The organism is Bradyrhizobium elkanii USDA 76 (assembly GCF_023278185.1).
Taxonomy (GTDB): domain Bacteria; phylum Pseudomonadota; class Alphaproteobacteria; order Rhizobiales; family Xanthobacteraceae; genus Bradyrhizobium; species Bradyrhizobium elkanii.
The window spans coordinates 4,400,402-4,455,673 of record NZ_CP066356.1 but is presented as its reverse complement, the minus strand read 5'-3'; the positions used below and the strand labels follow the sequence as shown (position 1 = coordinate 4,455,673).

Sequence of the window (55,272 nt, the reverse complement as noted above, 5' to 3'; positions counted from 1 at the left end):
CGGCTTCCACGACCGCCGCCAGTCCTCCCGCGTCATCCACAGCGAGCCGCGCACCGGCTCGAGCTTCTCCTCGGCGTGATGACGGCGCGAGGCGACATAGAGCGCCTCGCCGACCGCGAACAGGCCGACCGCGAGTGTCGTCACCTCGACGCCGTCGAGCAGCTCGGGAATGCCGAAGGCAAGCCGCGCCTGACCGGTCAGCTTGTCGATGCCGACCAGCCCGAGCGTCAGGCCGATGAACAGGCTGGTGAGGCCGCGGACCGGCGAGTCGCCGAAGGTTGCCGACACCGTGACGAAGGCGACGCACATCAGCGCGAAGTAATCCTCCGGCCCGAAGCGCACCGCGAAATCGACCAGCCATGGCGCGAGGAATGCGAGGCCGATGGTGGCGATGGTGCCGGCCACGAACGAGCCGATCGCCGAGGTCGCCAGCGCCGGGCCGCCGCGGCCGGCCTTGGCCATCTTGTTGCCCTCGAGCGCGGTCGCCATCGACGCGCTCTCGCCCGGCGTATTGATCAGGATCGCGGTGGTCGATCCGCCATACATGCCGCCGTAATAGATGCCGGCGAACATGATCAGCGAGCCGCCGGGATCGAGCTTGTAGGTCACCGGTAGCAGCAGCGCGACCGTCAGCGCCGGACCGATCCCCGGCAACACGCCGACCGCCGTGCCCAGGAACACGCCGATCAGGGCGTAAAGCAGGTTAATCGGCTGCATGGCGACCGCCATGCCGTGCGCCAGCGCGGCGAAAGTGTCCATCACAGCAGTCGCTCCAGCGGGCCGGCGGGCAGGCTCAGCGTCAACAGTTTGTCGAACGCGAGATAAATCAGGGTCGTGATCACGAGCGCGATGGCGATGTCGGTAAGGACGGCGCGGCGGCCGAAGGCTGCCGACGTGGTCACGAACAGCGCCGAGGTGGCGAGGATGAAGCCGCCGCCAAAGCCGATGATCGCGATCAGGAGCACAAGGCCGCCGATGATCAGTCCCACCGGTTTCGGATCCATGCTCTCGCGCGGCGGCAGCTTGCCGCGCAGCGCGTCGATCAGATTGCCGATGGCGAGGATGACGAGGCCAATCGCGATCACGATCGGCATCGCCTCCGGCCCCATGCCGTACATCGTGGTGGACGGCAGCTTGCTGGCGTCCCACACCAGCACCGCGGCAAGCACCGCAAGCGCGGCCGCGATGACGACACCGGCGCGGTCGACGCGCCGCGGCGCAGGATTTTCGGAAGCCGCGTCCGGCATCACGACTTCACGAGGCCGACGGACTTGAGCACGTCGGTGACACGCACGATTTCCTTCTTCAGGAAATCCGCGAAGGCATCACCGCCGAGATAGGCGTCATCCCAGCCCTTCTGCTTCAGGATCTCCTTCCAGGCGTCGGACTTCACCATCTTCTCGACGGCATCGCTCAGCACCTTGCGCTGCTCCGGCGTGATGCCGGGTGGTGCGACCACCGAACGCCAATTGGCCAGCACGAGGTCGATGCCCTGCTCCCTGAAGGTCGGGATGTCGACGCCGGGTAAACGCTGCGCCGAGGTGACGCCGAGCGCGCGCAACTTGCCGGCCTTGATCTGGCCTTCATATTCGCTGAGGCCGGAAATGCCGGCCGTGACCTTGCCACCGAGAATGGCTGCAAGCGACTCGCCGCCGCCCGAGAACGGAATGTAGTTGATCTTCTTGGCGTCGGCGCCGACCGTTCCCGCGAACAGCGCCGCCATCACATGGTCGACGCCGCCGGCCGAGCCGCCGGCAAAGGTCACCTTGGCGATATCGGCCTTCACCGCGGCGGCGAGATCCTGCGCCGTCTTGATCGGCGAGTTCGCCGGCACCACAATGACCTGGGTCTCCTCGGTGAGGCGCGCGATCGGCGTCACCTGATCCAGCGTCACCGGCGACTTGTTCATGGCGAGCGCGCCCACCATGACGAAACCGTTCACCATCATCTGGTTGCCGTCGCCCTTGGCGCCGTTGACGAACTGCGCGATGCCGACGCTGCCGCCGGCGCCGGGAACGTTGGTGACCTGGACGCTGCGCGCGACACTGGAGGCGACCAGCGCCTGCTGCATCGAGCGCGCCGTCTGATCCCAGCCGCCGCCGGGCGCCGCCGGCGCCATCAGCTTGAGCTCGAGTTGCTGCGCGGGCGCCGGACCGCTCGCCCCAAGCAACAGCGCGACGACCGCGCCGACCAGGCGCATGTGGGACGGGATCATGGGGCTTCCTCCTGAATTTTCGGAAAGCAGCCTGCCGATCGCCGGCTGCATCCGGTCACGTGATCGCATCGCCACTCGGACAGCGCGGTCCCTTCGGGTCAGGAATCGCTCGCCGATCTCGCGTCTGCGTGTCTCTAGCGACCATTCGCCACAGCCTTCGGCAAGCCGGAGGGCGCGGCTAGCCAGTGCAGCAAATCGCCGCACCATCTTCGGTCATTTTTCGCTTGCTTTGATTCGGAACGGATCACCAACGCACGCCTGGTTCTAGGAACCTTTGCCATTTCTTCCCGTTCCACCTCGGCCGATTGATACGGCTATTGGAGGAGAGAACATGAACTTTAAGACCATTGTCGCGGCATCTTTGCTTGCTGCTTTCGTCACGCCGGCATTTGCAGCGGACGAATTCTACGTCGTGCAAGACGTGAAGACGAAGAAGTGCACGATCGTCGACAAGAAGCCGGTCGACACGACGACCACCGTCGTCAGTCCGTCGGGCACTGTCTACAAGACGCGCACCGAAGCCGAGACCGGCATGAAGAGCGTCAAGGTCTGTACCTCGAACTAGGAGGCGATCGCATGCCAGTCATCATTCTCTGGGCTGTGCCGGCGATCATCGTGATCGGCGGCGGCGTCTACCTGATCGGCCATATGCACTGAAGGCAAGGAGACCTCTTATGAAGAAATTGGCTATCGGCTGCATCATGGCAGCAGCGTTCGCTACCGCCGCGCATGCCGCAACCACCATGCCCGCCGCGCCGGCGGACAGTTCGACCATCGCCAACTACTACAAGCAGAACGTCTACGACCCGAAGGAATCCAAGATCGGGACGATCGACGACGTGCTTGTCGACAAGTCCGGCAAGGTGACCGGTCTCGTCGTCGGTGTCGGCGGTTTTCTCGGCGCCGGCGAGAAGGACGTGATCGTGCCATTCACGGCCGTCAAATCTCAAAAGAAAGACGACAAGTGGTGGCTCACGCTCGACGAGACCAAGGACAGCCTGAAGGCCGCGCCTGGTTTCAAATACGACCGCGCAAGCACGACCTGGAAGCCGGAGAACAAGTAGCGCCGACGTCCCGCCTGCTCACTGAGGGCAGGCGGGACGCTGCGGCAGATCACTCCACGGGATGGTGACGCTGCGCTCGAAACGCAATGCGCCAAACAACGAAATGGCCCCAGCACCTTTGGGGGCCTGGAGGCCGGTGCTGGGGCCGTTTGCCTGATCCGGGGCTGAGCTATTGGAGCCAGGCAGCCCCATCCATCAAGAACCGCGCGGTTCCAGCATTAGCTTATGTAAATCGCTGCGGGATATCCAAAGGCGAGTGTCTTGCGCGCAACAGCCGATTGGCTGGGCAAAGCCGGCAGCTCGGGGCGAAGCCGGCGCGACCGTCGAATGAGGGTCTCGATGGAGCCCTCGGTCGAATTTCAACCTGGCAATTTTCACCCGAGCAGAAGCCAGGCCATGGAGGCGATGAGAGCGACAAGCGACACGGTCGCAGCGCTTACGAAGGCAATCTCCACACTGTCGATATGGTGGTGGTTTGTATGCATTGAGCGTCCTCCTAGATGGGTGCCCGCGGACCTTGGGACAGTAGCCACGCCGTCAAATTGGCGGTGGTTTCGTCATGCCGCGCCTGCCTCAACAGGGTCTCTCGCTCTCGACAGGGAGGAAGGTTCTTGGCCCGTTGACGTAGCCTTTTGGCTTCTTGGGCAAGGCGTTTTTCAAGGGGAAAAAGCTGGCTAGCCCGACGTCGTCGCTTCATGGCTCCTCTCTCCAACGCTGACGTTCGGCTGCCCCCAAAGCAAAATCAAAAAGCCCGGGGAGCGTGAAAAGTTCCCGCCAGCTTCGCGTCAATGAGAAGAAACAGGTGCGATTTTTCGACGTCTCTCATTCGTTCGGCCGGGCGAGAATTCGCTTGATCGTGATCGTGAGATCCGAACGGATGGAACTGCCGGAACGGCGTGGAAGTTACAGGACATGGGCATCGCCAAGGACCTGAAGAAGCAGGCCAAGACCGCCGAGCAGGCGGCGGTACGGACGGCTGACGAATTCGCGGCCGAGCAAATGAAGAGCCTCGCCCAGGCCTTCCGGGCTCAGGCCGAGGTCGTCAAGCGAAACAAGAAAAAGAAGAAAGATGAGCTTCACCGTAAAAGCTAGGTGCAAGTTTGGAGAGATCGTGCACCGTCGTGGCACCGCCGAGGCAGCTTTGCGCAAGGCAAAAGAGCTCTCACGGTCACAGTGCTACGACATCCATATCGTGACGCCTGAAGGCCGAGACTACGACTCGTCCGAGTTTGGGATCTTCCCCGCACGCCGTTGGCTGTGCGCGTTGCTCAGAAAGGCCACACCTATCCATAGAGCGGTATAGGTTTCAAAAGGCCGGCTCAAAAAGCGGCCCCAGCGAGGGGGTACAGGCTGAGGCCGGGAGCAACTTGGTGCTCAATCCTAACCTGGACCCGACATTTGCCGCCGCTCCGTCCGGTATCGGCGCTTGCGAAGTTGAGGTACCTCTTCTTGGCTACGAACTCCTGGACCCGTCAGCAGACCAATTGTCGTCAGGATTTTGCATCATCCATCCTGGGGCTAGAGCCCATCGCCGCTCGCATGCATTTCAAGCGGGCGGCGTTGGGTTATGAGCGCCCCCTCCGCAACCCGCCTCGCGCGCCATTGGCGAGACAATCAACAGCGGTCGCGATATCCCCGTCGCTGCTGACCAAATGCCGCGCGAGGATTGATGCCGCAGGTCACGTGAGACCGCGCAACACACTCAGTGTCGTCCTGGCGAAAGCCAGGACGACGATCGCGTGTGGGCATCCGCACTGTCATCGCTAGGTTGGCGATCCAGTATGCCGCGGCCCTTCGGTTCAATCACCGCGGCCTCTGGAATACTGGATCACCCGCTTTCGCGGGTGATGACACAAGCTGTTTGACAGTTGAATCAGACTGCGAAACCAGGCTGCCTTACAGCCCGGTATACCCGGCCTTGACATGGTCGGTGCTGCCGTCGAGCTGGCGCAGATAGGTCAGCCCGCACACCGTCAACCGATGCGGATCGCGCTCGCCGGCGTCGAACAGCGTCTGCACGTATTCTGTCACCTTCGCGCGCGCTTCGTCGCTTGCAGCGGGCGTGCGGTTGAGCAGCAGATCATACGTCTGCATGATCCGATCGATTGCGGCTTCCATTGAAGTCTCCGGGTTGACGCTCAGGCGACCACCAGCGTCTCGGCCTCGAACTTCGCGATCGCCTTGTTGGCGAGGCGGAGGCGGTTCATCTCGCCGCGCTGGAACAGCTTCACGATGATGCCGAGCAGGCGCTCATTGGTGGCGAAATTGTCGGGAATGGCTCCGGATTTGCGCAGATAGTTCGAGGCGATCGCGTAGGCGTCACCGACGACCTCGACATTCAGCACCTCAATCCCGCGTTCGAGCAACATATCCCTGCCTCTCCGTTGGCTAACGGATAAGCCGCAGGGAATGCCTTGGTTCCTCGCCGGGGCTCATTTATTTTCGCAGGTGCAGCATGAAAAACGCATCGGCCGGGCATGACCGATGCGTTGACTCGAGCAAGGCTGGACTGAAGGAGGCTGCCGGTCTTCTCAAGCGGCCGGCTTGGCCATCAGGCGAAAACAGGAAGGCTCAGAGGCGATACAGGATCTGGTCGGTCCAGAAGCGCTCGAGGCGATGCAGCGACTTGTTGAGGCTCGCGAACTCCTCGTTCGAGATGCCGCCGACCTGCTCCACCGTCTTGACGTGCTTCTGATAGAGCGCATCGACGATCTTGCGGACTTCCTGGCCCTGCGGGGTCAGCCGGATGCGGACCGAGCGGCGATCGACGCGCGAGCGCTGATGATCGAGGAAGCCGAGCTCGACGAGCTTCTTCAGATTGTAGGAGACGTTGGAGCCGAGATAGTAGCCGCGGGTGCGCAGCTCGCCGGCGGTCAGTTCCTTGTCGCCGATGTTGTACAGGAGCAGCGCCTGCACCGAGTTGATGTCGGCGCGGCCACGACGATCGAATTCGTCCTTGATGACGTCGAGGAGCCGGCGATGCAGCCGCTCCACCAAAGTCAGGGCTTCGAGATAGAGCGGCTGCACCGGAGCTTGACCGGTAGCGCGATCGGCGGCATCCGCCGCCGTTGTCGCAACGGCTTTCATCATGACACTTCCCCTGTTTGTCGTTTTTATCGACTTTATTCGACGAAACTTGTGTCCCGCCTGATAGGTCCAACGTAAGGGGGCCGTTTGAATATCCGCTTAAATAAGAGAATAAAGAGATCATGAATTTAAGACAGTGAATCGTGGATTAAGCCCATGGATCAAAGGCTTTTCGCAACTTTTCATTGACGGTGGCAGAGCCTTGTTCACGCTTCGTCTGCCTGCCCTGTCACATTCGGAAACAGCATCGTCTGAATTCGAAACGGTGGCGTAACGGGTATGAGGGAACCCTTTACGGTGACCGATCGGTTACCGGAAAATTCTTTGAAAATTTTATCGGAGTGCATCGGCGGGACGTGCACGCGACGCGCGCAAGCGGTGCTGATCCGGTGCGGGGGCCAGACCGGTTCCGCCGTCGGCCCGCGCAAAGCCGGCCGGCACACGCGCCGAGATCCGGTGAAATGGGTCCCGACGGCAGGTCCCGTAGAGACGGTCCCGGAAGGGGTGTCTCAAACGGATGCGATCTGTCGGCACCCACCTATCAGAACCAGCGATGCTGTCTTCTCGTTGCGCGCACGGCCGCCAATTATTGCCGGCCGCGGCCAGCTATTCGCGGCGCTGTCGCCACGGCGCAACAGTGCATCACGCCATGACGCCGGCCTATGGCGGGCGTTCGCGCGCCGACATCCAGGCCAGCGCGAGATAGGCGGCGAGCATCAAGGCCTCGAGCCCGACCACGGTGAGACTGCCGCCATAGATGCCGGGAAACATCAGCTCGATGACCGCCATCGACACCACGGTGGTCAGCCACACCACGGCGCCCCAGGGCGTCGCGAGCCAGAGCCCGACGGCGGCGACGAGCTCGATGACGGCGAAATAGATCGTGGCGGTCTGCCAGGCCATCGACTGGTTCTCGAAGGCCTCCTCCTCGCCGCCGACGAAGCCGGTCACCTGGGCCCAGTGATAAAGGCCCTTGGCGACCGAGACGACGGCCATGATGCGCAGGAAGATGACGAGACGCCGCGTCCACGCATTGTCGTCCGGCTCGATCCGGTCGGACGAGATCGCGCTCACCGAGATGGCATTGTCCCGCGCCTGATCGCGTGCAGAGGTGTCAGACATCCGAATCGCCGCATAGCGGCTGCAAAATGGGGTTCATGGGCGCAGTCTTGGCCCGCCGGGGACGCAAAATCAATTGCCGTTGCGGCAAATCAAGGGCGCCACGGATGCAATAGCGGCGCAATGACGGCGGCCCTGACAGGTGCTAGAATCAAACTTATATCAGGTCCAGACTTTATCAGGTCCAGAACTGCCGTCCGTCGAGGAGAAGAAGACATGGCGATCAAATTCGGGCGCCCGATCGAACTGCGCGATGCGCCGCGGCGCCAGACCGATGCCCTCGCCTCCCCCTCGCTCGACCTCACGATCCGGATGCGGCGCAATCGCAAGTCGGAATGGGCCCGCCGCCTGGTGCGCGAAAACGTGCTGACTACCGATGATCTGATCTGGCCGATGTTCGTGGTCGATGGCCACAACACCCGCACGCCGGTGGCCTCGATGCCCGGCGTCGACCGGCTCACCGTCGACCAGATCGTCCGCGACGCCGAGCGCGCGGCAAAGCTCAACATCCCCTGCATCGCGCTGTTTCCGTTCACCGAGCCGTCGCTGCGCGACGAGCAGGGCTCGGAAGCGCTCAACCCCGACAATCTGGTCTGCCAGGCGGTGCGCGCGATCAAGAAGGAGTTTCCCGACATCGGCGTGCTGTGCGACGTCGCGCTCGATCCCTTCACCAGCCACGGCCATGACGGGCTGATCGAGGGCGGCAAGATCCTCAACGACGAGACCGTCGCGGTGCTGGTGAAGCAGGCGCTGACCCAGGCCGAAGCCGGCTGCGACGTGATCGCGCCGTCGGACATGATGGACGGCCGGATCGGTGCGATCCGCGAGGCGCTCGACGACAACGGCTTCGGCGACGTGCAGATCATGTCCTACGCGGCGAAATACGCCTCCGCCTTCTACGGCCCGTTCCGCGACGCGATCGGCTCGGCCAAGACGCTGACCGGCGACAAGCGTACCTACCAAATGGACAGCGCCAATTCCGACGAGGCGCTGCGCGAGGTCGAGCTCGACATCGCCGAGGGCGCCGACATGGTGATGGTGAAGCCGGGCATGCCCTATCTCGACATCGTCCGCCGCGTGAAGGACCATTTCGCGATGCCGACCTTCGTGTACCAGGTGTCCGGCGAGTACGCGATGATCGCGGGCGCCGCCGCCAACGGCTGGATCGACGGCGAGCGCGCGATGATGGAGAGCCTGGTCGGCTTCAAGCGCGCCGGCGCCGACGGCATCCTCACCTATTTCGCGCCGAAGGCCGCCGAAAAGATCAAGGCGGAGAGCTGACAGCCATCGCCCGCTATTGCGACAAGTGGATTGGTTCGCTCCGCCGCAATGACGGCGTGGAGGTAGAACCGCTCAATTCAGCCGCCGAATCGCCGGAATATTTCGGCTAGTTAATGTTCGCGCAGGCTTGGCGAACGCGCCTCCTGTTCCCATCTCCTGCGCGGGACTTTCATCGGAGGTTGGTCATGTCCTACGGCGATGACGGCGGCACCCGGCGCAATGAGGCCTGGCGCAACGACGGCGGCGTTCCCCCGCATGCGTTCGATCCGTTGATGCAGCCTGACCTGTTTCGCGGCGTGCTGACGCGACGCGTTTTTGCGTTCCTGATCGACCTGTTCGTGCTGTCGGTGCCGGTGATCCTCGCGGTGATTTTCATCGCGGTGTTCGGCCTCGTCACGCTCGGTCTCGGCTGGGCGCTGTTCTGGCTGGTCTCGCCGGCCTCGATCGTCTGGGCGATCGTCTATTACGGCGCCTCGATCGGCGGGCAGCACTCGGCCACCATTGGCATGCGCATGATGGATCTGGAACTGCGGACCTGGTACGGCGCGCGCGGCTATTTCGTGCTCGGCGCCACCCATGCGGTGCTGTTCTGGGCGACGATCTCGTTCCTGTCGCCGCTGGTGCTCCTGATCGGGCTGCTCAACGGCCGCCGCCGGCTGCTGCACGACATCATCCTCGGAACCGTCATAATCAACAGCTCGGTCCGGACCCAGATGTCCCCGGCCGCGCGGGCCTTCTATTAGGCCCACCTAAACCAATTGACCGTTAGCCTCAGGGGGGCGATGCTCACTCGGCTGCCTGTATTGTTTGTGGAGCCCGACGATCTGACGTGACCCAGCATTCGCGTGATACTCCCCAGTTCTATTTGACGGCGCCCTCGCCCTGCCCGTACTTGCCGGGCCGCCATGAGCGGAAGGTTTTCACGCACCTGGTCGGCGACAAAGCGGGCGATCTCAACGACTTGCTGACCCATGGCGGCTTCCGCCGCAGCCAGTCGATCGCCTACCGCCCGGCCTGCGACCAGTGCCGGGCCTGTGTCTCGGTCCGGGTGATCGCCAACGAATTCCGCCCCTCCCGCAACTTCCGCAAGGTGCTGGCCCGCAACGCCGACATCATCGGCGAGCAGCGCACCGCGGTGCCGACCTCGGAGCAATATTCGGTCTTCCGCGCCTATCTCGACCGCCGCCACCGCAACGGCGGGATGGCCGACATGACCGTGCTCGACTACGCCATGATGGTCGAGGACAGCCATGTCGAGACCCGGATCATCGAGTACCGCAAGCGCAATGCCGACAGCGCCATCACCGGCCGCGGCGACGAGCTGATGGCGGTGGCGCTGACCGACGTGCTCAGCGACGGGCTGTCGATGGTCTATTCGTTCTTCGAGCCCGGGCTGGAGGCCCGCTCGCTCGGCACCTTCATGATCCTCGACCACATCGCCCGCGCCCGCCGGCAGGGCCTGCCCTACGTCTATCTCGGCTACTGGATCGAGGGCTCCAAGAAGATGGACTACAAGGGCCGCTTCCTGCCGCAGCAGCGGCTCGCGCCGTCGGGCTGGCTGCGCGTCGACGCCTCAGGCGAGGTCTTGGCCGAGCCGCAGGACTAAATTAGCCGCCGAAGAACGTATCGATCAGCAGCTTCACGTTCAGGATGACGATCAGCCCGGCGACGATCCACGCCGCCACCGCGACGGGGCGTGAGATCGCGAACGCGCCCATCTTGCGCTTGTCGGACACGAAGCGCACCAGCGGGATCACCGCGAACGGCAGCTGCATCGACAGCACGACCTGGCTGAACACCAGCAGTTGCGCCGTGCCGCTCTCGCCATAGAGCGCAGCGACCACGATGACAGGGACGATCGCGATGCCGCGGGTCACCAGCCGCTGCAGCCAGTCGGGCAGCCGCAGATCGAGAAAGCCCTGCATCACGATCTGTCCGGCCAGCGTCGCCGTTACCGTCGAGTTGAGGCCGGAGGCGAGCAGCGCCACGGCAAACAGCGTCGAGGCGATGCCCAGCCCAAGCAGCGGCGACAGCAGCTCGAACGCCTGGTCGATCTCGGCGACGTCGGAATGGCCGCTCTTGTGGAAGGTCGCGGCCGCCAGCACCAGGATCGCGGCATTGACGAACAGCGCCAGCATCAGCGCGATGGTGGAATCGGTGGTCGCCCATTTGATCGCGTCGCGCCGTCCCTCCTCGGTCCGCGGATAGGCGCGGGTCTGCACGATCGAGGAGTGCAGATAGAGATTATGCGGCATCACGGTGGCGCCGATGATGCCGATCGCGATGTACAGCATCTCCGGATTGGTGACGATCTCGCGCGACGGCATGAAGCCGCCGATCACAGCGGCAACCGGCGGCGCGGCGGCGGCGATCTGGACGACGAAGCAGACCGCGATGACGATCAGGAGCGCGATGACGAAGGCCTCGAGGAAGCGAAAGCCGCGGTTCATCAGGAGCAGCAGCAGGAATGCATCGAGCGCCGCCAGCAGCGCGCCGCCGATCAGGGGAATGCCGAACAGCAGCTTGAGCGCGATCGCGGTGCCGATCACCTCGGCGAGGTCGCAGGCAATGATTGCGGCCTCGCAGGCGAGCCACAGCAGCAAATTCACCGGGCGCGAATAGGTTGCGCGGCAGGCCTGGGCGAGATCGCGGTCGGTGGCGATGCCAAGCCGCGCGGCGAGTGCCTGCAGCAAAATCGCCATCAGGTTCGAGAGCAGGATGACCGACAGCAGTGTGTAGCCAAACTTCGATCCGCCCGCGAGGTCGGTGGCCCAGTTGCCGGGGTCCATATAGCCGACCGAAACCAGATAGCCCGGCCCGGCGAAGGCCAGCAGCCGTCGCCACCACAGGCCACCCGACGGCACCGCGACGGTCGCGTTCACCTCCGGCAGGCTGCGCACATGTCCGGCATCGCCCCGCCAGCCGCCTGGCACGGCATTGGGAACGGAAACGGAAGACAGTTCAGGGGTCCGAGCATCCATTCGATAAGGATGGCCGATCTCTCCCGTTATTGCAACTCATTTGCAACTGCATCTAGGCTCACGAAAATGATACCGGCCGCTCTTCTTGTAAAGCACTGAGGAAGTGCTTTACGTTAGATGCATGATCAAGCTGCCCGTCGAGACGCCCACCGCGACGCTACGCTACGCCCTCGCCCCCGACCCTTCAGGCATCGAGGCGATCGAGGCGACCTTTGCGGCCTACGACCGGATGATGGCGATCCTTGCCGAGGTCGCCCCCGTCGGCGCCAACCTGGTCTCGCTGCACGCCCAGGCCTACGAGAAGATCCGCAAGGAGACCGGCCTGCCCGCACGGCTGGTGACGCTCGGCCTGCGCGACCGCGCCAATTACATCGCAGGCGCCGCCGTCCGCCGGATACCGCTCGACGACAAGTTGTTCGCGATCAAGGGTCCAACTTCACTGACCATTAGCACTGTCAGCGGACGTGTCTTGGTGCCGTTCGACGTGCCGGGATATGTCTCGGGCTGGGAAAGCCCCTTCCCGGCGCATTTGATCTCGGATGGACGCGGCTACGAAATCCACATCGCCGTCAAATCGAAATCAGCACAATCGGAGGAGAAGACCATGCTTCACGAAGGCATCCTTGCGCGCATGGGCCGGCTTCTTGCCGCCATCGCGAGCCAGACCATCGACAATGTCGAGAACAACAACAAGGTCGCGCTGGTCAAACAGGCGATCCGCGAGATCGACGCCGGCGCCGACGAGGCGCGCTATGCGCTCGGCAAGTCGCGCGCCGAAGAATTCCGCTTGAGGAAACGGCGCGAGGAACTGGATATCGAAACGACTGCTCTGAACGAAAAGATTCGTCTCGCACTTGCGGAAAATCGCGAGGATCTCGCGCGCGCCGGCGTCGCACGGCAAATTGATCTGGAGTCGCAGGTGATCGCGCTGGAACGCGCGATGGATTTCATCGAGCTCGAAATCGATGAGCAGACCAAGGCACTGCAGGCCATGCTCGGCGCGCGTCGTGAGGCAGAGACGCGCCTGGCCGATCTCGAACAAAGCCTGATCCGCGAGGCCCAGGACGAAACCAGCCGGGGCCCATCCGCGACCAATACATTGAGTGCTGAGCGCGCCATGGCGGCGATCGCCCGGGTCACCGGCGTTCCCGCCTCCAGCGTGCTCGGCGACAAGGAGCTTGACGAACTCGATCGCCTGCATCGCGAAAAGGAAATCGCGGCGCGGCTTGAAAGGATCAAGTCAGAAAAATGAGTGCAGTTGGCGACATTCTGCTCGCCCCCGACGTGCGGCCCTTCGCGGTCGCGGCTGCGATCATGGTGGCACTTGGCGGTATCGAATTGCTGAGCACCATGATCGGACTTTCGATCAGCGAATTGATCGGCAAGGATTTCGCGGTCGAGGCCGAGAGCCACAACGCTCTCAGTGGCCTGTTTCTCTGGATCAACGCCGGGCGGCTTCCCCTCCTGATCCTGATCATCCTGATCCTCGGCATCTTCTCGATCGGAGGCTTTCTGCTTCAGGGACTGGCGCATGCCGCAGGCACCGCCATCCCGGTCTCATTTGCCGCGGTGGTTGCTGCCGCAGGCAGCATCCCCGTGATCAGAAATACCAGCCGCGGCCTCGCCCGCATCATTCCGCGCGACGAGAGCTATGCGGTCAACGACAGCGACTTTGTCGGCAAGGTCGCAACCGTGTCGGTCGGCCCGCTCGATCAGGGCCTGCCCGGCAGGGTCCGTCTCAAGGATGTCTTCGGCAACTGGCACACCGTGTCGGCGCGTGCCAGCGCGGAATCCGGGGCATTGCCGGTCGGCGCCAGCGTGCTGCTGGTCGACCGCGACGCCAAGGGCTTCATCGCGATTGCCGCTCCAGCCGACCTCGTCGAACAACAACGATCTTCCAACAGGGCATAACACATGTGGGAACTTGCTGTACCCGTCGTTATTGGCGTCATCGTCATCCTCGTTATCGGTCTCCTGTTCGCAAAACTCTACAAGCGCTCGACGCGCGACGAGGCCTATGTCCGCACCGGCCTCGGCGGCCAGAAGGTGGTGCTCGACGGCGGCTCGCTCGTGCTGCCGATCTTCCATTCCACCGCGGCGGTGAACCTGAAGACGCTGCGGCTCGAGGTCGCGCGCGGCGGCCCGGACTCGCTGATCACCAAGGACCGCATGCGCGTCGATATCGGCGCCGAGTTCTATCTGCGCGTCAAACCCGACTCGTCGTCGATCGCGCTCGCCGCGCAGACGCTCGGCAACCGCACCAACGACGCGGCCGAGCTGCGCGAGCTGGTCGAGGCCAAGTTCGTCGACGGCCTGCGCTCGGTCGCCGCGACCATGAACCTCGAGGAATTGCAGGAGCAACGCGCCACCTTCGTCAAGGCGGTGCAGGACGCGGTCGGTGCCGACATCCAGAACAACGGTCTCGAGCTTGAATCGGTGTCGCTGACGAAGCTCGACCAGAGCGACATCAAGCACTTCAACCCCAGCAATTTCTTCGACGCGCACGGCCTCACCACGCTGACCAAGATCACCAAGGAGCGTGAGCAGGAGCGCAACCAGATCGTCCGTACCACCGAGGTCAACATCGCCCAGCAGGACCTGGTGGCGCGGCAGACCACGCTGACGATCGAAAGCACCAAGCGCGAGGCCGAGCTCGCCCAGCAGCGCGACATCGCCAACAAGACCGCCGCGATGCGCGCGCAGACGGCGCAGGTCGAACAGACCGCGCTGCAGAACGAGGCCGAATACCGCATCCAGCAGGAGCTCGCGGTCGCCAACAAGCAGACCGAGGCCAACCAGGCCCGCGACACCCGCAAGATCGAGGCCGATCTCGCGGTCAAGCGCCGCAATACCGAGATGGAGCGCGACCTCCAGATCGTGGCGCAGGAAAGCGCCATCGCGGTCGCAGCCAAGAGCAAGGAGCAGTCGGAGGCCCAGACCATCGCCGAGACAGCGCGCGCGGTCGCGATCGCCGCCGAGGAAAAGGTCACCACCGCCCGCGCCACCGAGATCGCCGAGCGCGACAAGATCATCAACGTGATCGCGGCGCGCAAGGCGGCCGAGACCGACGCGATGCCGATCACGGTGATGGCCGAGGCCGAACGCCAGGCCGCCGCCAACAAGGCGGAAGCCACCAACGTGCTCGCCAAGGCCGATGCGGCGGCCGCCACCACCCGCGCTGCCGGCGTCAAGGCGCTCGGCCAGGCCGAAGCCGAGGTCGCGACGATGAAGGCGGAGGCGCGCAACACGCTGAGCGCCGACATGATCGCCTACGATCTCAACCTCGCGCGGATCAACGTGATCCCGAGCGCGCTCGCCGAGGCGGTGAAGCCGATCGAGAAGATTTCCGACATCCGGATCTTCGACACCGGCAGCATGCTCGGCCGCGGCGGCGCCAACGGCCACGCCAACGGCAATGGCGGCCTCGGGCTCGGCGACGGCCTCGCCGCGCAGCTGCTGTCGGTCTCGGCGTTCAAGCCGATGATCGACAAGATTCTCTCGGAGGCAGGCTTCCCCGCCTGCTCCGACGCGCTCACCAGCCTGACCAGCGCGCTGGCGCAGCGCAAGGCCGAGGTCGCCGAAGCACCGACGGTGGGCATCGAAAGCGCGCCAACCGCGCAGGTCGGCACCATTACGGGCCAACTGGCGCCTGCTCCCAAACAGCAGTGACGGCTTTCAGCCAGGTCTGACTCTAGAAGAGCCCGCCGATCCCCTTCGGCGGGCTCTGCTTTTGGCGTTATCGGGAAACGGGTGGGATCGGGCCTCTTCCAACCACACACTACCGGGCAGTCGAATGATCAAGGATTCTGCCATGTCCGCCGATACGCCTCGCCTGCCGGCCACCTTCAACCGCCTGGCCTGGTCCAACCTTGCCGCGCAATCGGCCGAACAGATTGCGCTTGCGGCTGCGCCCATCGTGGCCGTGCTGCTGCTCGGCGTCGGCGAAGGCCAGACCGGCGTGTTGCAGACCGCGCTGACGCTGCCCTTCATCCTGTTTGCGATCCCCGCCGGCCTGCTTGCCGACCGCGTGTCGCGGCGCTGGGTGATGGCGGGCTCCGAAGCGCTGCGCGCGGCCGCGCTTGCCGCAATGCTGCTGCTCTTGTGGCTCGGCCTGATGACGCTGCCGCTGCTGGCCCTGCTCGGCTTCATCGCGGTCTGCGGCACGGTCGCCTACAGCGTCGCTGCGCCGGCGCTGGTCCCCTCGCTGGTGACGTCACGGCAATTGCCGGCGGCGAACGCCCGCATCGAGCTCGCGCGCACCGTCGCATTCGCCAGCGGCCCCGCGCTCGGCGGCGTGCTGGTCGGCTGGGTCGGTGCCGCGCCCGCATTCGGCTTCGCCGCGGCGCTGTCGGCGATCGCGGTCGTGCTGCTCGCCGGCATCTACGAGCCGGCGCGGCAGCCCGCCCCGCGGCGCCATCCGTTGCAGGACATCAAGGAAGGCGCAGCCTTCGTGATGCACCACGCCTTGCTGCGGCCGGTGTTCATCACCCAGTTCATCTTCAACACCGCGTCGTTCCTGCTGCTCGCCGTGTTCGTGCCCTATGCGGTGCGTCATCTCGGGCTCAGTGCGACCGGTGTCGGCACCACGCTTGCGATGTACGGCGTCGGCATGGTGGTCGGCGCGCTGTTCGCCACCCGCGTGATGAAGCGGCTGGCGTTCGGCACCGTGATCGGGCTCGGCCCCGTCACCGGCTTCGTCGCCGCGGCCGTGATGGCGCTGACGACCTGGATTGCGACGCCGCTGCTCGCGGGCCTCAGCTTCTTCCTGCTCGGCGTCGGCCCGATCCTGTGGGTGATCTCGACCACCACGCTGCGGCAGTCGGTGACGCCGCCGTCGCTGCTCGGCCGCGTCTCGGCCATCAACATCATGAGCTACGGCGCCCGCCCGCTCGGCTCCGCGCTCGGCGCCATCGTCGGCGGCCTCTACGGTGCCGAGGCCTGCCTCTATCTCGCGGCCGCGATCTTCGCCGCCCAGGCGCTGGTGATCCTGATGTCGCCGGCGGTGTCGCTGACGCGGCAGCCCGACATGGTCGGCGAACCCGCGCGCTGCTGATCCCGGGTCTTCTCAGCCGTCATTGCGACTGGTTCGTCGCTTCAGCGCAAAATTACTCGGCAATTTTGTCGCGAGCTTCTCGCAATGACGGTGGAGAGACGCTAGCTCGCCAGGTAACGCTCGTATTTGCCGCCGACCACCTCGTCGGCGGCGACAGCCGGATCCAGCGTGTAGAGATCCTGCGCATGGCCGATGCCGCGCAGCACGAAGCGGCCGGTGGAGACCAGATAGTTGCGGCCGGCGGCGTCGAGCCCGGTGCGGAAATCGGTCGAGGTCAACAGCTCGCGATCGACCGAGGCGCACATCGAGGCGATCCGGCTGACCTCGTTGACGGCGGGCCCGACCACCGTGAAATCCAGCCGGTCCTCGCTGCCGATATTGCCGTAGAACACCTGGCCGACATGGAGCCCGACATAGGCCGTCGTGGTCGGCCGACCCTCGTTCTCGCGGCGATCGTTCAGCACGCGGATGTTATGCCGGAATCTGTGCTCGGCCCGCAGCGCCGCTCGCTTGGCGCCTGCCACGTTCTCGCCGGTGAACATCGCCAGCACGCCGTCGCCGATCAGCTTCAGCACCTCGCCGCCGGCGTCATGGATCGCGTCGATCGAGGCCTGCGCATAGTCGTTGAGGAACGGGATGATCTCGTCCGGGCCGATGCGTTCGCTGATCGCGGTCGAGCCACGCACGTCGGAGTACCACAGCACGGCCTTGATCTTCTCGGTGATGCCGCGCTGCATGCGTCCGCGCAGCACCTGCTCCGCGGTGTCGCGGCCGAGATAGACCCGCCCCAGCGTGCGGGCGATCTCGACCTGGGCAGCCGATTTGATCGCGAGCCCGAGCACCGGCACCAGGTCGCGCAGCGCCGCCAGATGGTTCTCGTCGAACCCGTCCGAACGACGCGTGGTGTAGTAGGAATAGAAGCAGTCCATCTCGCCGATCGTGCCGGCCTCGCCGAAGCGATGCACGAAGGCGGCGAAATGCTTGTGGCCCTTTTCGGCCAGTTCGCCGATCATCGAGAAATCGTGCGAGGTGTCGGCGAGATCGATCACTATCTCGTCATGGCCGTTTTCGAGCATGTGGTAGAAGGCCGACCGCCGCCAGGTCTGACTGGCCTCGCCGGCGCTGGTCGAGCCGTATTCGAAGATGTCGGCCTCGTTGCTCTCGCCGTCGTTCCAGCGGAAACCGCGTCCCTCGAAGATCGGATGCAGGGTGTCGATGAAGACGATCGCCCGCGACAGCGGCATGCCCGCGGCCCGGCAGCGCTCGCAGAAACCGCGCAGCAGGTCGTTTTCCGGCAGGCCCGTCAGACCTTGGCGGACCAGCCAACTCATCAGGCGCAAACGGGGTGTCAGTTCCATAGATTGGATTATGCCGGGCAATTGGTGCGGGAGGAAGGCCTGCTGGTCGCGTGACAGATGCGAACGCCAATGCGGCATTGCAAGGCCGCCCGCCTCACCATTTCCTGCGGAACACGACCGCCGAAGAGCGCCGATTCCGCTTCCTTTTGTCCGGCCGCTCGCGCACAACAGCGCATGGACAACGACACTGACCCGCAAAACCCGATGCGTCGCCTCATGCAATGGGCGATCACCCCGCCGCAATCCTATGGGGTCTATCTTGTCGGTCTTATCCTGGTGTTCGTCCTGTCGTTCTACGCCGGCACGCTGAAGCCGAAGCACTCGCCTGCCCCGCCGGCAACCGCGCCGGCCGCCCCGCGCGGCTGATCAGACCGGTTTGGTTTCCGACGTCGCAATCCAGATGCCCGCAAAGACCGCGATCAGGCCGACGACCAGATTGGCCGTGATCGGCTCGCCGACCAATTGCTTCGCAAGCAGCCCGGCGGCGATCGGATTGACCGTCATGGTGTTGGCGACGCGGGTCGGCGAGGCCCGCTCAAGTGCCAGCACCCACAGGATGAAGGCCAGCGCACCGCTGGCTATCCCGAGATAGAGCCCCGCGATCCACTGCGAGGGACCGAACTCGCGCAGCGTCGCCAGGCTGCCGGTGAACGATCCGACCACGACGAGCGCCGCCGCGCCGGCGCCCATGCCGACGGCAAGGAAACCGAGCGCGCTGGAGCGGCGGATGAACGGCCGCGACAGCACGTTGTAGAAGGCCATGCAGAGCACCGCGGCGGCCATGATCAGTTCGCCGCGCCATGCGCCCGGTGGCGCTGCCGCCAGCCCGGATGCCAGCGCCGCCGCCACGCCGAGCACCGCAATCGAAACCCCGATCGATTTGCGCATCGTCAGCGGCTCGATGCCGAGCAAGGCGCCGACGACCATGGTGGAGAGCGGCAAGGTCGCCAACGCCAGGCTGGCGCGCGCCGCCGTCGTGTAGGACATCGCGAGATTATAGAGCACGAAGAACACGCCGAAGAAGGCGACGCCGAGCGCCGCGACCGCCGGCAAGTCCCCGCGCCGCGGCCACTTCGTCCCGAGCAGGACCGCGGCGGGAAGCACGCAGAGAAAGCCGATCGCCCAGCGCAGGATCGCCAATGTGATCGGGTCGGCGTTGCCAGCCAGATAACGCGTGATCGCCGCCGCCGTGCCGCCGAGGCAGCTCGAGACCAGTGCAATCGCAACGCCGATCCACTCGCCCATCCCGATCCCCATGCGTTTTCGGTTCGCTTGTGGCATCTTGCCCGGCGAGATCATTCCGGCAACTACTTGGCAGGTATTTGGCAGGTACCCATGTCGCAGCAGCGCGATTTTGCAGCCAGCCTGCGCTGGTGGCGGCAACGCAAGGGGCACTCGCAACTCGAGCTCGCCGGGCGCGCGGATATCTCGCAGCGCCATCTCAGCTTCCTCGAGCTCGGGCGCGCCGCGCCGAGCCGCGACATGGTGATCCGGCTTGCCGCGGCGCTCGACGTGCCGTTGCGCCAGCAGAACGCGCTCTTGGTCGCGGCCGGCTTCGCGCCGGTCTGGCGGCAAACCGACCTCGCCGCACCGGAGCTCGCCCAGATCCGCTACGCACTGGATTTCATCCTGGCGCAGCAGGAGCCCTTCCCGGCGGTCGTGGTCGACCGGCACTGGAATCTGCTGCTCGCCAATTCAGGCGCCGGGCAATTGGTGGAATTCCTGGTCGGGCCGCTGGCTCCAGGCACGGCGGTCAATCTCGCCGATGCGCTGGTCGCGCCCGGTGTGTTGCGCCCCTATCTCACCAACTGGACCGTGGTGGCCGGCTACTTCGTCCGCAGTGTCGAGGCCGATGCCGCCGCCGACGGCACCACCGCGACGGCGGAATTGCTCAAGCGCCTGCTGGCCTATGACGGTGTCGAAGCCGCGTTGGCCGCGCCGCCGGGGCCGACATCCGGGCCGGTGCTGCCGATGCTATTCCGCAAGGGCGACGTCAGCCTGCAATTGTTCACCACGATCGCGACGCTGGGGACGCCGCAGGACGTCACGCTGCAGGAGCTGCGCATCGAAAGCTTCTTTCCGATGGACGAGGAGACCGCGCAGATCTTTCGAACCTGGTCGAAAGCGAACCCCGCCAAGGCGGCTCAGTCGTAGAAGTCCGGCGACAGCTTCAGCCCGTCGCGCTGCGCCTTGTCGTGGTTGATCCAGAGCTGCGCCTTCTCCTTTGTCAGCGTGTCGGCGATCTTCTGCATCGAGGCCAGCGTCTGCTCCTTGCTGACGTTCATGCTCGGCGCGCGCCGGTTGTCCCAATTGTCCCTGAAGTGAACGGCATCGCCGGTCAGCACGACCGCGCCTGTCTTCGGCAGTTTCACCAGCAGCGACTGGTGGCCGGGCGTGTGGCCTGGCGTCGACAGGATGGTGACGCTGCCGTCGCCGAACACGTCGCGGTCGCCTTCGAGCTTCGTCACGGGATGCTCGGGCTTGAAGCGCGGCGCGTTGTTGGCGCCGGGCCACTCATACTCCGCCTTCTGCACATACAGCATCGCGGCCGGGAACAGCTCGACATTGCCGATGTGATCGGGATGGGTGTGCGACACGGCGATCGCCTTGATGTCTAACGGCTTGACGCCGAGCTGGTCGAGCTGCACGGCGAGCGTCTTCGGCCGCCGCCAGGTGACCGCCTTCGGATCGGCCGGCGCAAGGCCGTCCGGCATCGCCGTCACCGCGTCGGGAATCCCGGTGTCCCACAGCAACCAGCCCTGGGCGTGCTTGATCAGGTAGCAATTGTCGACGAAGTCCATCGACTTGCCTTCATTGACGCCGGGCGACCAGCGTGAAATGTCGCCGGCAACGCCCTCGCCGCAGTTGAGGATGTAGAGCTTCTCGACGCCTGATTTCGCCGGCTCGGCGTCCGCATGCGGCAGCACGCCCACGGCCCAGAACAACATTGCAAGACCGATTGCCTTCTTCACGTTGCCCTCCATTGATCGAGCCGGTTGCTTCAGCGCGCGGCCGCAATGTGCCGTGTCGTCGCCGCCCGTGGAAGACGTCGACATGGGTCGAGCGATCAATTGAATGCGAGTGCGCGGCCGGCTGCGTCGGCTAGACCATCTCCGCCGGCGCCAGCCGGCAGGTCTCGCTGCTGATCTCGACCTGCAGCGTCGCGTGGTGGATGCTGAACCGCTCCGAGAGCTCGGCGCAGACGTGATGCAGGAAGACATCGTCGTGTCCGCCGGGCCGCACCAGATGCGCGGTCAACGCGGTCTCGCTGGTGCTCATCGCCCAGATGTGCAAATCGTGCACCTCGGTGACGCCCTCGAGCGCGCCGAGATAATCCCTCACCTCTTTGAGATCGATCCCCCTCGGCACCGCGTCGAGCGCGAGGTTGACGCTGTCGCGGGCGAGCTCCCAGCCACTCAGCAGCACGACCACCGCGATGACGAGGCTGATCGCCGGATCGATCCACTGCCAGCCGGTCGCCATGATCAGGAGCGCGGCGATCACGACGCCGAGCGAAACGCCGGCATCCGCCGCCATGTGCAGATAGGCGCCACGGACATTGAGATCGCTGTCGCGGCCGCGCATGAACAGCAGCGCCGTGCCGCCATTGATCAGGACGCCGAGTGCCGCGACCCAGACCACGGTCCAGCTTGCAACCTCGGCCGGCTCGCGCAAGCGGTTGATCGCCTCGACCGCGATGCCGCCGACCGCGATCAGCAGCAGCCCGGCATTGAACAGCGCCGCCAGGATCGAGGCGCGACGGTAGCCATAGGTGTGGGTATCGGTCGGCCGCCTGCCCGCGAGCCATGCCCCGCCCCAGGCCAGCAGCAGCGCGATGACATCGGAGAGATTGTGAACGGCGTCGGAGACCAGCGCCAGCGAGTTGGCTGAATAGCCGAAGATCAGCTCCGCGACGACGAAGGCGGTGTTCAGCGACGCGCCGACCGCAAAGGCCGTGCCAAAATTGTCAGGCGCGTGGCTGTGCCCGGCATGGGAATGCCCGGCGTGGGCATGTCCGTGAGAATGACCGCTGTGGTCGTGGTCGTGATTGTGCGCCATGGCAACCGTCGCCCGATGTCGTCGGCGACGGTTATAGCGCGGTGAAATGTGGATACTATCACACCGCGCCAGTTAGCCGCGTAGCCCGGATGGAGCGCAGCGCTACAGTTACTCCACGCCGCGGTTGAACTTGTTCGATTTCGGCAGGCCGTGGGCGAGCCGGCCGGCGTCGGCGCGGTTGCCGCGCCAGTCGGCCAGTTCCTTCATGGTCATGCTGTGCTCGCGGCCGGCGGAATCCTTCCAGGTCAGGCCGGTCTTGGCGTCGAACACCGCAACGTCAGACAGCGACGCGCTGGTGTATTTCTGCAGCCGCACGCCGCGGCCGCGCGCCATCTCCGGCACCTGGTCGAGGCCGAACAGCACCATCTTGTGGTTGGTGCCGATCACCGCGACGGTGTCGCCGTTCACGGTCGTGATCGCGCGGGCCTCGTTCGGCATTTCGACGTTGAGCACCTGCTTGCCCTTGCGGGTGTTGCCGACGCAGTCCTCTTCCTTGACGATGAAGCCCTGCCCCTCGCTGCTCGCGATCAGGAACTTGCGCTCGCCCTTGTTGACGAACAGCGAGATGATCGCGGCATCCTGCTCGAGATCGATGAACATCCGGATCGGCTCGCCATGGCCGCGGCCGCCCGGCAGTTTTGCCACGTCGAGCGAATAGAACTTGCCGTTGGTGGCAAACAGCAGCAGCTTCGAGGTGGTCTCGGCAAAAAACGAGTGCTCGAGCTTGTCGTCGGTCTTGAAGGCAAGCCCCGAGAGATCCTCGACATGGCCCTTCAGCGTCCGCACCCAGCCCTTCTCTGATATCACGACGGTGCACGGCTCGCGCTCGACCAGCGCTTCCTCGATCGCGGCGAGGTCATGCTCGGGCGCATCGGCGAAGGTGGTGCGACGCTTGCCGAGCGGCGTCTTCGGTCCGAAGATGTCGCGGACCTTGCGCACCTGATCGCCGACCTTGGCCCACTGCTCCGTCTCGGAAGCGAGCAGGCCCTCGATCCCCTTCAGCTCCTTGCGAAGATCCTTGTCCTCGGTCCGAATCTCCATCTCCTCCAGGCGGCGCAAATTGCGCAGGCGCATGTTGAGGATGGCGTCAGCCTGGATCTCTGACAGCTTGAAGGTCTTCATCAAGACCGGCTTCGGCTCGTCCTCGGTGCGGATGATCTTGATCACCTTGTCGAGGTTCAGATAGGCGACGAGGTGGCCGCCCAGCACTTCCAGGCGGTGCTCGATCTGGGTCCTGCGGAAGTTGGACCGGCGGACCAGCACGTCGCGCAGATGGTCGAGCCATTCGCGCAGGCACTCGGCAAGGCCGACCACCTTCGGGATGCGGCCCTTGATCAGCACGTTGAGGTTCAGCGAGATCTTGCTTTCCAGCTCGGTCAGGCGGAACAGCGACTCCATCATCAGCGCCGGATCGACGGTGCGCGATTTCGGCTCGATCACGAGCCGGACGTCCTCGGCCGACTCGTCGCGGACGTCGGCGACCAGCGGCAGCTTCTTCTCGTTGATGAGCTCGGCGATCTTCTCCACGATCCGCGACTTCTGCACCAGCCACGGAATCTCGGTGACGACGACCACCCAGGTGCCGCGCGCGCCCTCCTCCTGGGTCCAGCGCGAACGGGTGCGGAACGAGCCGCGCCCCGTGGTGTAAGCCTCGACGATCGCTTCCTTGGAATCGACCACGATGCCGCCGGTCGGGAAGTCCGGGCCCTTGACCCATTTCAGCAGCGCCTTCGACTTGGCGTCGGGCTTCTCGATCAGATGCAGCGCGGCGTCGCAGAGTTCGGCCGCGTTGTGCGGCGGGATCGAGGTCGCCATGCCGACCGCGATGCCCTGCGCGCCGTTGGCGAGCAGGTTCGGAAAGCCGCCCGGCAGCACCACCGGCTCTTTCGACTGACCGTCGTAGTTGAGGCGAAACTCGACGCCGTCCTCGTCGATGCCGTCGAGCAGCAGCCGCGCGACCTCGGTCATGCGCGCTTCGGTGTAGCGATAGGCGGCCGGGTTGTCGCCGTCGATATTGCCGAAATTGCCCTGGCCGTCGACCAGCGGGTAGCGCGAGGAGAAATCCTGCGCCAGGCGCACCATGGCGTCATAGATCGCCTGGTCGCCATGCGGATGGAACGAGCCCATCACGTCGCCGACGATCTTGGCCGACTTCTTGAATGCGGCGCGCGGGTCGAGCCCGAGCAGGTCCATGCCGTAGAGGATGCGCCGGTGCACCGGCTTCAGCCCGTCGCGGGCGTCCGGCAGGGCGCGATGCATGATGGTCGAGAGCGCATAGGCGAGATAGCGCTCCTCGAGCGCGTCACGCAGCGGCACCTCGTGAATTTCGGCCGGCTCTTCCGGCGGAATCTGTCGTTTTCCCATGGGGAGGCGTTAAACCTTGGCGGTGAATCGGGCAAGCCGCGAATCACGCGAACCGCGCATCGATGCACCTGATTCGCGCAATTATTGTGCCGACTGGCCGGCCGTCCGCACGGGCTTGACGGGAGTTTCCTTGAGCAATGGCGGGCGACATCGATCTCGGCGTCGGTTGCGCCATGGGCTCTGGCCCAGCTTTCGGCCGCCGCGGCCGAATATCTGGCGACGTAGTAGCGAACCACCGTGCAGGAGACGCGACGGAGCACGCCCCCCTGCTCGCCGGCCATTGCGTCCGGCGCCAGCGTCAGCAACGCCGCTGAAATAACAATTCCCCGCAGAAACATCGGTCGCCCATCGATGGAACCACGTCCCCGCAATGCTTCACCAGGCGATCTCGTTCCCGTCCCGCCCTGCATGACAGGGGCGCGGGAATGTCAGTGCTTCGCGCCATCGACCTGCAAGGCGAGCTCGATGACCTCGATCCCGTCAAAACAGCAGCTCGGGGCGCGGGATCACGTCCCCGCCAGCCGGCGCCGCCTCGTTACGGCGTTGATAAATCCGTCGCGGGCGTCGGAATGACCCTGCCCGCGGGGCTCCAGCACGTGGCGGAGCAGGAACAGGCCGGTGATCTGGAAACCATCGAGCAGGTCCTGGTCCGACCAGCTGTTGGCCCCGCCCTCGCCTTCGCGCAGGAACGCCGGCAGCGGCAACAGCCGGTCGCGCCACGGTTCGCCGGCGGCGCGGGACACGGCGCCGCCGGATTTCGGCGACACATAGATCAGGTCCGACGTCTCCCCGGTGGCCGCGCAGTTTCCCAAGTCGAGCCCGAAGCCGAGCTCGGTCAGCATGGCGAGCTCGAACCGGATCAAGTGCACGGCGGCAACGCCGGCGTCCTCGAAATCGTCGAGCGTCCCTTGCAGCATCCAGTAGATGTCCTCATGCGGATCGCGCTCCGGCAGCAGCCGGGCCAGCGCCGCCAGATGCGTGACGCCGTAGACCGCGTGCGATGAGCCGAGCAGCGTCGCCGCGCGCAGCCGCGTGCCTTCCAGCGCATACATGCCGAGATGCTCGTCGAGCCGCGCCCGCCACACCGCGGTAACGCTGTTGCCGGGCTGCAGCAGCGGCCGCATCCGCGAGCTGGCGCCGCCGCGCACCAGGCCGAGATGGCGGCCGTGCTCGCGCGTCAACAGCTCGACGATGGCGGAGGATTCGCCATGCCGCCGCACGCCCAGCACGATGCCTTCGTCGCTCCATTCCATGTGCGGAGTCTAGCAGGATTCCGCGGATGAACGCAGCTTTCCTCACGCGTCATGCCCTACGCGTTGAACCAGCCCCGCGCGTCGCCGGTGAAGGAATAATACAGCCCGGCGGTGGTCAGGATGCACGACACGACCTCGATGGCGCTGTCGATCTCCATGCCCCTTGCGCCGATGACCTGCACCAGGGACATCACCGACAGGACAAGCACCGCGAGCAGCGCCCAGCGCGGCCAGTTCTTGCGATGCTGCGCGGCAAGCCGGACGAAATACATCAGTAGCAGGATCATGCAGCCGGCCGTCAGGGTCTCGCCCATGATCATCTGCTCGGTCTTCAGGATGGTCGGCGTGCGGTCCTGGAACGCCACCGACAGCGCATCCAGCGTCAGCGACAGATAGAGCAGAACCTCAAACCACAGCACGTTTCTGGGCACGTTCATGCAGACGTCGACTCTTATTCCTTGGGGAAGTCCAGCCCCATTTCCTTGTAGCGATCGGGATCGTCACCCCAGTTCTCACGCACCTTGACGAACAGGAACAGATGCACGGGGACGCCCATGATCTCGGAGATCTCGGCACGCGCCTGCGCGCCAATCGACTTGATGGTGGCGCCGCCCTTGCCGAGCACGATCTTGCGCTGGCTCTCGCGCTCGACAAAAATCGTCTGCTCGATGCGGATCGATTTGTCCTTGCGGTCGGTCCAGCTGTCGGTCTCGACCGTCGACTGGTACGGCAGTTCCTGATGCAGATGGCTGTAGATCTTCTCGCGGGTGATCTCGGCCGCCAGATGCCGCATCGGCGCATCCGACATCTGGTCCTCGGGATAGAGGAACGGCCCTGCGGGCACCAGCTTGGCGAGCGTCTGGCGCAAATCGGCAACGCCGTCGCCGGACAGCGCCGAAATCATGAAGGTGTGCTCGAAGCGCATCCGCTCGTTGGCGGCCTGCGCCAGCGCCAGCAGCTTCTCGCGCTGCACGAGATCGACCTTGTTCAGCACCAGGATCTTCGGATGCGCGACGGTTTCGAGCTTGGCCAGGATCGCGTTGGCCTCTTCGTCGAGGCCCGACTTCGCATCGAGCAGCACGCAGACGAGATCGGCGTCGTGCGCGCCGCTCCAGGCGGTCGACACCATGGCGCGGTCAAGCCGGCGCCGCGGCGCGAAGATCCCTGGCGTGTCGACCAGGATGATCTGCGCGTTGCCCTCGATCACGATGCCGCGGATCAGCGCGCGCGTGGTCTGCACCTTGCGCGAGACGATCGTGACCTTGGAGCCCACCAGCGCGTTGACCAGCGTCGACTTGCCGACATTGGGCGCACCGATCAGCGCGACGAAGCCACAGCGCGTCGCGTCCCCTTGCCCTTTGGCCTCGTCAGTCATTGGTGCCGACGCCTTCGCGCTCGATCATCGCGGATGCTGCCGCCTTCTCCGCCGCGCGCTTGTTGCCACCGAGGCCCTCGGCGGAGGCCAGGCCCGGCAGGTCAACCGCAACGCGGAATTGTGGATCGTGATGCGGGCCGGTGCGTTCGACCTCGCGATAGACCGGCGTCGGCAGCCCCTTGCCCTGCGCCCATTCCTGCAGCACGGTCTTGGGATCGCGCAGCGGCCGGCGCAGCTTGTGCATCCGTTCGGTCCAGTTGCGCTCGACGAACTGGCGCGCGGCCTCATAGCCGCCGTCGAGAAAGATCGCCCCGATCACCGCTTCGCAGATATCGCCGAGCACGGACTTGCGCAGCCGGGCGCCCTCGACCGCCTTCACCATGCCGAGCTTGATGTCCTCGAGCAGCCCGAGTGCCTTGGCGACGTCGGCGCAGCTCTCCTTGCGCACGAGGTCGGCGAGCCGCTTCGACAATTCGCCCTCGTCGGCCTTGGGGAACGATCGGAACAGCATGTCCGATACGATCAGCCCGAGCACGTGGTCGCCGAGGAACTCCAGCCGCTGGTAGCTGTCGGCGCGGTTGCGGGTGGCGGGCTTCAGCGCGGAGACGTGGGTGAACGCGGTGGTCAGCAGCGCGGGATCCTGGAACGTGTACCCGATCCGCGCCTCGGTGCCCGCGATCGCGGCCTTCTCCTCAGCGGCCTTGGCCGCCTTGCTGCGCCGTTTCTTCGGCGCGGCTGTGCTGTCGGCGGCAGGCGTCTGGCTCGGCTCGCCGGTCGGCGCAGGATCGTTGATGGCTGCGGTATCGTCGTTCATCGCACGATAGAGAATAGGCGATTCCACCGCACGGCAAGCGGCCAGCGCCAGATCATCCAGGCCTGCTCGCCCTCGGCGATCGAGAAGAAGATCATCTGGGCCCGCCCGATGATGTTCTCGAACGGCACGTAGCCGACCTGCGACAGGAAGCGGCTGTCGGTGGAGTTGTCGCGGTTGTCGCCCATCATGAAGAAATGCCCGGGCGGAACGGTGTAGACGATGGTGTTGTCCATGTAGCTGTTGTCGGTGCAGTCCAGCGTCTCATAGCTGACGCCGTTCGGCAGCGTCTCCTTCCAGCGCTTGACGCGGGCGGTCGCATCCGCCGAGCCGCAGGGATCCTCGCCGACGAAATCGCTCAGCCGCTCCCGCTTGATCGGCTCGTCGTTGATGTAGAGCAGCCCGCTCTTGACCTCGATGCGGTCGCCGGGCAGCCCGATGACGCGCTTGATGTAGTCGGTGGAGTCATCCCGCGGCAGGCGAAACACCACGATGTCGCCGCGGTTCGGCTCCGAGCCGAAGATGCGGCCCGAGAAAATGTTCGGCGAGAACGGGATCGAATAGTGGCTGTAGCCATAGGAATATTTCGAGACGAACAGATAGTCGCCGACCAGGAGCGTCGCCTTCATCGACCCGGAGGGGATGTTGAACGGCTGGAACAGGAAGGTGCGGATAACGAGCGCGATCAGAAGAGCATGGATGACGACCCGGACGGTCTCGCCCAAGCCGCTTTCAGATTTGGTCCCGGTGGTCACGCTCATTGCTTTCCCAATTCCCGTGGACTGATGTCCACGCGGTGGCAGAACGTTCTCTTCGCGCGAAGCGTTCGGCCTTCGCGTGAGGAAAATGGCCTTGATTCTGATCTTGAGGGCAAATTCCGGCCTAAACCCGGAATCAGCATCTCGCTCGATATAACCCTGCGGCGTTTTAGACGGTTGTTCGCAGGGGTGCAATCAATCGTCGCCTCAAAACTTCGCAATTCATTGAAATATCAATGATTTTTTAGTTTTCTGAAGTTTTCCGGCAGAATCCGGCGCCGCGGCCTCATCTGGCGGGCGCAACCGCCGAAATTATGACGAAGGCCTGGGCCAACGGCCAATCGTCGGTGATCGAAAGGTCGATCTGCGCCTGCATGCCCTCGGGCGTCAGTTCCTGGAGCCGGGCCAGCGCCCCGCCGGTCAGCCGCATCGACGGCCGTCCGCCCGGCAGGTTCACGACGCCCATGTCCTTCCACCACACCCCGCGCCGGATACCGGTGCCGAGCGCCTTGGAGCAGGCCTCCTTGGCGGCGAAGCGCTTGGCGTAGGTCGCCACCACCATCTTCTCGTTGTTGGCGCGGCGCATCGCCTTGGCGCGCTCGGCGTCGGTGAAGATGCGCTCGAGGAATCGCTCGCCATGGCGCTCGATCACCTTGGCCACCCGGGTGATGTCGATCAGGTCGGAGCCGATGCCGATGATCATGCGCTGACGGCGCCCTGCGCCCTGGCGCGGCCGCGGTCCATTGCCGCACGCATCTCACGCACCGTCCCGGCGATGCCGACGAACAGCGCCTCGCCCATCATGAAATAGCCGATGTTCAACTCCCGGATTTCGGGCAGCGCGGAAATCGTCTCCGCGGTGTCATAGTCGAGCCCATGGCCGGCATGGACCTCGAGCCCGGCCGCCTGCGCGAGCCTGGCGCCGGCGACGATCCGCTTCCATTCGGCCTCCGCCTTGTCCTGGTGGCCGTCGACCACGGCGTCGCACCAGCCACCGGTGTGGATCTCGATCACCGGCGCCTTCAGCTTCGCGGCCATCTCGATCTGCCGGGGATCGGCGGCAATGAACAGCGAGACGCGGATGCCGGCGTCATTGAGCCGTGCGATGAACGGGGCCAGCGCGTTGTGCTGGCCGACGACGTCGAGGCCGCCTTCGGTGGTGAGTTCCTGGCGCCGTTCCGGCACCAGGCAAACCGCGTGCGGCTTGGTGGCGAGCGAGATCCGCAGCATGTCATCGGTCGCCGCCATCTCGAAATTCAGCGGCTTGGAGATCTCGGCCTTGAGCCGCGCCATGTCCTCATCGCGGATGTGGCGGCGATCCTCGCGCAGATGCGCGGTGATGCCGTCGGCGCCGGCCTCGATCGCGGCAAGCGCCAGCCGCACCGGATCGGGCCGCGCACCGCCGCGCGCGTTGCGCAGGGTGGCGACGTGATCAACATTGATACCGAGACGCAGCGGCGGAGACGACATCAAATCACTCTCTGACAAACCAGTTGAACCATCCCCTCATCCTGAGGAGCGGCGCCTGCGCCGCGTCTCGAAGGATGTGGCCCCGTCTCGGGCCGCATGGTTCCCGAGCGATGCGAAGCATCGTCCGGAGAGGGCGCTGACACGCCTCCTCACCATGAGGGCCGATGACAGGCGGAAGTCTAACCATTGACGCGCTCGACCCTGGCGACGACGGCCTTGGCGCGCAGCTGGGCGATGATAGCGCTGAGATGCTTGAGGTCATAGACCTCAAGATCGATGGTCAGCTCCGTGAAATCAGGCGATTGGCGCGACATGTGGATGTTGTCGATGTTGCCGTCGTGCTCGGCGATCACGGTCGCGATCTGGGCGAGGCTGCCGGGCTCGTTGACATTGTGGACCAGGATGCGGGCCGGGAAGCGCTGCGGCATGGTCTCGTCGATATCCCAGCGCACGTCGAGCCAGCGCTCCGGCTCCTCCTCGAAATCCTTCAGCGCCGGCGACTGGATCGGATAGATCGTGATCCCCTCGCCTGGCGTGACGATGCCGACGATCCGGTCGCCCGGCACCGCCCCGCCGTTCGGCGCGAACTTCACCGGCAGGTCGGAATTGATGCCGCGCACCGGGATCACCGAGGTGGCGCGCGCCGGATGCGGCGGGTTCTGCGTCTTCAGCTTGGCGGCGAGGCCTTTCTTGGCGCCATAGCGCACCAGCCGCTCTTCCTTGTAGTCCGGATACATCGCGCGTGCGACGTCGGAGGCCTTGATCTCGCCGCGCCCGACCGAGGCCATCACGTCCTCGATCGAGCTGCGCGCGAGCCGTGGCAACGCGCCCTTCAGCTTGTCGTCGGCGTATTCGATCTTGGCGCGGGCAAACAGGCGGTCGACGATGCGGCGGCCGAGGCCGGCATACTGGTCGCGCACCGCGTCACGGGTGGCACGGCGGATCGCAGCCCGCGCCTTGCCGGTGCGGGCGAGCGCCTCCCAGGCCGACGGCGGCGCCGACTGCGCTTTCGAGGTCAGAACCTCGACCTCGTCGCCGTTCTGCAGCTCGGAGGACAGCGGCGCGAACTTGCCGTTGATCTTGCAGCCGACCGCGCTGTTGCCGACACCGGTGTGCACGGCATAGGCGAAATCGATCACGTTGGCGTTGCGCGGCAGCGCGATCAGCTTCCCCTTCGGCGTGAAGCAGAACACCTGGTCGTGGAACAGCTCGAGCTTGGTGTGCTCGAGGAATTCCTCCGGATTGGCGCTTTCCGAGAGGATGCCGATGGTGTGGCGCAGCCAGGCGAAGGCGTTGGACTCGTGCTTCAGCCGCTCGTGCGGCGAGCCCGCGCCCTCCTTGTAGAAGGCATGCGCGGCGATACCGAACTCGGCGATCTGGTTCATGTCCTCGGTTCGGATCTGCAGCTCGACGCGCTGCTTGCCCGGCCCGATCACCGTGGTGTGGATCGAGCGGTAGTCATTCTGCTTCGGGGTCGAGATGTAGTCCTTGAAGCGGCCCGGCACCACCGGCCAGGTGGTGTGGACGATGCCGAGCGCGCGGTAGCAGGCCCCGACATCGTCGAGGATGATGCGGAAGCCGTAAATATCGGACAGCTGCTCGAAGCCGACCGACTTGCGCTCCATCTTGGTCCAGATCGAAAACGGCTGCTTGCGGCGGCCGAACACCCGCGCGGTGATGCCGTTCTTCTGCAGGTTCTTGGAGAGCTGGGTTTCGATCTCGCCGATCAAATTGCGGTTGCGCTCGGCCAGTGAATCGAGCCGCTGCTTGACCACCGCATAGGCCTCGGGATCGAGCACGAAGAACGACAGGTCCTCGAGCTCCTCGCGCATCTCGTGCATACCCATGCGACCGGCCAGCGGCGCATAGATATCCAGCGTCTCCTCGGCGATGCGCCGGCGCGAGGCCGGCGGCACGAATTCCAGCGTGCGCATGTTGTGCAGCCGGTCGGCGAGCTTGATCAGCAGCACGCGGACGTCGTCGGCGATCGCAAGCAGCAGCTTGCGCAAATTCTCGGCCTGCTTGGCCTCGCGCGACACCAGTTCCAGCCGCTTCAGCTTGGTCAGGCCTTCGACCAGCGCGCCGATCTCGTGGCCGAACACGTTGTCGATCTCGGCCCGCGTCGCCTCGGTGTCCTCGATCGTGTCGTGCAGCAGCGCCGCCACGATCGTGGCGTCGTCGAGCTTGAGGTTGGTGAGGATCGCGGCGACCTCGAGCGGATGCGAGAAATAGGGGTCGCCGGAGGCACGGGTCTGCGTGCCGTGCGCCTTCATGGCGTAGACATAGGCGCGGTTGAGCAGGTCTTCGTTGGTATCGGGGTTATAGGAGCGGACGCGCTCGACGAGGTCATATTGTCGCATCATTCGCGTCCGCGGCTTGGCCGGCCTCTCCGCCGTGGACGACGTCGGCGCCACCGCTACCGTTTCGGTTGCAGCCTGCATCTGGATGGAACTTCGGCGTCGGTACGCCATGAACTCGTTGCCTCTCGCGCGGGACCGGAACGCCCCACCTTTGCTCAATCTAGTGCGCTTTCGAATGAAGCAGCACCCCGCGCGGGCCCTGGAACCATTCAATTTCCCGCGTCCGCATAGGACGCACCGTAACAGCAAAATTGTCAACAAAAGCAAAGGCCCGGAGCAATGTCCGGGCCTTCGGCAAATCGGTTCGAAACGACGGCGAGCTTACTCGTCTTCCTCGGGCTGCTCCTCCGGGGGCGCCAGACCCTCGAGGCCCTTCAGCAACTCTTCCTCGGTCATCCGCTCGACCGCCACCTCGGTGTCGTCGGCGTCGACGCTGGCACCGGCGGAACCGATCAGCGGCACGGTGTCGGGCTCGGGCTCGTCGACCTCGACGAACTTCTGCAGGGAGTGCACGAGCTCCTCTTTCAGGTCTTCCGGCGAGATCGTCGAATCGGCGATCTCCCGCAGCGAGACGACCGGATTCTTGTCGTTGTCGCGATCAACCGTGAGTTGCGACCCCGACGAGATCATCCGGGCGCGATGCGCGGCCAACAGGACGAGGTCGAAACGATTGTCGACCTTGTCAATGCAATCTTCGACGGTGACGCGAGCCATCTCGAGGCGCTCCGTGGTAAAAGGGACCGAACATGTAGGTTATGAGGGTTAGTTATAGGCCCAGCCCCCGTTTCGCAAGGTAAATTTGTGATTTGCCTTCCGAACAGGCTCTGATAACCCGGTCCGACGGGGGCCAGAAGGGCCGGAGCGTCTGACGACATGGCTAGGTTGCTGTCCCAGGCGAGTAAATCTCTTCATTGCAATGTCAAGGGTCTAGGCTTTTTGCCCTCGCCTCACCATAATTGCGGTGGTGACTGTCGTGGGGAAAGATTCACAGAACTTTAGGCAGCAACGCCGGAAATTGCGCGCGGTTGATCACCGCCGCGCTAAGAACACTAACAACCACGCGAGAACACTTTGATGTCGTCACCTGTTTCCAACAAGATCGCGCTCTTCATCGACGGAGCGAATCTTTACGCCACCGCTAAGACGCTGGGCTTCGACATCGACTACAAGCGCCTCCTCAAGGAGTTCCAGAGTCGCGGTACGCTGCTCCGTGCGTTCTACTACACGGCGATCATCGAGGATCAGGAGTATTCGTCGATCCGCCCGTTGATCGATTGGCTCGATTACAACGGCTACACCGTCGTCACCAAGGCGACCAAGGAATTCATCGACGCCAGCGGCCGCCGCAAGGTGAAGGGCAACATGGACATCGAGCTCGCCGTCGATGCCATGGAACTCGCCGAGCACATCGACCAGATGATTCTGTTTTCCGGCGATGGCGACTTCCGCTCGCTGGTGGAGGCCGTGCAGCGCCGCGGCGTTCGCGTCACGGTCATCTCCACCATCGCCAGCCAGCCGCCGATGATCGCCGACGAGCTGCGCCGCCAGGCCGACGTCTTCACCGACCTTGTCGAGCTGCAATCCAAGCTCGGCCGCGATCCGTCGGAACGCCCGGCCCCGCGCGAACCGCGCCACCACTCCCCGCAATTCCTGCAGCGCGCGACCACCATGGCCCCACGGGGAGCCGATGACGATTTCGACGAGTAACCTCGTCGCCGCTGCCACGCGCCCCGACAGCAACTGTCCGCTCTGTCCACGGCTGGCCGAGTTCCGCGCGCAGGCGCGCGCGCGAGAGCCGGGCTGGTTCAACTCACCGGTGGAATCGTTCGGCGATCAGAATGCGCGGCTATTGATCGTCGGGCTCGCGCCGGGCCTGCAGGGCGCCAACCGCACCGGCCGTCCCTTCACCGGCGACTACGCCGGTGATCTGCTTTATGCGACCCTGCTCGAATATGGCTTCGCCAGCGGCGTCTATCAGGCGCGGCCGGACGACGGGCTGAAGCTGGTCGACGCCCGGATCAGCAACGCGGTGCGCTGCGTGCCGCCGCAGAACAAGCCGCTGCCGGCCGAGATCAACACCTGCCGGCAATTCCTCCGTGCCACCATCGCAACGATGCCGAAGCTGCGCGCGATCGTGCTGCTCGGACGAATCGCCCACGAATCGACTCTCAAGGCGCTGGACGTTCGCTTGGCGGCCGCGCCCTTTGTGCACGGTGCCGTGCATAGCGCAGGCAAATTCAAGCTCTACGACAGCTACCACTGCTCGCGCTACAACACGAACACCGGCGTGCTGACGACCGATATGTTCCGCAAGGTCTTCGCGACCGTGCGCAAGGAGCTCGGCTAGCATATGCTCTGCCCTGGTGCGGAGGCATGCACAATTTCGGAATATTAGAAATATATCCCTGAATTGCCCGACGTGTCAAGGTTGCCTGGTCGAACGCCGGCCGCCGCCGGCTACTTTGCATGGGGTTGTTTTCGATATTTTGGCAGCGTCACCTGCGACCGCCCCATCGCATCATTTTGCTCTAGTCCCTCCGCGGATTAGCCTTCAGCCAAGCCAGCACGTCGCCGGCGTTCCGGTCGGGCGGGAACACCGGATAGAACACGTGCGTGATGCGCGCGTCGTCGATCACGAGGGCGAGCCGCTTGATCAGGGTCAGGCCGGCCACCGACATCGTCGGCAACCTCAGCGTGCGCGTCATTTCCAGCGCGTCGTCGGACAGCACCGGGAACGGCAGATGCAGCCGCGACGCCATCTCGGTCTGGTACTCGTTGCTTTGCGTCGACAGCCCGAACACCTGGGCAGCACCGGCCGACTTCAGCTCGGCGAACAGGTCGCGGAATGCGCAGGCCTGCGGGGTGCAGCCGCGGGCGCCCGGGATCATGTCCCAATCGTCGACCAGCCCGATCTTGCCGGGCTCGCCGGTTCGCGGATAGGCGAACACCACGGTGCGGCCCTTGAGCGCCGACAGCGCCACCGCGGTGTCGTCGGTGGCACGCAGCCTGACCGGCGGGATCGTCATGCCGGTCAGATGCGCCGCGCCGCCGTCATCCGTGGGCGCCGGGATCTTGCTCCAGTCGACATCGGTAAGGCTCGATTGGCTCATGGCCCAAATCTCCATCCACCGTCATCGCGAGCACTCGCGACAAAATTGCGGAGCAGTTTTGCGCTGAAGCGACGACGCGATGACCACAAATCAACCGCCTTACCCGCGCGCCCGCATCAGGCGGCCCTTCTCGCGGCCCCAGTCGCGCTTCTTCACGGTCTCGCGCTTGTCGTGCAGCTTCTTGCCCTTGGCGACCGCGAGCAGCAGTTTGGCACGGCCGCGCTCGTTGAAGTACAGCTTCAGCGGAATGAGCGTCATGCCCTCGCGGTCGACCGCTCCGAGCAGCTTGTTGATCTGCTTGCGATGCAGCAGCAGCTTCCGCGGCCGCTTCGGCTCGTGGTTGAAGCGGTTGGCCTGCAGATACTCAGGAATATTGGCGTTGATCAGCCACAGCTCGCCGTTCTTGGAATCCGCATAGGATTCCGCGATCGTGCTCTTGCCGCTGCGGATTGATTTCACCTCGGTGCCGGTCAGCGAAATGCCGGCCTCGATCGTGTCCTCGATCGCGTAGTTGAAGCGGGCCTTTCGGTTCTCGGCAACGACCTTGATGGGACGTTCGTTCTTCTCGGCCACTTTAGCTCTTCTTGAGGAGGTCGCGGATTTCCGTCAGCAGCACGGCCTCGGCGGACGGCTTCGGCGGCTCGGCAGGCTTGACCTCTTCCTTGCGCTTGAACTGGTTCATGGCGCGAATGACCATGAACAGCACGAAGGCGACGATCAGGAAGTTGAGCGTCAGCGTCAGGAAGTTGCCCCAGGCCAGCACCGCACCCTGCTTCTTGGCGTCGGCGAGGTTGGTTGCGGTGACGGCCTTGGAAAGCCCGGTGAAATAGTTGGAGAAGTCGAGACCGCCCGTGATCGCGCCGATGATCGGCATGATGATGTCGCCGACCAGCGAGGTGACGATCGCACCGAAGGCCGCACCGATGATGACGCCGACGGCGAGGTCGACGACATTGCCCTTCATGGCGAACTCGCGGAATTCCTTCAGCATGCCCATCCCCTTCTGTTCGACATTACGCACGGCACTGTTCACGGCGGTCGCGGTCCGGCTCAGTTGATCAAGCCGGCATGCACCATGGCGCCGCGAACCGCCTGGCGGGTCGCTTCGGTGACCGGCACCATCGGCAGGCGCAGCTTCTCGTCCAGCTTGCCGAGCAGCGACATCGCGTACTTCACCGGCGCCGGATTGCTCTCGATGAACAGGTTGGTGTGCAGCGGCATCAGCTTGTCATGGATCTTCAGTGCCGTGGTGACGTCGCCCTTCTGCCAGGCGGTCTGGAACTCCGAGCACAGCCGCGGCGCGACGTTCGAGGTCACCGAGATGCAGCCATGGCCGCCATGGGCCATGTAGCCGATGATGGTGGCGTCCTCGCCGGAGAGCTGGTTGAAATCCTCGCCCATCGCGGCGCGCTGCTGCGAGACCCGCACCATGCTCGCGGTGGCGTCCTTGACGCCGGCGATGTTCTTCAGCTCGAACAGCCGCTTCATGGTGTCGACCGACATGTCGATCACCGAGCGCGGCGGGATGTTGTAGATGATGATCGGAATGCCGATCGCATCGTTGATCGCCTTGAAGTGCTGATACATGCCTTCCTGGGTCGGCTTGTTGTAGTACGGCGTCACGACCAGTACCGCGGTGGCGCCGGCCTTCTCGGCGTGCTCGGCGAGCTCGATCGCCTCCTTGGTCGAATTCGAGCCGGCGCCGGCGATCACGGGCACCCGGCCCTTGGCCTCCTCGATGCACCATTCGACCACCCGCTTGTGCTCGTCGTGGCTCAGCGTCGGGCTCTCGCCTGTGGTGCCGACCGGCACCAGGCCGTGGGTACCCTCGGCGATCTGCCAGTTCACGAGGCTGCGGAACGCTGCTTCGTCCACCGAGCCGTTTTTGAAGGGCGTCACCAAGGCAGTGAATGATCCCCGGAATTTTGTCTTGGCTGCCATGGACTTCCTCCAAACGCTTCAGGCTAAAGGCTAGGTCGACGGACCCTTGTTGTTGGCGCGCTTCACGTCCGTGCGACCGGCACCCGGTTGTTGCGAAACGCCATGAAAGGCAATTCATATCGGGTCTGGCCGACAGGCGAAAGGGCCGTACCGTACCTATTCCCAACGGTAATCTGCGGCGCGCGAAATCGTTTCCAGCCGCGATTTTGCCGTTGTGCTGGCGCAAACAGCCGCACCGGCAGGCTTCTTAGTATTTTGTGTACGTTTTCAATCAAATAAGAACCCATGGCCCAAACGACCAGATGATTCGGGGCCGCAGAGGACTTCTGTGATCCGTTCCGTTCGCGCAGGCACATTGCGGTCGACGGCGCTGGCGACGAGCCTGGCGTTCGTTGTCGGCCTTGCCGCCATCACGGCCGACGCCTGGGCCGCCGAAGATGCTCCAACCGCAAAGCCGGCTGCCCAAGACACGGCTTCGAAGCCTGCCCCTTCCAAGACCGCGCCGAAGTCCACGGCTCCGAAGGCGGCGGCTTCAAAATCAACGGCAACCAAACCCGGCGCTGCCAAGACTGACGCCGCCAGTACAGCCAAGACCGACGCTGCCAAGACCAGCGCTGCCAAGACTGACACTCACAAGACCGAGGCTCACAAGACCGAGGCTCACAAGACAACGTCGCCCAAGTCCGGCGCGGTGAAGACCGATGGGGCCAAGGCCGCTCCTGCCAAGACCGAAGCTCACAAGGCAACGACTCCGAAGACCCCGGAATCCAAGGGCACCGCGTCCAAGACCAACACATCCAAGACCACCGCGGCCAAGCCGGCCGCTCCGGTCGCAACGGGAACCGTATCGAACAGGTCGGTGCCCGCGCCCGCGCTGGTTCCGGCAACCCGCCAGCATGCCGCGCCGATCGCGCGCAAGCCGGTGCTGCCTGCGGCCGTGGCCGCGACATCCTCGACGTCGCAGTCGGACAAGGAAGCGCTTGCAAGCGTCGTCGAGCTGCTGCGCAAGCGCAAGCCGGCGGACGCCACCGAGGCCGAGGCTTCGATCTCCGATCCGGTCGCGCGCAAGCTTGCCGAATGGCTGATCCTGCGCAGCGAGGACAACGGCGCCTCGGTCGAGCGCTACCGCGCTTTCCTCGATGCCAATCCGAGCTGGCCGTCGCAGACCTTCCTGCGTCGCCGCATCGAGGCCTCGCTGTGGGACGACCGCCGCGACGACTCCGCGGTCTGGACCTGGTTCCAGAATGAATCGCCGGTCTCGGCCAAGGGCCGGCTGGCACTCGCCAAGGTGATGATCGGAGGCGGCGACCGCGGCAATGCCGAGCGCTTGGTCCGCGAGGCCTGGCGCAACGACGGAATGAGCGAGGACACCGAAAACACCGCGCTCGACCTGTTCGGCTCGCTGCTGACTGCCGGCGACCACAAGGCACGCATGGACACCATGCTGTACGGCACCGACAACGAGGCCGCCGGCATGCGCGAAGCCAAGCGCCTTGGCTCCGGCTACGTGGCGCTCGCGAAGGCACGCATCGCCGCCACCCGCAAGGGTTCGAACCTGCGCGCGCTGCTGGAAGCCGTGCCGAGCGAGCTCTCCGGCGACACCGGCTATTTGTTCGCCAAGATTCAGTTGCTCCGCCGCGAGGAGAAATTCGCCGAGGCCGCGCGGCTGATGCTGAGTGCGCCGAAGGAAGCCTCTCGCCTCTACAATGTCGACGAATGGTGGATCGAGCGGCGGCTGCTGGCGCGCAAGATGATCGACAGCAGCGAGTTTCGCACCGCCTATCTGATCGCACGTGACGCGGCGCTGCCGGCCCGCGACATCTACAAGACCGAGCAGGAATTCACCTCGGGCTGGATCGCGCTGCGCTTCCTCAACGATCCCGCCCTCGCCGCCCAGCATTTCGCGCGGATTGGCGTCGGCAGCGCCAACCCGACCGCGCTGGCGCGTGCCGGTTATTGGCAAGGCCGTGCGGCCGAGGCTGCCGGCCAAGGTCAGGAGGCACGTGCCGCCTATGCACGCGCGGCCGAACAATCCACCAGCTATTACGGGCAGCTCGCGCGCGCCAAGCTCGGCCTGCCGCAGATCGCGCTGAACAGCGCGCCGCGCGGCCGCGGCGCCGAGCGGCTGGAGATCGTGCGCGCGGTGGCGCTGCTCTACGAAATCGACGCGCGCGAGCTCGCTATCCCGATCTTCGGCGACATGGGCGACAATGGCGATCCAGAGGCCCTCGCCGGCCTCGGCGAGCTCACCGCGCGCCACGGCGATGCCCGCGGCATGCTGCTGATGGGCAAGGCCGCGCTCAACCGCGGACTGCCGTTCGACCACTACGCCTACCCGGTCAACGGCATCCCCTCGTTCCGCCAGGTCGGGCCGGAGGTCGAGCAGAGCGTCGTCTACGCGATCGCGCGCCAGGAGAGCGCGTTCAATCCGGCGGTGGTGTCGCCGGCCCAGGCCTACGGCCTGATGCAGGTGACGCCGGACGCCGGACGTTACGTCTGCAAGCGCGCCGGCATCGGCTTCGACCTCAACCGGATGAAGACCGATCCGGTCTACAACGCGATGCTCGGCGCCGCCGAACTCGGCGGCCTGCTCGAGGACTATCGCGGCTCCTATATCCTGACCTTCGCCGCCTACAATGCCGGCCGCGGCAGCGTGCGGAAGTGGATCGAGCGCTATGGCGATCCGCGCGATCCCAAGGTCGACGCGGTCGACTGGGTCGAGCTGATTCCGTTCTCGGAGACGCGGAACTACGTCCAGCGGATCATGGAAAACCTGCAGGTCTACCGCGCCCGGTTCGGCGGCGGCACCAAATTGCAGATCGAGGCCGATTTGCGCCGCGGCGCCAGCGTGGAATGAGCCGGCGCAACCGGTTTTCAACAGGCTTGGCGCCGGGCGCTTCCAATCCTCACCCAAGATCACGCTAATTATTTGTTATATCTTGCATTTTAGACATCAGCGCGTTCCGCTGCCTACCGATTGGCACGGTGTATAAAGGCTCGGGAAAGGCCGACGGCCGAGCTGCCCTCAAATCACCTTGTCGCAATCTGAATCTGCCGCTTGCGGCTCAGCGCCCACTCGGGCATATCGGCGCCATTGGAGAGGTGGCCGAGTGGCTGAAGGCAACGCTTTGCTAAAGCGTCATACGGTCTCAAGCTGTATCGAGGGTTCGAATCCCTCCCTCTCCGCCAGCCCCACAACTGGCTACCCAACGATGGTCCCCAAGGATCTCCGTGGAGCAATTCGGGCGTCGGCCCGCCCGGTATGACGGCGGTAACCTCCGCGTGAATGAAACATCATTCCCGGCGCCGCGAAGCGAGCGCGCAACAAACCGCGCCCACGATCCCCGCATTGTTTTCTTTCACCTGAAAATTTCCGGGGTAAGGCCATGCAGCAAGACAGTGGCATCCAATTCCAGGATCTCGACCAGGTTCTGCGTAACGCCCAGATTCGCCGATCCTCCGACTTAGGCTTCTGGTTGCGGCAGCGCTTCTCATCGAAAGCAGGCAGGCTCGTCGTCGCAGCTTCGCTGGCCTGCATGGTTGTTGCACTGGCGATCGTTGCTGCCCCACGGCCGGTCTCGAGCGCTGCGCTCGGCAGCGAGTGGCAATGTAGCAAGGCGGCATTTGTTTTGACGACCTGTCGTCAGGCCGACCCTGCGCGCTCATAGCAATCGGCCGCAGCGGCGGGCGTACGGTAGCGACGCCAATAGACAGCGGTGAAACCATTGTCCGGCGGCTCCGTAGCTGGAGCGCCGGCCTATTTCTTCCATTTTGGCACTACGGGCCGGCTGGGGCCGTTCGGTCTTTCCCAGTCACGAACGGCCTCACTTTTAGGTCCATCTACGAACTCAGCTTTCCCTCGGCTTGATTATTTGGCATCAAATGATCATGAAGCGCGCTCGATGATCCGCCGGCCGGTCGAGATCGGGCTGAAGGCGAAATAGATGGATAGCCCAAGTCGCGGTCTCAGGTTGGCGGTCTGTTTCGCGCTGGTTCTGGTTCTGCCTGCTGCGCAGACGCCGCCGACACTGCATTCGCGTGACGAGTGGCGTGTGGTTGACAAGGAATGTCGCGATGTCTCGCCTGCGCAGGCAAAGATACGGGCATGCCTCAACCTGCTGAGCGATCGCCGCCTCCCGACCGCCTATCTCGCGCCGATCACCGGCGAAATATCGAGCACGTTCCAAAGCTTGCGGGACTACGGCAACGCCATCAAATACAAACAGATCGAAATTGAACGCACCTCGGCGAGGCAATCTTCCTCATCGGGTGAAGCCCTTCCTGCCAGTTTCGGCGCGATGTCGCTGCGTTACACGGAGCTCGGGACACTCCAGGCGCTCAATCGCCAAACCACCTTCGACAGTCAGTCGGATGAAGCGCGCCGAGGCGCCACTGAGGAGCAAAATAGCTACAACCTGGCGCTTCAGTACAACCCGATGAACTACAGGGCATATCGATACCGGGCTGAAATTCGAAGCCAATTCTGCGAGAGCGCGTCCGCCGCTCAGGACATGGAGGCAGCGGTTAGGTTTGCCGAACAGGCTGGAGATCAGGACGCCGCTCGAGACTTCAAACGCGTCACGCTGGGCGCCTGCGTTCCGGCGTGGCGGCGAGACTAATCTGCGAGACCCATCGGACTATCGCCACCCGGTGGCATACCCCGCGCCGCACCGCCCCGACCGTATTCCTACGGCCCCGCGACTGGCAGGCAACTTGCGATGTATCCGTGAATAGTTCGGCGCCGCTGTTCTCGATGTGCCGAACTCAGACATTCGGAGCACGCAAATGAACATGCATCATCGTTTTGAGACAGCTCGCGGACGTGGCGGACGGGAGTCGACGGTCAGCAAGATGCTGTCCGACCTCATGCTGGCCTGCCAGCAGATCGAAGCGGATATCGCGACCGAAGAGGCGCGCGCGGGCATTTACGACCGATCGGACGCGAGGTATCCGATCTTGGCAAGGTCGCTCAATGACCGGCACGCCAATCTCAAGGGAACGATTGCGACGCTCGAAAAGCGTGTCGCCGAGAGTTCTCAGCACCAGCTTGTGACCGACGCAGCATAGCTCGGTCTTTGACCAACTTCCCGCACGCGGGCACGCGATCGATGCGATGAAGCATCAGTGCGGCGCTGACGACGTCAGCCGCTGCCGCGGGTGGATGGATCGAGGTTTCGGTTCTCGCCGGGCGGGATCGGGCCAAAGCCCGGATATACGTACCGGTCCGGAGGAGCGACCCGTTCACTTGGACGAATGATGAGGTGCTGTCGTGCGCGACGGTGATGCGCCGTTGCGGCGCCGGCAAACGAGCTCCACAGCATCACAAGCGGCAACGTCAAGGCCAGGGAAATACGCAAGCATACGCGCAAGGCAACACGCATCGTGATCACTCCGTCTCACCGAACCGGTGATCGCCGAGCGTAGCGCCCTATTCTGCCCTGGCCTCTCACATGCGATCAAAACGTCGAGATCGCCAATCCTCGACTTGCGCGTCATCGCGCATCGCGGGCCGTCTTGACCGGCCGCGGCAAGGCTTGCGCGCAGGCGACGCCGAGCAGCGCGAGGCCGCCGCCGATGACGTGGAATGGCCTCACCGGCTCGCCCAGCACCACGATCGCGGCCGCGGCCGTCAGCACCGGCAGAAGGTTCATGAAGATCGCGCAGCGGTTCGGGCCGAGCTGCGCGACGCCGCGGATCCAGAGAAACGGCAGCACGACCGAGGCCAGCGCGCCGGCATAGATGATCAGCGGCCACGTCTCGGCGTTGACCTGCCGCAGCGCCGCCGGCGTCGCGAGGAAGGCGGGAAACATCACGGCCAGCGCGCACAGCGCCTGCATGTAGGTGGATTGCCATCCGGTGATCGGCAGATTCCAGCGCTTCAGCAGCACGCCGTAGAGCGCATAGACGATCGCGGCCAGCAGCATCAGCGCGTCGCCCGCATGAACGCCGTTCTGCAACAGCGACGACAAGTCGCCGCCGCTGACGAGATAGACAAGGCCCGCAAACGACAGCGGCGCGCCGCAGATCATGCCAAGCGTCGGCGGTTCGCCGAGCAGCGCGGCACTGAGGGCGACCGTCAACAGCGGCGTCAGCGCGGTGAACACCGCCATGTTGGTTGCGGTGGTGGTCTCGGCCGCCAGATACGACAGGCTCTGGAACAGGCACATCGCAAGGAAGCCGAGGATCGCGAGCGGACCGAGATGCGGCCAGATCGCATGGCGATTGCGCCAGGCGCCGCGCGCCACGAACGGAGACATCAAGAGCACGGCGACCAGCAGGCGATAGAAGGTGATCGCCTGCGGACCGATCGTGTGCGCCGAGAGGCGAGAAACGATGACGTTGCCTGCCCACAGCACGATGGCAACGAAGGGATAGAGAAGTGCAACTTTCTGCTTGAACATGACCCCGGCAGCGCGTTGGTGAAGGACACACCAGCAACTAGCTGTCGCGCCAACGTCCGTCTCACGCTAGAATGACCTCGCCTAGCGAGATTGGGACATGCGAGATGAAGACGTGTTGGACGAGCTGATCACGCGACACCTCGACTATCACGCTACGGCGCGGCCGATGGCGGCGATGGAGATCGACTATCCGAGCGGCGCGTCGACCGGCCTGCACGCGCATCCGCGCGGCCAGCTGCTCTACGCGATCGAAGGCGTGATGGTCGTGCGATGTGCCGAGGGCACCTGGGTGGTGCCGCCCAATCGCGCGGTGTGGCTCGTGGCCGATCTCGAGCACGAGGTCCGGATGTGCGGCGCGGTCAAGATCCGCACCGTGTTCGTGGACGCCGACGCGGCTCCCAATCTGCCGCAGGCCAGCTGCGTGTTCGCGGTCTCGCCGCTGCTGCGCGAATTGTTCGTTGCCGCGATGCGCGTCCCGCTGGACTATGCGCCCGCGACCTCCGACGAGCGCCTGATGCGCGTGCTGCTCGACCAGCTGCGCGAGGTCGATGTGCTGCCGCTGCATCTGCCGATGCCGCGCGACGAAAGGCTCGCGCGTGTCTGCGCCGCGCTGGTGGCCCGCCCGGACGATGGCTCCACGGCCGAGCAATGGGCGCGCCGGCTGAAGCTGACGTCGAAGACCATCCATCGTCTGTTCGCCAGGGAGACCGGCATGACGTTCGGCGAATGGCGTCAGCAGGCACGGCTGCTGTTCGCGCTCGAACGCCTCGCGCGCGGCGCGCGCGTGGTCGATGTCGCACTCGATTCGGGCTATGCCAGCCAGAGCGCCTTCACCGCGATGTTCCGCAAGCATTTTGGCGTGCCGCCCAACGCGTTCTATCGGTAAGCCGCCACCGGATCGCTAGCTACCGCCCAGCGGCGGCTGACTGGGCGACCGGTCCCAGGATCCATTCCCTGAACGCCGCGATCTTCGGTAGCGACTGCCTGTTGTCGGGACAGACGAGATAGTACGCGAACTCCTCCAGATGCGCGGTCTCGAGCAGCTGGATCAGTTCACCGCTCGCGATCTCATTGGCCACCATCGCGGCCGGCAGCAGGCCCGCGCCCTGCCCCGTCAGCACGGCCTTCAGCAGAAGGCCGCTGTCATCGAACGAGGGTCCGCGCGGCGTGCGAACTTCCGCGATGCCGTTGGCCTGAAACCACAGGCTCCATCCCTTGCGATCGGCGTCGTGCACCTGCGGCCAGCTTGCGAGCGCGCCGGGAGATGCCGGTCGCCCGAGGCGCGCCACCAGCGACGGCGATGCGACCGCCACCATCTCCACCGTGACGACGCGGTCGCTGCGCAGCCCCGGATAGCGGCCGAGGCCGTGGCGCACCGCGACGTCGACGCCGCTGCGCGAGAAATCGACCACTGTGTTGCTGGTGACGACCTGCAGATCGATCTCGGGATGCGTGCCCTGAAACGAGGCCATGCGGGGCACCAGCCAGGCCGACGCAAAGAACGGCGTGACGCTCACCGTCAGCGTACCGACATCGACGGACGCCGCGACGCGGCGCGAGGCATCCGCGATCTGGCGAAAGGCGTTGCGGATCGACGGCAGATAGTCGCGGCCGGCGTCGGTGAGATAGATGCCGCGCGGCACCCGCTCGAACAGCTTCACGCCAAGATCGGCTTCGAGCGTCTTGAGCATCTGGCTGACCGCACCCGGCGTCACGCATAGCTCCTCGGCCGCGAGCTTCACCGAGAGATGGCGAGCGGCGGACTCGAACGCCTTGAGCGCGTTCAGGGGTGGTAGCCTGCTTTCCATGATTTAGATTTTCTAATCTGAATTGACCAGCAAATCTGGTTTGCCAACTCGGCCTTCCGGGCGCTCTATCAGCCTAATCCAATGCTGAAAGCCGCGTCAACGCAGAGAAAGTCGAACCATGGAACTTAGATTTTCTAATCTTCTCTGGCACCCCCGGCAATCCCACTTTCTTGCTGGGGCCATGCCATGACCGAGGTCGCAAACAACCTCGCACTCCGCGAAATCGCTGCAGGCGGCCAGACCGGCCCGCTCGTCGACCGCATCAACGCGTCGCAAGCCGGCAGCCTGCCCGGCCTCTTGGACTTTCAATGGCTCGAAGCCGGACGCGGCCACATTCGCGGCCGCTTCGAGATTGCAGCAAGACACTTCTCGCCGCACGGGCTGCTGCACGGCGCAAGCATCGTCGCATTGGCCGATACCGCATGCGGGTTCGGCTGCCTCGCGTCGTTGCCGGACGGCGCCAACGGCTTCGCCACCGGAGAGTTGAAGACCAACTTCATCGGCGCCGCGCATGAAGGCGGCGTCAGCTGCGAGGCGCGCCTCGTTCACGCCGGGCGCACCACCCAGGTGTGGGACGCCGAGATCCGCAGCGAGGCGACGGGCAAGACCATCGCGCTGTTTCGCTGCACGCAGATGCTGCTCTACCCGCCGAGCAAGACCGGTGGTCACGCGGCACAGGGAGAACGATCGTGAGGAATGCCGTCATGCACGCTGGTTATCAACGAGCCAAGCCGTTCTACGGCTGGTATGTCGTCACAGCAGCCTTCGTCGTCACATTGATCGGCTTCGGCAGCGCCTATACGTTCTCGTCCTTCGTCGAGTCCCTGCAACGGGAGTTCGGCGCCTCGCGCGGCTCGGTGTCGCTGGTGTTCTCCTTCGCGGGCTTCCTGTATTTCGGCCTGGGGATGATCTCCGGTCCGCTTGCCGATCGCTGGGGCGCACGCAGGCTCGCTGGCCTCGGAATGGTGCTGGTCGGTCTCGGCATGGTGCTGGCGGGACAGGCCCAGACCATCCTCCAAGTCTATGCCGCCTACAGCATCGGTATCGGCGCCGGCGTCGGTTGCGCCTACGTTCCGACCTTGGGCGCCGTGCAGCGCTGGTTCGTCAGGCGGCGCGGTTTTGCGTCGGGCCTCGCCGTCAGCGGGATCGGGGTCGGCACACTGGTGATGCCCCCGCTCGCGACCTGGCTGATCACGAGCCTCGGCTGGCGCGATGCCTATGTCGTGCTGGGCGTTGTCGCCGCCGTTGCCGGGATCGGTGCATCGCTGCTGATCGCGGACGATCCGCGCCGTTACGGCACGGGACCGGACGGCGATCCGCTCGAGACGGTTTCGGGCGCGCCGCTCCGGCAGGGCGTCTCGATCCGCGCTGCGGTGCGGACCGCCCGCTTCGCCGGGCTCTATGCCGCCTGCCTGATCAGCGCGTTCGGCGTGTTCGTGCCCTTCGTGCACCTCGTGCCCTTCGCGGTCGATCATCAGGTCGCGCCGACGCTTGCCGTGCTGCTGCTCGGGATGATCGGGGTCGGCAGCACCGCCGGCCGCTTCTTTCTCGGCGGCATCGCCGACCGCGTCGGCCGCGATGCATTCCTGGTCGCGATGTACCTCGGCATGGCCGTCTCGCTGGCGATCTGGGCGATCGCCGGCACTTTCTGGTCGCTCACGGTCTTCGCGCTGCTGTTCGGCCTGTTCTATGGCGGCTGGGTCGCGATCCTGCCCGCTGTCGTCACCGACCATTTCGGCGGCCGCAATGTCGGCGGCATCATCGGCATCCTCTACACCAGCGTCGCTGTTGGCACGCTGCTGGGCCCGAGCGCCGCCGGCTTCGCCTACGACATCAGCCACAGCTACCTCATTCCGGTCGCGATCAGTGCAGCCGCCAACCTCGTCGCCGCCCTCATCGCGATAGTGACGATGCGCTCGGCCTCGCCGATCGCCTCGGTTGCGTAGCGGTGACGTCCGATGACGGGCGGTGATCCCCCGTGCTACGCTTGGGGATCACCCACCCCATCGGTTCGAGACCTCAGTGATCGCTCGCCTCGCCATGACCAATGCCTGGACTTATCAGCAAGCCGACAGGGAAGACATCGTCGAGCTGGCATCGTGGCGCGGCGCCGGCTCGCTTGGCCTCAAGCCGCACTTCCATGACGAGAGCCAGATCGTGCTGGTGCTGTCGGGTTCGCGTGCCTTTCGCATCGGCGGCGCGACCGTCACCGTGCCTGCCGGTCATGCCGCGCTCATTCCGGCCGGAATGCTGCATGCGCCGATGACGATGTCGGACGAGGAAACGGTCTGCCTCAACGCCTACGTTCCAGCGGGCCGCGTCCGCTCGTCGGTGCGGATCATCCGCTTCCGGCAGCGTTGGCGCAACGTCGACGAGATCTCGCCTGGGCAGGTCAGCGAGATCGCCGACGACATCCTGTCGTGCGCGCCGTCCCACCCCGCCGGGCGCACCGACAAGCTCGGCATCGCACTGACCGAGAGCGTCGGGCCGATCGGAGCGATTGCCGCCGGCTTCGGGCGAAGCCGCGAAGGGTTCAGCCGCATGGTCAGCCGCGAGCTCGGCATCCCGCCGCATACCTTCCGCCTGCTGGCCCGCCTCAATCTTGCCCGGCAATTGCTGCGCGCCGGCGAGCCGATCGCGGCAGTCGCGGCAGATGCGGGCTTTTCCGACCAGAGCCACCTTACCCGGCTGTTCCGCCGCACCTTTGGCACGACGCCGGGCGTCTACTGGCGCGGCTGAGGTGACGTCACAGACGTTCCAGACCGATTGGCGCGCCGCCGCTAGCCTGCTCACCCTCAAGAGGGTGAAGGATGGATACCCAGACAAGTCTTCTGTTGCTGGCGGCCGGGCTCGCCGGAGGCACCATCAATGCACTGGCGGGCGGCGCGACGCTCATCACCTTTCCGGCGATGCTCGCGGCGGGCCTGCCGGCCGTCATCGCCAACGCGTCGAATGCGGTGGCGATCTCGCCGGGGCATTTGATCGCAGCGCTCGCCGATCGCGGCAAGCTGCCGCCGCCGACGCGGCGCACGATCAGCTACGTCGCGGTCGCCACGCTCGGCGGCACAATCGGCGCCGGCGTGCTGCTGCTGCTTCCAGAACGGCTGTTCGTGCTGCCGGTACCGGCTCTGATCGCATTTGCAACGCTGTTGTTTGCCCTCGCGCCGCGGATCCAGGGATGGACCGTCGGGTGCGAGAGGGCCGCGGCCCTGTCGTCGACCGGCGCGAGCGGTGCCGCCCTGGGATTGGCGTGCGTCTATGGAGGGTTCTTCGGTGCCGGATTAGGCGTCATCCTGACCGCGGTGCTGTCGATCACCGAGCCCAACGACATCAGGGCGATCAAGGCGTTGAAGAACCTGCTCGCGACCTGCGTGTCGCTCGCTGCCACATTGATCTTTGTCTTTCAGGGAGCAGTGCGGTGGCCGGAGACCTGGGCGATGCTGCTCGGCGCCGTGATCGGCGGCTATGCCGGAGGCTTCCTGATCCGGATCCTTCCCGCCCACATCGTCCGGCAGTTCGTCATCGTGGCCGGAGCGCTGATGACCGTGATCTACGCGGCGCGATACTGGTTCTAGGTGGAGCGAGGGAGCCGAGGCTCCCATCGATATCGGCTGCCTTGCTTAGTGCGTCGTCATCCAGGCGCGGGCTTCGCGCTGGGCAGCCGCGATCTCGACATCGGACATCTGCTCGGCGACTTCGCGCCGGTGCGCGATCGCGTCGGTACGTCCCTTGAGCGCCGCCAGGTTGAACCATTTGTGCGCCGCGATGAGGTTGACCACACCGGAGCGGCCGCTCGCCCAATACATGCCACGTTCGAACAGCACGTCCTGGATTGCCGTTGCGGCAACCGGGACAGCGCTTTCCTGATCGATGACCCCCTGAAACATTCTCATTCCCCTTTTTGTTGTTGGCCACCCTCCCCCGAGCGCGGCCCCCGTCCACTGTTAAAAACTACCCTGTCATTCCCGGGCTGATCTCTTGATCATGCCCGGCGCCGATCCTTGGGATCACCGCGTGCCGTCTTGCCGGCTTGTTGGGATGATCATGGCCCATCAAATTTGAAGAGCGGTTTAAGTATCGCGATGAACGGGATGTAAATCGGAACCGCCAGGGGCGCTTCCAGGAATCGCAGAAGTGCCTGTGCCGCAGGCACTTCCTTGCATTCGTGAACGCCGGTTTACCCTGGTGCTTGGGACAACGATAACCATGGCGGACATTGGCCGCGGGCGCCGGCAGGTCTGCCGGGCAATCAGTTTCGAAATTGACGGAGGGGCGGTGCGACCGATTGACGAGCCGCGGAACGGCGTGCGGCCGGCCGCACAGACAAAAGCAACGCGAGGCCGTCAGGCCCAACGTCGATCCGGAACGGGGATGGGGAAAGTGGCTGCCGGGCGCGGACTGCGCGGGCCGCCGGAACGAGGGGGTCGGCGAACACGTCAGGACCAGATTTCAGCTCGGCATTCTCGCCGGTGAAATTGCGGAACCAAGCGGGCTCCGCACCGAACGAAGAAATCTCTGTTTCTTCTGCCGGACCGGTTTTGGGAAGGTTGCCCTCTCCGAAATTCGATCCAGCCGTTTGACCTGATGTCTCGCCGACACCCTCTTTCGTCAGCCAGAGCCTTGGGTGGATGTGCCTCTCAGCAGTCCGTCCGCTGGCTCTCGCGACGTGCCGGCGTCAAGCCGCCGACATTCCTCTCGAGGCGAGAGGCTTACTTCTTCTTGGCGACCTTGCGGGTCTTCTTCGCAGTCTTCTTCACTGCGCTCTTCGCCTTCTTCGCCTTCTTCGCCTTCTTTGCCTTCTTAGCCATGTTGCCCTCCAGTATGTGAGATGGCTCTACTTCGCTGCGTGCACTCGGGAATCGATATGCACTGCTTCCCGAATACACCAACAGACCGAAAAAAACAGTGTCCCGCTTAAGGAAGTGTTGACGCAGCGGTGGCAACGCGCACAGCGCGCGTCGCCGTTCAAATCGGCGATGCATTGGCGCGACGATGCAAGAAAGCCAACAGCCGCCGACATCGGCATTTGTCAACGTTGCAGGAAACGCTTGTATTGCAGGCCTTTCTTGAATTCGCATTCAAGCGATCGACGCGCGACCGTCATTGCGTTGAGTCGCGAGCGCCGACGAAAAGCGGCGCGTCGCCGACGCCGAGTCGTAATTTTTGGCAACGAAAAAATTTTCGTGGGTAAGACGGGTTTTGCCTCGTTTGAGGTCATCCGAACCGGATTTGCGAACGAATCGCGGTTTCGGCGATTCGGCGCCGATCACGCTGGTGCGACCGTGAACGGAGGGTGTGAGGCAGGATCACGCCGCGTTCACGCGCGCGCGACGACGCCGCAGGTGACGAAGGAGCATGCAAGGGAGCATGATCCGGTTCGATCATGCGCCAAGGACAACATCATTGTCCTGTTGTTCAGATGCCGAGCTTCGACTTCAAGAGGTCGTTGACCGCCTGCGGGTTCGCCTTGCCGCCCGACGACTTCATCACCTGACCGACGAACCAGCCGACCAGTTGCGGCTTCGCCTTCGCCTGCTCGACCTTGTCGGGATTGGCCGCGATGATGTCGTCGACCACCTTCTCGATCGCGCCGAGGTCGGTGACCTGCTTCATGCCGCGCGCCTCGACAAGCGCGCGCGGATCGCCGCCTTCCTGCCAGACGATCTCGAACAAGTCCTTGGCGATCTTACCGGAAATCGTTCCCTCTCCGATCAGGTCGACGATCGCGGCGAGTTGCTCCGCCGACACCGGCGAGGCTGCGATCTCGACGCCTTCCTTGTTGAGACGACCGAACAGTTCGTTGATCACCCAGTTGGCGGCGAGCTTGCCGTCGCGCGCCTTGTCGGCAAGACCCGACAGCACCGTCTCGTAGAACTCCGCGCTCTCGCGCTCGGCCACCAGCACGTTCGCATCATAAGGCGACAGGCCGAAGCCCGTAATAAAACGGGACTTCTTCTCGTCCGGCAGTTCCGGCAGCTGCGCCTTGAGATCGTCGACGAAGGCCTGGCTGAACTCGAGCGGCAACAGATCGGGATCGGGGAAGTAACGGTAGTCGTGCGCCTCTTCCTTGGAGCGCATCGATCGGGTCTCGCCCTTGTTCGGGTCGAACAGCCGGGTTTCCTGGTCGATCGAGCCGCCGTCCTCGATGATCTCGATCTGACGCCGTGCCTCGTACTCGATCGCCTGGCCGATGAAGTTGACCGAGTTCATGTTCTTGATTTCGCAGCGGGTGCCGAACGCGGTCTCGCCGTAGCGGCGCACCGAGACGTTGACGTCGGCGCGCAAATTGCCCTTCTCCATGTCGCCGTCGCAGGTGCCGAGGTAGCGCAGGATCGAGCGCAGCTTGGTGACGTAGGCCTTGGCCTGCTCGGCGTCGCGGATGTCGGGCTTGGAGACGATCTCCATCAGCGCGACGCCGCAACGGTTGAGGTCGACATAGGACATCGTCGGCGACTGATCGTGCAGCAACTTGCCGGCGTCCTGTTCCAGGTGCAGCCGCTCGATCCCGATCGTGACGCTGCGGCCGCCGTCGAGCTCGAGCGACACCTCGCCCTCGCCCACGATCGGCGACTTGTACTGGCTGATCTGGTAGCCCTGCGGCGAGTCCGGATAGAAATAGTTCTTGCGGTCGAACACCGAGCGCAGGTTGATCTTCGCATTCAGCCCGAGACCGGTGCGCACCGCCTGGCGGACGCACTCCTCGTTGATCACGGGCAACATGCCCGGCATCGCGGCATCGACCAGCGAGACATGGGAATTGGGGTCGCCGCCGAACGCGGTCGATGCGCCGGAGAACAACTTTGCGTTCGAGGTGACCTGGGCATGGATCTCCATGCCGATCACGACCTCCCAATCGCCGGTGGCGCTCTTGATCAGTTTGTGCGGGGCGGCAGATGCAGTCATGGATCTCGGTTTCCGGATAAAGGATATCTGGGATGGATTGGGCTTCGCGCAACCAATCGCGCCAGTCAAGCCGCCTTGCACCTATGGACCCCCTCATGGTGAGGAGCGCGGAACGCGCGTCTCGAACCATGAGGCCCCGCCGGCGACCTACATCCTTCGAGACGCTTGCTTCGCAAGCTCCTCCAGCGACAAAGGCGAAGCCTTTGCGCGGGGATGAGGATAGACGGTGTCGATGGGCGGCCGAAATCTAGAGCCCGCGCCGGAACTGCTGATAGGCCTTGCTCGAGCGCAGCGCGTCGGCGCCGCCCGCGATCAGCTGGTCGACCTGCTCCGGCGGCAGCGACAGCCGCGTCGGGATCGCGTTCAGGATGCCGGCGCGGTCCGGTCCGAGCCGGTCGAAGCCGAGCCGCTCGACATAGATCGCGACGTCACCGCATTTCCAGCCGGCGCCGACGCCGAGCCGGCTGCGCTCCGCCGCCGACAGCCCGCAGCGCCAGCGCTTCAGCTTGCCGGACCAGTCCTCGGCGAGCGCCGTGAAGGCGGCGTAGCTGGAGCGCACGCTGGCATCGATCGCGGTGTCGGCGGCTGCGGACACCAGTTCGACGCCGCTCGGCCCTTCGAGCGTCTGCACGAAGTCGCCGGAGATGCCGCGGCCGGCGTCGACCACCAGGAACAGGATGCGCTTCAGCTTGGCCGCCTGCCGTTCGTTCAGCGGCTCGTACGGACGCTGCGCGGCGAGCAAGCCGATGCTCAGCCCCGACAGGCCGTAATTGTCGACGAGGCCGCCATCGAGCAGCTTGACGTAGCGCATCGAGCCGTCGCGGTAATGCGCCTGGGCCTCCGCATAGGCGCGCAGCAACGGCTGGGCATTCGGATCGTTGCGCACCCGCTCGAGCCAGGCCGGCAGCGGCGCGGCGCAACCGCCGGGATAGGTTTGCAGCACGATCGGGGCGAATGCCAGCGGCACCGCGGCGGATGCCGCCACCGCTTCGGCGACACGATACGACCTGATGTCGCTGCACAAGGCATCGAACGATGTCTTGCCGAACACGAATGGCGTGCGGTTGTAGATATCCGACGCGTTGATCCAGACCCGCGGCCGGCGATCGTCGGCCAATGCCTCGAACCGCGCGCCGTCGAACAAATTCTGATCGAGCCAGTCGGTGAACTGGCTGTCGTTGACGCCGCCGCCGAGCGCGCGCCCGATATTGCCGAGCGAGATCCGGGTCTTCAGTCCCTCCTCGGCGTTGCGCAGCAGGAAGCGCTGGCGGAAATCGTCGAGCGCCGCGCGGCGCTTCAATCCGAAATAGGCGGCGGTGACCGATCCACCGGAGACGCCGGAGACGAAGTCGACGCGGTCGAGCAGCGTCTTGGTGCCCGCCGCGCTCGAACGCGTATGGTCAAGCTCCTCCAGCACGCCGAACGAAAACGCCGCCGCGCGGGTGCCGCCGCCGGAGAACGACAGCGCGAGCAGCAGATCATCTTCGTAGGCCGGAATGTCGCGGGCGCTGCTGTTGTCGGCGAGCGCGGCGCCGAGCGGCACATTGCCGGGCAGATTGTAGACGGAGGCGCAGCCGGCAAGGCCCGCCGCCACCACGGCCACCAGCATTGCCGACAGCCATCCCCCTATGCCCGACCCACGCACGAATACTCTCTTTTGCCGCTGGCCCCCGCCCGGTTCCATAAGCCTATCACGGCCAATCTGGGCGGCGGCATGGCGGCCGAAACAGGGTTAATGCTCGCGGTGCCTCCGCACCGGCGTCCTTTAGCCGCGCTACGCCAGCAGCGTGGCAACGATCCGCTCCCACTCGGCCTCGAGCGTGTCCTTTGCGACCGGCTGGCCGGCCTGGCGATACCAGTAGCCGGCATTGCCGAGATCGCCCTCGACGCGATGCAGATGGGCATGCACCCAGGCCGAGTTGGCGTCGCTCTCGTCCTGCACGATGCGGTGCGCCTGATCCCAATCGCCCTTCTTCGTCCACCACAACGCGGCGAGCGGCGGTGACAGCGCCGCATCAGGCGCGGTGTCAGCGAGACTGGCGCGGAAATCCGCCATCGCTCACCACCATTTGGGCGCCGTGAAGCGGCCCGCGGCCTGCTCGATCACCTCGCCGAGCGAGAACAGCGTCTCCTCGTCGAACGGGCGGCCGATCAGTTGCAGGCCGAGCGGCAGGCCTTGCGAGTCCTTGCCGGCGGGCACGGCGATGCCCGGCAGGCCCGCCATGTTCACGGTCACCGTGAAGATGTCGTTGAGATACATTTCGACCGGATCGGCGCCGCCCTTCTCGCCGATGCCGAACGCCGCCGACGGTGTCGCCGGCGTCAGGATCGCATTCACGCCCTTGGCGAAGCAGTCCTCGAAGTCCTTCTTGATCAGCGTCCGCACCTTCTGCGCACGCAGATAATAGGCGTCGTAGTAGCCGGCCGACAGCACATAGGTGCCGATCAGCACGCGGCGGCGCACTTCGGCGCCAAAACCATCGGCGCGGGTGTTCTCGTAC

At 64.8% G+C, this 55,272-nt stretch carries 56 protein-coding genes, 1 tRNA gene and 1 pseudogene (2 of these 58 only partly in view); 24 read left to right on the top strand and 34 right to left on the bottom strand.

The window, feature by feature from the left end; all coding sequences use genetic code 11:
• The 3 genes in view from JEY66_RS21630 to JEY66_RS21620 are tightly spaced (each overlapping or abutting the next) and all read right to left on the bottom strand, a layout consistent with a single transcriptional unit that may run on beyond the window.
• Window positions 1-759 carry the 5' portion of a tripartite tricarboxylate transporter permease gene (locus tag JEY66_RS21630; protein WP_018271922.1) on the bottom strand. It extends 741 nt beyond the left edge of the window, so 759 of the gene's 1,500 nt are visible here — the first part of the coding sequence; its start codon is at window positions 757-759; the stop codon falls past the left edge of the window.
• Complete coding sequence (locus JEY66_RS21625; RefSeq protein WP_018271923.1) at window positions 759-1,247, bottom strand: tripartite tricarboxylate transporter TctB family protein; 489 nt, start codon at window positions 1,245-1,247, stop codon at window positions 759-761. Before JEY66_RS21625 ends, JEY66_RS21630 begins: the two co-directional genes overlap by 1 nt.
• Window positions 1,247-2,215: a Bug family tripartite tricarboxylate transporter substrate binding protein gene (locus tag JEY66_RS21620; RefSeq protein WP_026192841.1), complete on the bottom strand. Its 969-nt coding sequence runs from the start codon at window positions 2,213-2,215 to the stop codon at window positions 1,247-1,249. The genes JEY66_RS21625 and JEY66_RS21620 overlap by 1 nt, the downstream gene beginning before the upstream one ends.
• Window positions 2,216-2,546: 331 nt before the next feature.
• On the opposite strand from JEY66_RS21620, the gene JEY66_RS21615 reads away from it, so the two are divergent.
• The 3 genes from JEY66_RS21615 (at window position 2,547) to JEY66_RS21600 (ending at window position 4,371) form a co-directional block, all read left to right on the top strand.
• Window positions 2,547-2,780 carry a hypothetical protein gene (locus JEY66_RS21615; protein WP_016845005.1) on the top strand — a complete coding sequence of 78 codons (234 nt, stop codon included), beginning with the start codon at window positions 2,547-2,549 and terminating at the stop codon, window positions 2,778-2,780.
• A gap of 109 nt (window positions 2,781-2,889) precedes the next feature.
• Window positions 2,890-3,279, top strand: coding sequence for a PRC-barrel domain-containing protein (locus tag JEY66_RS21610; RefSeq protein ID WP_016845006.1), 390 nt, complete (start codon window positions 2,890-2,892; stop codon window positions 3,277-3,279).
• 912 nt (window positions 3,280-4,191) lie between these two features.
• Window positions 4,192-4,371 (top strand): hypothetical protein, encoded by a 180-nt coding sequence (locus tag JEY66_RS21600; protein ID WP_016845008.1) that lies wholly within the window; start codon window positions 4,192-4,194, stop codon window positions 4,369-4,371.
• Between the two features lie 804 nt (window positions 4,372-5,175).
• Here the strand turns inward: JEY66_RS21600 and JEY66_RS21595 are convergent.
• The 4 genes from JEY66_RS21595 to JEY66_RS21580 all read right to left on the bottom strand — a co-directional run bounded on the left by JEY66_RS21595 (window position 5,176) and on the right by JEY66_RS21580 (window position 7,488).
• Window positions 5,176-5,397 (bottom strand): hypothetical protein, encoded by a 222-nt coding sequence (locus JEY66_RS21595; RefSeq protein ID WP_016845010.1) that lies wholly within the window; start codon window positions 5,395-5,397, stop codon window positions 5,176-5,178.
• A gap of 20 nt (window positions 5,398-5,417) precedes the next feature.
• A complete protein-coding gene (locus JEY66_RS21590; RefSeq protein ID WP_016845011.1) occupies window positions 5,418-5,648 on the bottom strand; it encodes a hypothetical protein in 231 nt (76 codons plus the stop codon).
• A gap of 202 nt (window positions 5,649-5,850) precedes the next feature.
• Window positions 5,851-6,369 (bottom strand): transcriptional regulator LdtR, encoded by a 519-nt coding sequence (gene ldtR / locus JEY66_RS21585; RefSeq protein ID WP_018271925.1) that lies wholly within the window; start codon window positions 6,367-6,369, stop codon window positions 5,851-5,853.
• Between the two features lie 657 nt (window positions 6,370-7,026).
• Window positions 7,027-7,488, bottom strand: coding sequence for a DUF6163 family protein (locus JEY66_RS21580; protein ID WP_016845013.1), 462 nt, complete (start codon window positions 7,486-7,488; stop codon window positions 7,027-7,029).
• A 213-nt stretch (window positions 7,489-7,701) separates the two neighbouring features.
• On the opposite strand from JEY66_RS21580, the gene hemB reads away from it, so the two are divergent.
• The 3 genes from hemB to JEY66_RS21565 all read left to right on the top strand — a co-directional run bounded on the left by hemB (window position 7,702) and on the right by JEY66_RS21565 (window position 10,372).
• Complete coding sequence (gene hemB / locus JEY66_RS21575; protein WP_016845014.1) at window positions 7,702-8,766, top strand: porphobilinogen synthase; 1,065 nt, start codon at window positions 7,702-7,704, stop codon at window positions 8,764-8,766.
• 185 nt (window positions 8,767-8,951) lie between these two features.
• Window positions 8,952-9,509 (top strand): RDD family protein, encoded by a 558-nt coding sequence (locus tag JEY66_RS21570; RefSeq protein ID WP_018271926.1) that lies wholly within the window; start codon window positions 8,952-8,954, stop codon window positions 9,507-9,509.
• Window positions 9,510-9,595: 86 nt separating this feature from the next.
• The gene (locus JEY66_RS21565) at window positions 9,596-10,372 is read left to right on the top strand and encodes an arginyltransferase (protein ID WP_026192842.1); all 777 of its coding nucleotides are present in this window, start codon (window positions 9,596-9,598) and stop codon (window positions 10,370-10,372) included.
• Between the two features lies 1 nt (window position 10,373).
• On the opposite strand, the gene JEY66_RS21560 is transcribed toward JEY66_RS21565, so the two are convergent.
• Window positions 10,374-11,747, bottom strand: coding sequence for an Nramp family divalent metal transporter (locus JEY66_RS21560; protein ID WP_026192843.1), 1,374 nt, complete (start codon window positions 11,745-11,747; stop codon window positions 10,374-10,376).
• Window positions 11,748-11,868: 121 nt separating this feature from the next.
• On the opposite strand from JEY66_RS21560, the gene JEY66_RS21555 reads away from it, so the two are divergent.
• The 4 genes from JEY66_RS21555 to JEY66_RS21540 all read left to right on the top strand — a co-directional run bounded on the left by JEY66_RS21555 (window position 11,869) and on the right by JEY66_RS21540 (window position 16,800).
• Window positions 11,869-12,999 (top strand): PspA/IM30 family protein, encoded by a 1,131-nt coding sequence (locus tag JEY66_RS21555; RefSeq protein WP_018271929.1) that lies wholly within the window; start codon window positions 11,869-11,871, stop codon window positions 12,997-12,999.
• Window positions 12,996-13,658 carry an OB-fold-containig protein gene (locus JEY66_RS21550; protein ID WP_018271930.1) on the top strand — a complete coding sequence of 221 codons (663 nt, stop codon included), beginning with the start codon at window positions 12,996-12,998 and terminating at the stop codon, window positions 13,656-13,658. The genes JEY66_RS21555 and JEY66_RS21550 overlap by 4 nt, the downstream gene beginning before the upstream one ends.
• A 3-nt stretch (window positions 13,659-13,661) precedes the next feature.
• Window positions 13,662-15,416: a flotillin family protein gene (locus JEY66_RS21545; RefSeq protein ID WP_018271931.1), complete on the top strand. Its 1,755-nt coding sequence runs from the start codon at window positions 13,662-13,664 to the stop codon at window positions 15,414-15,416.
• A gap of 142 nt (window positions 15,417-15,558) precedes the next feature.
• A complete protein-coding gene (locus JEY66_RS21540; RefSeq protein WP_026192845.1) occupies window positions 15,559-16,800 on the top strand; it encodes an MFS transporter in 1,242 nt (413 codons plus the stop codon).
• 101 nt (window positions 16,801-16,901) lie between these two features.
• Here JEY66_RS21540 and JEY66_RS21535 read toward each other — a convergent pair whose 3' ends face one another.
• Entirely contained in the window at window positions 16,902-18,158 is a 1,257-nt protein-coding gene (locus tag JEY66_RS21535; protein ID WP_026192846.1) for an adenylate/guanylate cyclase domain-containing protein, read from the bottom strand.
• 174 nt (window positions 18,159-18,332) lie between these two features.
• Between JEY66_RS21535 and JEY66_RS21530 the strand changes: the two genes are divergently transcribed.
• The gene (locus JEY66_RS21530; protein ID WP_018271934.1) at window positions 18,333-18,524 is read left to right on the top strand and encodes a hypothetical protein; all 192 of its coding nucleotides are present in this window, start codon (window positions 18,333-18,335) and stop codon (window positions 18,522-18,524) included.
• Here the strand turns inward: JEY66_RS21530 and JEY66_RS21525 are convergent, their stop codons facing one another.
• Window positions 18,525-19,403, bottom strand: a complete 879-nt coding sequence (locus tag JEY66_RS21525; RefSeq protein ID WP_026192847.1) for a DMT family transporter — start codon at window positions 19,401-19,403, stop codon at window positions 18,525-18,527.
• A gap of 90 nt (window positions 19,404-19,493) precedes the next feature.
• Here JEY66_RS21525 and JEY66_RS21520 point away from each other — a divergent pair, with 90 nt between their 5' ends.
• Window positions 19,494-20,312, top strand: coding sequence for a helix-turn-helix domain-containing protein (locus JEY66_RS21520; protein WP_018271936.1), 819 nt, complete (start codon window positions 19,494-19,496; stop codon window positions 20,310-20,312).
• On the opposite strand, the gene JEY66_RS21515 is transcribed toward JEY66_RS21520, so the two are convergent.
• The 13 genes and pseudogenes from JEY66_RS21515 to rpoZ all read right to left on the bottom strand — a co-directional run bounded on the left by JEY66_RS21515 (window position 20,303) and on the right by rpoZ (window position 33,322).
• Window positions 20,303-21,106 carry an N-acyl homoserine lactonase family protein gene (locus JEY66_RS21515; protein WP_085964945.1) on the bottom strand — a complete coding sequence of 268 codons (804 nt, stop codon included), beginning with the start codon at window positions 21,104-21,106 and terminating at the stop codon, window positions 20,303-20,305. The genes JEY66_RS21520 and JEY66_RS21515 overlap by 10 nt on opposite strands.
• Window positions 21,107-21,260: 154 nt before the next feature.
• Window positions 21,261-22,217, bottom strand: coding sequence for a cation diffusion facilitator family transporter (locus JEY66_RS21510; RefSeq protein ID WP_018271938.1), 957 nt, complete (start codon window positions 22,215-22,217; stop codon window positions 21,261-21,263).
• 108 nt (window positions 22,218-22,325) lie between these two features.
• Window positions 22,326-24,581 carry a DNA topoisomerase IV subunit A gene (gene parC / locus JEY66_RS21505; RefSeq protein ID WP_016844013.1) on the bottom strand — a complete coding sequence of 752 codons (2,256 nt, stop codon included), beginning with the start codon at window positions 24,579-24,581 and terminating at the stop codon, window positions 22,326-22,328.
• Between the two features lie 119 nt (window positions 24,582-24,700).
• Window positions 24,701-24,919: pseudogene (locus JEY66_RS21500) on the bottom strand (hypothetical protein); the annotation flags it as partial.
• Window positions 24,920-25,087: 168 nt separating this feature from the next.
• Window positions 25,088-25,834, bottom strand: coding sequence for a DNA repair protein RecO (gene recO / locus JEY66_RS21495; protein ID WP_018271939.1), 747 nt, complete (start codon window positions 25,832-25,834; stop codon window positions 25,088-25,090).
• Between the two features lie 56 nt (window positions 25,835-25,890).
• Window positions 25,891-26,271 (bottom strand): hypothetical protein, encoded by a 381-nt coding sequence (locus tag JEY66_RS21490; RefSeq protein ID WP_016844011.1) that lies wholly within the window; start codon window positions 26,269-26,271, stop codon window positions 25,891-25,893.
• A 14-nt stretch (window positions 26,272-26,285) separates the two neighbouring features.
• Entirely contained in the window at window positions 26,286-27,209 is a 924-nt protein-coding gene (gene era, locus JEY66_RS21485) for a GTPase Era (protein WP_018271940.1), read from the bottom strand.
• The gene (rnc, locus tag JEY66_RS21480) at window positions 27,202-28,023 is read right to left on the bottom strand and encodes a ribonuclease III (RefSeq protein WP_018271941.1); all 822 of its coding nucleotides are present in this window, start codon (window positions 28,021-28,023) and stop codon (window positions 27,202-27,204) included. Before rnc ends, era begins: the two co-directional genes overlap by 8 nt.
• A complete protein-coding gene (gene lepB / locus JEY66_RS21475; RefSeq protein WP_018271942.1) occupies window positions 28,020-28,781 on the bottom strand; it encodes a signal peptidase I in 762 nt (253 codons plus the stop codon). Before lepB ends, rnc begins: the two co-directional genes overlap by 4 nt.
• Window positions 28,782-29,064: 283 nt before the next feature.
• Complete coding sequence (gene acpS, locus JEY66_RS21470) at window positions 29,065-29,481, bottom strand: holo-ACP synthase (protein ID WP_016844006.1); 417 nt, start codon at window positions 29,479-29,481, stop codon at window positions 29,065-29,067.
• Window positions 29,478-30,248, bottom strand: a complete 771-nt coding sequence (locus tag JEY66_RS21465; protein WP_018271943.1) for a pyridoxine 5'-phosphate synthase — start codon at window positions 30,246-30,248, stop codon at window positions 29,478-29,480. Before JEY66_RS21465 ends, acpS begins: the two co-directional genes overlap by 4 nt.
• A 179-nt stretch (window positions 30,249-30,427) precedes the next feature.
• Window positions 30,428-32,719, bottom strand: a complete 2,292-nt coding sequence (locus JEY66_RS21460) for a RelA/SpoT family protein (RefSeq protein WP_026192848.1) — start codon at window positions 32,717-32,719, stop codon at window positions 30,428-30,430.
• 210 nt (window positions 32,720-32,929) lie between these two features.
• Complete coding sequence (rpoZ, locus tag JEY66_RS21455; RefSeq protein WP_016844003.1) at window positions 32,930-33,322, bottom strand: DNA-directed RNA polymerase subunit omega; 393 nt, start codon at window positions 33,320-33,322, stop codon at window positions 32,930-32,932.
• Window positions 33,323-33,682: 360 nt separating this feature from the next.
• Here rpoZ and JEY66_RS21450 point away from each other — a divergent pair, with 360 nt between their 5' ends.
• Together JEY66_RS21450 and JEY66_RS21445 are read left to right on the top strand one after the other, a co-directional pair.
• Window positions 33,683-34,315 (top strand): LabA-like NYN domain-containing protein, encoded by a 633-nt coding sequence (locus tag JEY66_RS21450; protein ID WP_016844002.1) that lies wholly within the window; start codon window positions 33,683-33,685, stop codon window positions 34,313-34,315.
• Window positions 34,296-34,955, top strand: a complete 660-nt coding sequence (locus JEY66_RS21445) for a uracil-DNA glycosylase (protein ID WP_016844001.1) — start codon at window positions 34,296-34,298, stop codon at window positions 34,953-34,955. The genes JEY66_RS21450 and JEY66_RS21445 overlap by 20 nt, the downstream gene beginning before the upstream one ends.
• A 181-nt stretch (window positions 34,956-35,136) precedes the next feature.
• On the opposite strand, the gene JEY66_RS21440 is transcribed toward JEY66_RS21445, so the two are convergent.
• From JEY66_RS21440 to dapA, 4 genes are all read right to left on the bottom strand, one after another.
• Window positions 35,137-35,718: a peroxiredoxin gene (locus JEY66_RS21440; protein WP_026192849.1), complete on the bottom strand. Its 582-nt coding sequence runs from the start codon at window positions 35,716-35,718 to the stop codon at window positions 35,137-35,139.
• Window positions 35,719-35,817: 99 nt separating this feature from the next.
• Entirely contained in the window at window positions 35,818-36,291 is a 474-nt protein-coding gene (gene smpB / locus JEY66_RS21435) for an SsrA-binding protein SmpB (protein ID WP_016843999.1), read from the bottom strand.
• Window position 36,292: 1 nt separating this feature from the next.
• The gene (gene mscL, locus JEY66_RS21430) at window positions 36,293-36,709 is read right to left on the bottom strand and encodes a large conductance mechanosensitive channel protein MscL (protein WP_026192850.1); all 417 of its coding nucleotides are present in this window, start codon (window positions 36,707-36,709) and stop codon (window positions 36,293-36,295) included.
• Window positions 36,710-36,768: 59 nt separating this feature from the next.
• Window positions 36,769-37,659, bottom strand: coding sequence for a 4-hydroxy-tetrahydrodipicolinate synthase (gene dapA / locus JEY66_RS21425; protein WP_026192851.1), 891 nt, complete (start codon window positions 37,657-37,659; stop codon window positions 36,769-36,771).
• Window positions 37,660-38,029: 370 nt separating this feature from the next.
• Between dapA and JEY66_RS21420 the strand changes: the two genes are divergently transcribed.
• The 5 genes from JEY66_RS21420 (at window position 38,030) to JEY66_RS21400 (ending at window position 42,726) form a co-directional block, all read left to right on the top strand.
• Window positions 38,030-40,516, top strand: coding sequence for a transglycosylase SLT domain-containing protein (locus JEY66_RS21420; protein WP_370144253.1), 2,487 nt, complete (start codon window positions 38,030-38,032; stop codon window positions 40,514-40,516).
• A gap of 239 nt (window positions 40,517-40,755) precedes the next feature.
• A tRNA-Ser gene (locus JEY66_RS21415) sits at window positions 40,756-40,848 on the top strand.
• Window positions 40,849-41,045: 197 nt separating this feature from the next.
• Window positions 41,046-41,327 (top strand): hypothetical protein, encoded by a 282-nt coding sequence (locus JEY66_RS21410; protein WP_018271948.1) that lies wholly within the window; start codon window positions 41,046-41,048, stop codon window positions 41,325-41,327.
• A 384-nt stretch (window positions 41,328-41,711) separates the two neighbouring features.
• Window positions 41,712-42,278, top strand: coding sequence for a hypothetical protein (locus JEY66_RS21405; RefSeq protein WP_244980665.1), 567 nt, complete (start codon window positions 41,712-41,714; stop codon window positions 42,276-42,278).
• Window positions 42,279-42,444: 166 nt separating this feature from the next.
• Entirely contained in the window at window positions 42,445-42,726 is a 282-nt protein-coding gene (locus JEY66_RS21400) for a hypothetical protein (RefSeq protein ID WP_016843993.1), read from the top strand.
• A gap of 425 nt (window positions 42,727-43,151) precedes the next feature.
• Here the strand turns inward: JEY66_RS21400 and JEY66_RS21395 are convergent, their stop codons facing one another.
• Window positions 43,152-44,060, bottom strand: coding sequence for a DMT family transporter (locus tag JEY66_RS21395; RefSeq protein ID WP_018271949.1), 909 nt, complete (start codon window positions 44,058-44,060; stop codon window positions 43,152-43,154).
• A gap of 97 nt (window positions 44,061-44,157) precedes the next feature.
• On the opposite strand from JEY66_RS21395, the gene JEY66_RS21390 reads away from it, so the two are divergent.
• Window positions 44,158-44,946, top strand: coding sequence for an AraC family transcriptional regulator (locus JEY66_RS21390; protein ID WP_041482662.1), 789 nt, complete (start codon window positions 44,158-44,160; stop codon window positions 44,944-44,946).
• Between the two features lie 19 nt (window positions 44,947-44,965).
• Here JEY66_RS21390 and gcvA read toward each other — a convergent pair whose 3' ends face one another.
• Window positions 44,966-45,868 (bottom strand): transcriptional regulator GcvA, encoded by a 903-nt coding sequence (gcvA, locus tag JEY66_RS21385; protein ID WP_018271951.1) that lies wholly within the window; start codon window positions 45,866-45,868, stop codon window positions 44,966-44,968.
• Between the two features lie 186 nt (window positions 45,869-46,054).
• Here gcvA and JEY66_RS21380 point away from each other — a divergent pair, with 186 nt between their 5' ends.
• The 4 genes from JEY66_RS21380 to JEY66_RS21365 all read left to right on the top strand — a co-directional run bounded on the left by JEY66_RS21380 (window position 46,055) and on the right by JEY66_RS21365 (window position 49,443).
• A complete protein-coding gene (locus JEY66_RS21380) occupies window positions 46,055-46,561 on the top strand; it encodes a PaaI family thioesterase (protein WP_018271952.1) in 507 nt (168 codons plus the stop codon).
• An 11-nt stretch (window positions 46,562-46,572) separates the two neighbouring features.
• Window positions 46,573-47,814, top strand: a complete 1,242-nt coding sequence (locus tag JEY66_RS21375; protein ID WP_018271953.1) for an MFS transporter — start codon at window positions 46,573-46,575, stop codon at window positions 47,812-47,814.
• Window positions 47,815-47,890: 76 nt separating this feature from the next.
• Window positions 47,891-48,607 (top strand): AraC family transcriptional regulator, encoded by a 717-nt coding sequence (locus JEY66_RS21370; protein ID WP_026192852.1) that lies wholly within the window; start codon window positions 47,891-47,893, stop codon window positions 48,605-48,607.
• A gap of 71 nt (window positions 48,608-48,678) precedes the next feature.
• Window positions 48,679-49,443, top strand: coding sequence for a sulfite exporter TauE/SafE family protein (locus JEY66_RS21365; protein WP_026192853.1), 765 nt, complete (start codon window positions 48,679-48,681; stop codon window positions 49,441-49,443).
• A gap of 45 nt (window positions 49,444-49,488) precedes the next feature.
• Here JEY66_RS21365 and JEY66_RS21360 read toward each other — a convergent pair whose 3' ends face one another.
• The 5 genes from JEY66_RS21360 to gatA all read right to left on the bottom strand — a co-directional run.
• The gene (locus JEY66_RS21360) at window positions 49,489-49,755 is read right to left on the bottom strand and encodes a hypothetical protein (RefSeq protein ID WP_018271956.1); all 267 of its coding nucleotides are present in this window, start codon (window positions 49,753-49,755) and stop codon (window positions 49,489-49,491) included.
• Window positions 49,756-51,283: 1,528 nt separating this feature from the next.
• Window positions 51,284-52,771, bottom strand: coding sequence for an Asp-tRNA(Asn)/Glu-tRNA(Gln) amidotransferase subunit GatB (gene gatB, locus JEY66_RS21355; RefSeq protein ID WP_018271958.1), 1,488 nt, complete (start codon window positions 52,769-52,771; stop codon window positions 51,284-51,286).
• A 247-nt stretch (window positions 52,772-53,018) separates the two neighbouring features.
• Window positions 53,019-54,380: a patatin-like phospholipase family protein gene (locus JEY66_RS21350; protein WP_016843984.1), complete on the bottom strand. Its 1,362-nt coding sequence runs from the start codon at window positions 54,378-54,380 to the stop codon at window positions 53,019-53,021.
• A 165-nt stretch (window positions 54,381-54,545) separates the two neighbouring features.
• Window positions 54,546-54,827 carry a hypothetical protein gene (locus JEY66_RS21345; protein ID WP_018271959.1) on the bottom strand — a complete coding sequence of 94 codons (282 nt, stop codon included), beginning with the start codon at window positions 54,825-54,827 and terminating at the stop codon, window positions 54,546-54,548.
• Window positions 54,828-54,830: 3 nt separating this feature from the next.
• Window positions 54,831-55,272, bottom strand: the 3' portion of a protein-coding gene (gatA, locus tag JEY66_RS21340) for an Asp-tRNA(Asn)/Glu-tRNA(Gln) amidotransferase subunit GatA (protein WP_018271960.1). 1,034 nt of this gene lie beyond the right edge of the window; the window shows 442 of its 1,476 coding nt (coding positions 1,035-1,476); its start codon lies off the right edge, out of view; its stop codon occupies window positions 54,831-54,833.

Bases quoted from the DNA above. Each gene is read 5' to 3' on its own strand.
- JEY66_RS21610 (WP_016845006.1), top strand. From the start codon at position 2,890: ATGAAGAAATTGGCTATCGGCTGCATCATGGCAGCAGCGTTCGCTACC.
- JEY66_RS21445 (WP_016844001.1), top strand. From the start codon at position 34,296: ATGACGATTTCGACGAGTAACCTCGTCGCCGCTGCCACGCGCCCCGAC.
- JEY66_RS21570 (WP_018271926.1), top strand. From the start codon at position 8,952: ATGTCCTACGGCGATGACGGCGGCACCCGGCGCAATGAGGCCTGGCGC.
- JEY66_RS21390 (WP_041482662.1), top strand. From the start codon at position 44,158: ATGCGAGATGAAGACGTGTTGGACGAGCTGATCACGCGACACCTCGAC.
- JEY66_RS21525 (WP_026192847.1), bottom strand. From the start codon at position 19,403: ATGGGCGAGTGGATCGGCGTTGCGATTGCACTGGTCTCGAGCTGCCTC.
- era (WP_018271940.1), bottom strand. From the start codon at position 27,209: ATGACTGACGAGGCCAAAGGGCAAGGGGACGCGACGCGCTGTGGCTTC.
- recO (WP_018271939.1), bottom strand. From the start codon at position 25,834: ATGGAATGGAGCGACGAAGGCATCGTGCTGGGCGTGCGGCGGCATGGC.
- acpS (WP_016844006.1), bottom strand. From the start codon at position 29,481: ATGATCATCGGCATCGGCTCCGACCTGATCGACATCACCCGGGTGGCC.
- JEY66_RS21625 (WP_018271923.1), bottom strand. From the start codon at position 1,247: ATGCCGGACGCGGCTTCCGAAAATCCTGCGCCGCGGCGCGTCGACCGC.
- JEY66_RS21450 (WP_016844002.1), top strand. From the start codon at position 33,683: ATGTCGTCACCTGTTTCCAACAAGATCGCGCTCTTCATCGACGGAGCG.
- gcvA (WP_018271951.1), bottom strand. From the start codon at position 45,868: ATGGAAAGCAGGCTACCACCCCTGAACGCGCTCAAGGCGTTCGAGTCC.
- JEY66_RS21395 (WP_018271949.1), bottom strand. From the start codon at position 44,060: ATGTTCAAGCAGAAAGTTGCACTTCTCTATCCCTTCGTTGCCATCGTG.
- JEY66_RS21600 (WP_016845008.1), top strand. From the start codon at position 4,192: ATGGGCATCGCCAAGGACCTGAAGAAGCAGGCCAAGACCGCCGAGCAG.
- JEY66_RS21560 (WP_026192843.1), bottom strand. From the start codon at position 11,747: ATGGATGCTCGGACCCCTGAACTGTCTTCCGTTTCCGTTCCCAATGCC.
- JEY66_RS21360 (WP_018271956.1), bottom strand. From the start codon at position 49,755: ATGTTTCAGGGGGTCATCGATCAGGAAAGCGCTGTCCCGGTTGCCGCA.
- JEY66_RS21530 (WP_018271934.1), top strand. From the start codon at position 18,333: ATGGACAACGACACTGACCCGCAAAACCCGATGCGTCGCCTCATGCAA.
- JEY66_RS21375 (WP_018271953.1), top strand. From the start codon at position 46,573: ATGCACGCTGGTTATCAACGAGCCAAGCCGTTCTACGGCTGGTATGTC.
- JEY66_RS21345 (WP_018271959.1), bottom strand. From the start codon at position 54,827: ATGGCGGATTTCCGCGCCAGTCTCGCTGACACCGCGCCTGATGCGGCG.
- JEY66_RS21490 (WP_016844011.1), bottom strand. From the start codon at position 26,271: ATGAACGTGCCCAGAAACGTGCTGTGGTTTGAGGTTCTGCTCTATCTG.
- JEY66_RS21555 (WP_018271929.1), top strand. From the start codon at position 11,869: ATGATCAAGCTGCCCGTCGAGACGCCCACCGCGACGCTACGCTACGCC.
- rnc (WP_018271941.1), bottom strand. From the start codon at position 28,023: ATGAACGACGATACCGCAGCCATCAACGATCCTGCGCCGACCGGCGAG.
- JEY66_RS21350 (WP_016843984.1), bottom strand. From the start codon at position 54,380: ATGCTGGTGGCCGTGGTGGCGGCGGGCCTTGCCGGCTGCGCCTCCGTC.
- rpoZ (WP_016844003.1), bottom strand. From the start codon at position 33,322: ATGGCTCGCGTCACCGTCGAAGATTGCATTGACAAGGTCGACAATCGT.
- JEY66_RS21590 (WP_016845011.1), bottom strand. From the start codon at position 5,648: ATGTTGCTCGAACGCGGGATTGAGGTGCTGAATGTCGAGGTCGTCGGT.
- JEY66_RS21365 (WP_026192853.1), top strand. From the start codon at position 48,679: ATGGATACCCAGACAAGTCTTCTGTTGCTGGCGGCCGGGCTCGCCGGA.
- JEY66_RS21515 (WP_085964945.1), bottom strand. From the start codon at position 21,106: ATGTTGTTCTGGGCCGTGGGCGTGCTGCCGCATGCGGACGCCGAGCCG.
- JEY66_RS21440 (WP_026192849.1), bottom strand. From the start codon at position 35,718: ATGAGCCAATCGAGCCTTACCGATGTCGACTGGAGCAAGATCCCGGCG.
- JEY66_RS21595 (WP_016845010.1), bottom strand. From the start codon at position 5,397: ATGGAAGCCGCAATCGATCGGATCATGCAGACGTATGATCTGCTGCTC.
- dapA (WP_026192851.1), bottom strand. From the start codon at position 37,659: ATGGCAGCCAAGACAAAATTCCGGGGATCATTCACTGCCTTGGTGACG.
- JEY66_RS21460 (WP_026192848.1), bottom strand. From the start codon at position 32,719: ATGGCGTACCGACGCCGAAGTTCCATCCAGATGCAGGCTGCAACCGAA.
- lepB (WP_018271942.1), bottom strand. From the start codon at position 28,781: ATGAGCGTGACCACCGGGACCAAATCTGAAAGCGGCTTGGGCGAGACC.
- JEY66_RS21510 (WP_018271938.1), bottom strand. From the start codon at position 22,217: ATGGCGCACAATCACGACCACGACCACAGCGGTCATTCTCACGGACAT.
- JEY66_RS21380 (WP_018271952.1), top strand. From the start codon at position 46,055: ATGACCGAGGTCGCAAACAACCTCGCACTCCGCGAAATCGCTGCAGGC.
- JEY66_RS21580 (WP_016845013.1), bottom strand. From the start codon at position 7,488: ATGTCTGACACCTCTGCACGCGATCAGGCGCGGGACAATGCCATCTCG.
- JEY66_RS21615 (WP_016845005.1), top strand. From the start codon at position 2,547: ATGAACTTTAAGACCATTGTCGCGGCATCTTTGCTTGCTGCTTTCGTC.
- JEY66_RS21465 (WP_018271943.1), bottom strand. From the start codon at position 30,248: ATGTCGTCTCCGCCGCTGCGTCTCGGTATCAATGTTGATCACGTCGCC.
- JEY66_RS21400 (WP_016843993.1), top strand. From the start codon at position 42,445: ATGAACATGCATCATCGTTTTGAGACAGCTCGCGGACGTGGCGGACGG.
- mscL (WP_026192850.1), bottom strand. From the start codon at position 36,709: ATGCTGAAGGAATTCCGCGAGTTCGCCATGAAGGGCAATGTCGTCGAC.
- JEY66_RS21550 (WP_018271930.1), top strand. From the start codon at position 12,996: ATGAGTGCAGTTGGCGACATTCTGCTCGCCCCCGACGTGCGGCCCTTC.
- gatB (WP_018271958.1), bottom strand. From the start codon at position 52,771: ATGACTGCATCTGCCGCCCCGCACAAACTGATCAAGAGCGCCACCGGC.
- JEY66_RS21545 (WP_018271931.1), top strand. From the start codon at position 13,662: ATGTGGGAACTTGCTGTACCCGTCGTTATTGGCGTCATCGTCATCCTC.
- JEY66_RS21620 (WP_026192841.1), bottom strand. From the start codon at position 2,215: ATGATCCCGTCCCACATGCGCCTGGTCGGCGCGGTCGTCGCGCTGTTG.
- JEY66_RS21520 (WP_018271936.1), top strand. From the start codon at position 19,494: ATGTCGCAGCAGCGCGATTTTGCAGCCAGCCTGCGCTGGTGGCGGCAA.
- ldtR (WP_018271925.1), bottom strand. From the start codon at position 6,369: ATGATGAAAGCCGTTGCGACAACGGCGGCGGATGCCGCCGATCGCGCT.
- JEY66_RS21410 (WP_018271948.1), top strand. From the start codon at position 41,046: ATGCAGCAAGACAGTGGCATCCAATTCCAGGATCTCGACCAGGTTCTG.
- JEY66_RS21540 (WP_026192845.1), top strand. From the start codon at position 15,559: ATGTCCGCCGATACGCCTCGCCTGCCGGCCACCTTCAACCGCCTGGCC.
- hemB (WP_016845014.1), top strand. From the start codon at position 7,702: ATGGCGATCAAATTCGGGCGCCCGATCGAACTGCGCGATGCGCCGCGG.
- parC (WP_016844013.1), bottom strand. From the start codon at position 24,581: ATGGGAAAACGACAGATTCCGCCGGAAGAGCCGGCCGAAATTCACGAG.
- JEY66_RS21535 (WP_026192846.1), bottom strand. From the start codon at position 18,158: ATGGAACTGACACCCCGTTTGCGCCTGATGAGTTGGCTGGTCCGCCAA.